The organism is Streptomyces sp. NPDC056480, from assembly GCF_042795405.1.
In the GTDB taxonomy this organism is placed as follows: domain Bacteria; phylum Actinomycetota; class Actinomycetes; order Streptomycetales; family Streptomycetaceae; genus Streptomyces.
Window position 1 is genome coordinate 1 of the sequence record NZ_JBHTSA010000040.1, and the last position, 57,671, is coordinate 57,671.

Consider the following 57,671-nt stretch of genomic DNA (forward strand, 5'->3'; position numbering starts at 1 on the left):
CGGGAACTCGCCGAGCAGCTGGGGGGCCCCGCCTCCACCGGCTGCCCCGCTCGCGACGCGCCGGACCGCCCGCCCCGCCACGGGGCGCCCGGTCCGTTCGCCCGTGGTCAGAACTCGACCGCGTCCCGGATCAGCGGGCAGGTCATGCAGTGGCCGCCGCCGCGGCCCCGGCCGAGCTCGGCGCCCACGATGGTGATGACCTCGACGCCCGCCTTGCGCAGCAGCGTGTTGGTCTGGGTGTTGCGGTCGTACGTGAAGACGACGCCGGGTTCCAGGGCGACGGCGTTGTTGCCGCTGTCCCACTGCTGGCGCTCGGAGGCGTACACGTCGCCGCCGGTCTCGATGACCCGGAGCTTCGGCAGGCCGAGGCCCTTGGCGACCACGTCCACGAACGGGGTGCCGCCCTCGTCGGTGATGTCCACGCCGGGGGCCTTGTCGCCGGGCCGCAGCGTGAAGGTGTGGACCGAGTCCATGATCTTCGGGTAGAGCGTGACGATGTCCCGGTCGGCGAAGGTGAAGACGGTGTCCAGGTGCATCGCGGAGCGCAGCTTGGGCATGCCCGCGACGATGACACGGTCGGCCGCGCCCCTCTCGAACAGCGAGGCGGCGACCTGGGTGATGGCCTGCCGCGAGGTGCGCTCGCTCATGCCCATGAGGACCACGCCGTTGCCGACGGGCATGATGTCGCCGCCCTCGAAGGTGGCCTGGCCCCAGTCCTGCTCGGGGTCGCCCCACCAGACGGTGGCGTCCTTGTAGTCGGGGTGGAAGGTGTAGATCGCCTTCATGAGCAGGGTCTCGCCGTGCCGCGCGGGCCAGTACAGCGGGTTGAGGGTCACGCCGCCGTACAGCCAGCAGGTGGTGTCGCGGGTGTAGAGCGTGTTCGGCAGCGGCGGCATCAGGTACTCGCGTACGCCGGTGGCCTCGCGGGCCAGGGAGACGTATCCGGAACGGAAGGCGTCGGGCAGGTCGGCCGTCGACAGGCCGCCGATCAGGTGGTCGGCCAGATCGCGGGCCGCGACGGAGTCCAGGAAGGCGCGGGTGTCGTCGATCAGGCCCAGGCCGACCTCATTGGCGATGATCTTCCGGTCGAGGAGCCAGGCGCGTGCCTCGGGGATCGCCATCGTCTCGGTGAGCAGCGTGTGCAGCTCCACGACCTCGACGCCCCGCTGGGTCAGCTTGTTGACGAAGTCGGCGTGGTCGCGCTGAGCGTTCTCCACCCACATCACGTCGTCGAACAGCAGGTCGTCCGAGTTGGTCGGGGTCAGCCGGCGATGGGCGAGCCCCGGGGAGCAGACAAGGACCTTGCGGAGCCGTCCGACCTCGGAGTACACGCCGAGCGCGGGCTTGGCGGAAGCGTCGTTGCTGGTCATGCGGGGCCTTTCGGGTACGGGGTGCCGAGGGGAACGGGTCGGGGAGGACGAGGGCGGGCTCAGAGACTGATCCAGCCGGCCGCGAGGGCCACGACGCCCAGGACGGCACCGGCGATCGAGACGACGAGGATCACCAGTTCGCGCGGGGAGAAGAGCCGTCTGCCCTGCTCGCGCCGGGCCTTGACGAACAGGAAGGTCGCGGGCGCGTAGATGATGAAGGAGACCAGGACGAACTTGAGCCCGGCCGCGAACAGCAGGAAAGCCGTGTACACCGTGGCGAGGGCGGCCACGACCAGCTCGCCCCGGGTGCTGCGGCCCGCCACCTTCTCCCGCTCGGGCCGCACCGCGATCTTCACCGCGAACGCGGCGGCGAGCAGGAACGGGATCAGGCTGAGCGCACTGGTCAGGTCGAGGGCGAAGTTGAAGGCGTCGTCGGAGAACGCCGTGACGACCAGGACGACCTGGCTGAGGGCCGTGGTCATCAGCAGGGCCGGCACCGGCACGTCGCCGCCGCTGGAGCGCCCCAGGAAGCGCGGCATGTCCTCGTCCTTGGCCGCCACGAAGAGCACCTCGGCGGCCATCAGGGTCCAGGCGAGATAGGCACCGAGGACGGAGATGATCAGGCCGACGCTGACGAAGACCTTGCCCCAGGTGCCGACCGCCGCCTCCAGGACCCCCGCCATGGAGGGCTGCCGCAGCTCGGCGATCTCGGCCATCGGCAGGATGCCGTACGACACGATGGTCACCGAGGCGAAGACGGAGAAGACGCTGAGGAAGCCCAGGATCGTCGCCCGGCCCACGTCCTCGCGGCGCTTGGCGTGCCGGGAGTACACGCTGGCGCCCTCGACCCCGAGGAAGACGAAGACGGTGGCGAGCATGGTGCCGCGGACCTGGTTGAACAGCGAGCCGGCGTAGTCGGCGCCACCCCAGTTGTCCGCGAAGACGGAGGCGTCGAAGGAGAACAGGGCCAGGATGACGAAGACGATGATGGGCACGACCTTGGCCACCGTCACGATCCGGTTGATCGCGGCGGCCTCCTTCACCCCGCGCCGGATGAGCAGGAAGAACGCCCACAGCCCGGCCGAGGACAGGATGATGGCGAGAGCGGTGTCGCCGTCGCCGAGCGCCGGCCAGATCGCGCCGATCGTCGACATGATGAGCACCCAGTACGTCACGTTGCCGACGCAGGCGCTCGCCCAGTAGCCGAACGCCGAGAAGAAGCCCAGGTACTCGCCGAAACCGGCCTTCGCGTACGCGTAGACACCGGCGTCCAGGTCCGGGCGGCGCACCGCCAACGCCTGGAAGACGAAGGCGAGCATCAGCATGCCGAAGCCGGCGATCGCCCAGGCGATCAGCGCGCCCGCGACACCCGTCTCCTGCGCGAACCGGCGGGGCAGCGAGAAGACGCCGGCGCCCACCATGGAGCCGACGACCATCGCGGTCAGCGTGACGAGGGTGAGTTTGGCCGCCGGCGGGGACCCGGCGGTGCTGGCGTCTGTTCCGGTATCAGCGTGCGACATGACCTACCTCGGGGGCGACTCGGTGGCCACCCCTTGAAGCGACGAGAGATGACTGAAAGCCGAATCTAGCCGGATAAGACCTTCTTGTCCCTGTACACAACTGTTTGGGCCTCTTGGGGCGGTCCGACCCATGAGCTCTCGGCCATATGGCCCGAATGCCGCAGGTCACCGGGTTAAACCTCGAACGGAGCAAGATCGCCGCTTCGAGGTAATGCCCTCGAAGCGATGGGGTGTACGGGGGGCACCGGCCGTTACTGTTCCCCGGGATCTGGACGGATTCCCAGAGCTTCATCCCTCTTTCTCCCTCTTTCCCTGGTTTTCCCTGCCTTTCCCGCGTCACCGCCTTCACCGCCTTCACCGCCTTTCGAATTCCTCCTCTTTCACTGACCGGGGCACACGTGCGCCGGTCACCACCCCCCTGCGAAGGAGAGCCCGCCCCATGACCGTCGACACGAGCCCGGAAGCACAGCAGGACACCCCCAAGCAGTCCAGCCTCAGCACCGCCGCTGCCCGGAACCTCGCCACCACGACCAAGTCCGCCCCGCAGATGCAGGAGATCAGCTCCCGCTGGCTGCTGCGGATGCTCCCCTGGGTCGAGACCAAGGGCGGCGCCTACCGGGTCAACCGCCGGCTGAGCTACACCGTCGGGGACGGGCGCATCGAGTTCGTCCAGGACGGGGCACACGTCCGGGTGATCCCCCGTGAGCTCGGCGAACTCGCCCTGCTGCGCGGCTTCGAGGACGAGGAGGTGCTGAACGCGCTGGCCGGCCGGTGCGTCCAGCGCGACTTCAGCGCCGGCGAGGTCCTGGTCACGCGCGGCACTCCCGCCGAGGAGATCCACCTCGTCGCCCACGGACGCATCAACCAGACCTCCCTCGGCAAGTACGACGACGAGGTCGCCGTCGCGGTACTCGCCGACGGCGACCGCTTCGGTGAGAACGCCCTTCTGGACTCCGACGCCCGATGGGACTACACCGCCACCGCCGAGACCGCCGGCACGCTGCTCACCCTCTCCCGCGCCGAGTTCGCCGCCGTACTCGCCTCGTCGTCGGCCCTCCAGGCCCACATCGAGGAGTTCAGCTCGCTCCCGCTGCAGCGCCAGAACAAGCACGGAGAGGCCGAGATCGCGATGTCGGCCGGTCACACCGGCGAGGTCGCGCTGCCGGGCGCCTTCGTGGACTACGAGCTCAAGCCGCGCGAGTACGAACTCTCCGTCGCCCAGACCGTCCTGCGGGTCCACACCAGGGTCGCCGACCTCTACAACGGGCCGATGAACCAGACCGAGGAGCAGCTCAGGCTCACCATCGAGGCGCTGCGCGAGCGCCAGGAGCACGAGCTGATCAACAACCGGGAGTTCGGCCTCCTCCACAACGCCGACTTCAAGCAGCGGATCCAGACCCACTCCGGCCCGCCCACCCCGGACGACCTCGACGAGCTCCTCTGCCGCCGCCGCGGCACCAAGCTCTTCCTGGCCCACCCCCGGACGATCGCCGCGATCGGCCGCGAGTGGAACGCCCGCGGCCTCAACCCGGGGACCGTCGACCTCGACGGCCAGCAGGTCCTGAACTGGCGCGGAGTCCCGCTGCTGCCCTGCAACAAGATCCCGATCACCAAGGAGAACACCAGCTCGATCCTCGCCATGCGCCTCGGCGAGGACAACCAGGGCGTCATCGGCCTCCGTCAGACCGGACTTCCGGAGGAGTACGAGCCCGGCCTCTCGGTGCGCTTCATGGGCATCAGCGAGCAGGCGATCATGTCGTACCTCGTCACCACGTACTACTCCGCCGCCATCCTCGTGCCGAACGCGCTGGGCGTGCTGGAGAACGTGGAGATCGCCCGCAGGCACTAGCCGAGCTGTCCCGCGGCCGCCACGACGGCCGCGACGGTCCGGAGCGTCCCGGGCCGGCCGACCGTGCCCGGGACCCCGGACAGCCCACCACCCTCACCAAGGAGTCACGGATGCCCGAACCCGGGCCTTCCCCTCTGCAGTCGAGCCTGCCCACCGCCGCCGCCCACTTCGGGATCCATGTCCTCGGACGGGCGGCCACTCCCGCCGAAACGGCAGGGGCAGTCGCTCTCACGGCCGCGGCCACCGCCGCGACCGGCGCCGGCACCGCGCCCGTGAGCGCTTCCACGCCCGTGACCGCCGCCGCTTCCGTGGCCACCCCCGCACCCGTGGGGCGGCCCCCCGCGCACGTGGCGCCCCTCGCACCCGTGGCACCTGCCGCGCCTACCGCGCCCGTGGCGCCCGCCGCGCCCGTGGCCGCCGCAGCCTCCGTGGTCGCTCCCGCCGTCGTGGCCGCCCCCTCGTCGCCGGCCGGCCTCGCGGTGACCGCGCCGCCCGTCGCCGGGCCGGGTTTCGTCCTGCCCGGGCCCACCGGCCTCGGCACGGCGGCACTGTCCCTGGCCCGGCGTGCGGCGGTCCCCGAGCTGCCGGAGCCCCCGGCGCACCCGGCACCGGTGGTGGGCCGGCCGATCCCGGGCCTCTACTTCCACCCCGTACCCGAACCCGACCCCGTACGGGTGGACGAGGTCAGCCGCAGGATCAAGGCCTGGGCGCTCGACGAGGTGCAGCTCTACCCCGATGACTGGGAGGGCGAGTTCGACGGGTTCTCCGTCGGGCGCTACATGGTCGCCTGCCACCCCGACGCCCCGACCGTCGAGCACCTGATGGTCGCCACCCGCCTGATGGTCGCCGAGAACGCCGTCGACGACTGCTACTGCGAGGACCACGGCGGCTCGCCCATCGGCCTCGGCGGACGGCTCCTCCTCGCGCACACCGCCCTGGACCCGCTCCACACGACGACGGAGTACCAGCCGCTCTGGGCGGAGTCGCTCCACGCGGACGCCCCCCGTCGCGCCTACCGCTCCGCCATGGAGTACTTCGTCGGCCAGTCGACCCCCTCGCAGGCCGACCGGTTCCGGCACGACATGGCCCGGCTGCACATGGGCTACCTCGCCGAGGCCGCCTGGGCCGAGACGGACCACATGCCGGAGGTGTGGGAGTACCTGGCGATGCGCCAGTTCAACAACTTCCGCCCCTGCCCCACCATCACGGACACCGTCGGCGGCTACGAACTCCCCGCGGACCTGCACGCCCAGCCGGCCATGCAACGTGTCCTCGCGCTCGCCGGGAACGCGACCACCATCGTGAACGACCTGTACTCGTACATGAAGGAACTGGACAGCCCCGGCACGCACCTGAACCTGCCCGTGGTGATCTCCGACCGCGAGGGCGTCTCCGACCGCGAGGGCTACCTGAAGGCCGTCGAGGTCCACAACGACCTCATGCGCGACTTCGAGGCCGAGGCCGCCGCCCTCGCCGCGGCCTGCCCCGTCCCGACCGTCCAGCGCTTCCTGCGGGGCGTGGCCGTCTGGGTCGACGGCAACCACTACTGGCACCAGACCAACACCTATCGCTACAGCCTGCCCGATTTCTGGTAAGAAATGGATTTATCTGTGACCAGCACCGAGTACACCACTGTCACCGGCACCTCCGCGTTCGTCCCCTCCCCGGCGACGCCGTACCAGGGCGACATCGCCCGTTACTGGAACGCCGAGGCCAGGCCCGTCAACCTGCGCCTGGGGGACGTCGACGGGCTCTATCACCACCACTACGGCATCGGCGCCGTCGACCACGCCGCCCTCGGGGACCGCCAGGACAGCGAGTACGAGAAGAAGCTGATCGCCGAGCTGCACCGGCTGGAGTCCGCGCAGGCCGAGGTGCTCCTGGACAACCTCGGAGCCATCGGACGTGACGACACGCTCGTGGACGCCGGCTGCGGCCGCGGCGGTTCGAGCGTCATGGCCCACCAGCGCTTCGGCTGCAAGGTCGAGGGCGTCACCCTCTCCTCCACGCAGGCCGACTTCGGCAACAAGCGCGCGAGGGAACTCGGCATCGACGACCACGTCCACGCCCAGGTCTGCAACATGCTGGACACGCCGTTCGAGAAGGGCACCATCGCCGCCTCGTGGAACAACGAGTCGAGCATGTACGTCGACCTCGACGACCTCTTCGCCGAGCACTCCCGCTTCCTCAAGGTCGGCGGCCGCTACGTGACCATCACCGGCTGCTGGAACCCGCGGTACGGCCAGCCCTCGAAGTGGGTCTCCCAGATCAACGCACACTTCGAGTGCAACATCCACTCCCGCCGCGAGTACCTGCGCGCGATGGCCGACAACCGTCTCGTCCCGCAGGCCGTCATCGACCTGACGCCGGACACCCTGCCCTACTGGGAACTGCGCGCCACGTCGTCCCTGGTCACCGGGATCGAGGAGGCGTTCATCAACTCCTACAAGGACGGCTCCTTCCAGTACGTCCTGATCGCGGCCGACCGGGTCTGATCCGACGGGCTCCGTGAGCACCGGGGGCCCGGTCCGTCACGCGACGGACCGGGCCCGTCCGGGCGTCGCCTCCCCGGGCCTCGCCTTTGAGGGCCTCGCTTTCCGGGCGTCGCCTTCCGGGCGTTGCCTTCTGAGGGCGTCGCCTTCCGGGCCTCGCCGTTCAGGCCCGCGCCGCGGCGGCCTCGTCGAGCAGCCGCGCGCGGTCGATGGCCTCGCACCCGGTGGCCGGTACGGTGCACGCGTAGGCGCCCGCCACCGCGCCGTAGAGCGCGCACCGGTCGAGGTCCTCGCCGGTGAGGTGGCCGAAGAGGAAGCCGGCGGCGAAGGCGTCGCCCGCGCCGTTGGAATCGACCACCGGCTCGCGGGGCGTGACGGCCGGTACGTGGACGAGCCCGGCGGCGGTCAGCAGGGAGGCGCCCTCGGCCCCGGCGGTGGCGATCACGACCTCCGCCCGGCCCCGCTCCAGGATGCGGCGCATGGTCCGCTCCCTGTCCGTGAGGGCAGTGGCCGAGACGAAGACGATGTCCGCGCCGTAGGCGAAGGGCTCGTGATACGGGTTCTCTCCGTCCCAGTCGTGCAGATCCGTGGAGAGGGTGAGGCCCGCCTCGCGCAGCAGCGGAAGGGCGGAGGCACAGGGGTGTGTGATCGAGACATGGGCGTGCCGGCTCGCCGAGGCCAGGGGGCGGAGCAGTTCCTCGGGCAGCCGGTCGGACTCCCGGGAACGGCTGTCGTCGTAGAGCGAGAGCCGGCGGCCGTCGGGGCCGACGAGGTTGACGGCCCGCTTCGTCCCGCCGGGCAGGGGCACCTCCGTGAACCCGATGCCCCGGTCGCGGTGGAACGACCGGACGAGGTCGCCCGAGGGGTCGTCGCCGATCATGTCGATGTGGTGCGTCCGCAGACCGAGTGAACTCAGGCCCAGGGCGACGAAGTCGCCGGTCTGCCCGGCGCGGGTCTCGATGCCCGGCCTGATCATGTAGCTGTCGGCGTACGGGAGGGGGAGCTCGGGCACGTACACGATCGTGTCGACGCCCGATCCGCCCAGGACGAGGACGTCGTACCGACTGCTCATCACGGTTCCTCTCGTGCGGGCGGGGCGGCTCAACTGCCCGTGATCACAGGTGAGTCAAGCAGTCCGTGCCACCGGTCGGCAAGATCTTGCAGGGGTTTGCGGGAAGGGCTTGCGGGGATTCGGTCGCAGCCGTCTTCCGGCCGAATGTCCGGTCGTGGTCTGGACCTGACAAGTGGACTGTCGCTACGGTGGCGTGCGCGCTCGCTTGAGAGCGCTCTCAGTGCCTGCTCCCCCCACTAGGAGGCTCCTGTGAAACGTACGTCCGCCCTGCGCGCCGCCGCCGCGGCCCTGCTGCTCACCGTCGGACTCGGCGCCGCCCAGGCGATGCCCGCGAGCGCCGTCCCCACCGCCACCGCCCCCGCCGCCTCGGCGGGACTCCTCGACGCCATGCGTCAGGACCTCGGGCTCACCGCGCGGCAGGCGGAGGAGCGGCTGGCGGCCGAACGCACCGCGGCCCGCGTCGAGTCCGAGGCCCGGAAGGCCGCCGGTGGCTCGTACGGCGGCTCCTGGTTCGACGCGGGCTCCGGGCGGCTGGTGGTCGCCCTCACCGACCGCGACGAGGAGCCCGAGGTCAGGGCCCTCGGTGCCGACACCCGGCTCGTCCGGCACAGCGCGGGTGCGCTCGACCGGGCCAAGGCGCGGCTCGACGCACGCCCCGCCCCGAGCGGTGTCGCCGGCTGGCACGTCGACCCCCGCTCCAACAGCGTCGTCGTCACCGTCGTCCGCGCCGACCGGAACGCGCCCGCCGTACGGGCCTTCGTCGAGCGGGCCCGCGAGACCGGGCCCGTGACCGTCGCCGAGACGGCGACCGCGCCCCGTACGTACGCTGCCGGAACCGTCGGCGGCGACCCGTACTACACCGGCAACGTCCGCTGTTCCATCGGCTTCTCCGTGCACGGCGGCTTCGTCACCGCCGGGCACTGCGGCGGGGCCGGAGCGGCGGTGCGGGGCTGGGACGGATCCGCGATGGGCACCTTCCAGGGCTCCTCGTTCCCCGGGAACGACTACGCGTACGTGAGCATCCACAGCGGCTGGTGGACGGTGCCCGTGGTGCTCGGCTGGGGTGCGATACCGGACCGGCTCGTCAAGGGCTCGGCCGAGGCGCCGATCGGCGCCTCGATCTGCCGCTCCGGTTCCACGACCAAGTGGCACTGCGGCAGCGTCCTGGCCAAGAATGAGACCGTGAACTACAGCCAGGGCGCGGTGCAGCAGATGACGAAGACCAGTGTGTGCGCGGAGGGCGGCGACTCCGGCGGCGCGTTCATCAGCGGCGACCAGGCCCAGGGCGTCACGTCCGGCGGCTGGGGCAACTGCTCGACCGGTGGAGAGACCTGGTTCCAGCCGGTGAACGAGATCCTCAGCCGCTACGGCCTCACGCTGCACACGGCCTGACGGCCTGACGGCCTGACGGCCTGACGGTTCGACGGGAACCTTCAACGCCCTTGCCCGCGAGGGTGGTTGACGAATGGTCTGGACCAACCTACGGTCTGCTGGAGCGCGCGCCACACCTAGGACCACCCCCCCCACGTCCCCAGGAGTACGCATGCCAGCGCCCCGGATCGCTCGTCTCGTCGGAGCGGGTCTCGCCACCCTGCTCGCCGCCGCCACCCTCGCGGCTCCCGTCGCCTCGGCCGCCCCGACCACCGCCGCGGCCGCCCCGTCCGCCGCGGCCGCCGACACCTGTGCCCTCAAGCAGAAGCCCGCGGGCAAGGTGCTCCAGGGCTACTGGGAGAACTGGGACGGCGCGGCCAACGGCGTCCATCCGCCCTTCGGCTGGGCGCCCATCGACGACCCGCGCTTCGCCGCCCACGGCTACAACGTGATCAACGCCGCCTTCCCCGTGATCCGTTCGGACGGAACGGTGCTGTGGGAGGACGGCATGGACAGCACCGTCCGGGTCTCCACCCCGGCGCAGATGTGCAACGCCAAGGCGGCGGGGGCGACGCTCCTCATGTCCATCGGCGGAGCTGCGGCGGGGATCGACCTCAACTCCCGTGCCGTCGCCGACCGGTTCATCGCGACCATCGTGCCCCTCCTGAAGACGTACAACTTCGACGGGATCGACATCGACATCGAGACCGGTCTCGTCGGCAGCGGCAGCATCGGCACCCTCTCGGCGTCGCAGGCCAACCTGGTGTACATCATCGACGGCGTCCTCGCCCGCATGCCCGCCGGGTTCGGACTGACGATGGCGCCCGAGACCGCGTACGTCACCGGCGGCAGCGTCGCCTACGGCTCGATCTGGGGCGCGTACCTGCCGATCGTCAAGAAGTACGCCGACAACGGGCGCCTGTGGTGGCTCAACATGCAGTACTACAACGGCAGCATGTACGGATGCTCGGGCGACTCCTACGCGGCGGGCACCGTCGCCGGGTTCGTCGCGCAGACCGACTGCCTGAACCGCGGCCTCGTGATCCAGGGCACCACCATCCGGGTGCCGTACGACAAGCAGGTCCCCGGCCTCCCCGCCCAGCCGGGAGCGGGCGGTGGCCACATGGCGCCCTCGCTCGTGGCGCAGGCGTGGAACCACTACGGCGGCGCGCTCAAGGGCCTGATGACCTGGTCGGCGAACTGGGACGGGTCGAAGGGCTGGACCTTCGGCGACAACGTGAAGGCCCTCCAGGGCCGCTAGCGCCGCCCGGCGATTCCCGTCGGCTCCGGCCGGACCGGCGCGTGCCGAGCTCCGGACCGGTGATCCAGAACCCGGGATCACTGGTCCGGAGCACGGCAGTTGTGCTTTGCTGGCCGTATGACCCTGCTCGTGACGCGCCGACACGTGGACTACGCGCGCGTCACGACCACGTCCTGTTCCGGCTGACCCCGAGGCCCTCGTCCCGGCAGCCGGCCGTCGCCCGCGCGACCACCGTGCCCCCGTCACACCCCTGAGCGCCACCCTCCGGCAGCCCCTTCGGGCCCCGTCGGCACGGGCCGGCGCGAGCGGCCTCCCGGTGCAAGCCCCGCACACGACGCGCAGACGACACCAGGAGGACCCATGACCACCCGCGACGTCCCCGTCCCCACGACCGAGGCCGGCGTCGACGCCGACTCCGCACGGAAGGCCTTCACCGCCGAGTGGGAGGAGTGGCACCGCGACAAGGAGGCCCGGCTCGCCGCCGAGCACGGCTTCCTCGCCATCACCGGCCTGCACTGGCTCACCGACGAGCCGCAGCGCGTCACCGACGCCCCCGGGCTCTGGTCGACCGGACCCGACAGCGTCACCGTCGAACTCGACGAGGGGACCGAACTCGTCGTCGACGGCACGGTCGTCCGCGGCCGGTACGACTTCGCCGTCATCCCGGAGCGCGGCGGCATCGACGCCGTCTGGGGGGACACCGTGATCGAGGTCGCCAAGCGCGGCGGCCACCACGTCGTCCGGCCGCGGCGTCCCGACCACCCGCTGCGGGTCGCGTTCGCCGGGACACCCGCGTACGCGCCCGACCCCCGCTGGGTCGTCACCGGCCGGTACGTCCCCTTCGCCGAGCCGCGACCGACCACCGTCGGCGCCTCCGTCGAGGGGCTGCAGCACGTCTACGACGCGCCGGGCGCGATCACGTTCCGGCTCGACGGGCGGGAGCTGAGCCTGACCGCCTTCAACGGCTACACCCCCGGCGGCTTCTCGGTGCTCTTCACCGACGCGACCTCGGGCGTCACCACGTACGCCGCCAACCGCAGCCTGCGGATCGACGCGCCCGGCCCCGACGGCGAGGTCGTGCTCGACTTCAACCGCGCCGCCAATCTCCCCTGCGCGTACACCGACTTCGCGACCTGCCCGCTGCCGCCCGCGGAGAACCGGCTGCCCGTCGCGGTCGAGGCAGGGGAGAAGATCCCGTACGAGCGCGGCCCGGTCACCCCGTAGCCGCCCGGCCCGGGATCTCCTGCCCCGCCAGTGCGCTGAGGGCCGCCGCCGCGAGGGCCGTGACGGCGGGCGGCAGGGCCGTGCGCACATCGGGCGCGAAAAGAGGGGAGTGGTTGGGCGGGAGCCGGCCCGCGGAGTCCGCCCACTGGCGCGGGCTCGCGGTACCGGTCATCCAGTAGACGAGGGGGACGTCCTTCTCGCCGTGCAGCGCGGCGCCAGCGCCGCCGTACAGAGGGAAGTCCTCCGATGCCAGCGACGGCGGCCAGTCGGCGACCCGGGCGGCACCGTAGAGCCCGGTGTGGGCGGCGCGGACCGCCCGGGTCGCGGCCGGATCGCCCCACAGGGCCGGGGCGCGGGAGACGACCGTGATCCCGGGCTCGCGCGGGCAGTCGGCGGCGGCGCACTCGGCCCGGACGACGCGCTCCACGGCCGCGAGCGCGCGGTCCAGGGACTCCTCCGTGAGCGCCCGCAGACCGATGCCCAACTCCGCCGTGTCCGGCACCACGTTCACCGCCGTGCCCGCCCGCAGGGTGCCGACGGTGAGCGTGAGCCGGTCGCCCGGGGCGGTCTCGCGGGAGACGATCGTCTGCAGACGGGTGATCACGGCCGCGGCCGTCACCACCGGGTCCACGGTCAGATGGGGCGTCCCGGCGTGACCTCCTCGCCCGTGCACGACGACGTCGAGCGCGACGCTCGCCGCGGTGACCGGAGCATGCGGGGTGCCGTGCGCGACCATCCCCGCCGGCAGCGGCGCGGCGTGCTGGGCGAGGACGACGTCCGGCCTGCCGAACCGCTCGTACAGACCGTCCTCCAGCATCGCTCGCGCACCCGTCAGCGTCTCCTCGGCCGGCTGGCCGAGGACCACGAGGGTGCCCCGCCAGTGGGCGGCCCCCCGGGCCAGGACGTCCGCCGCCCCGGCGGCGGCGGCGAGATGGAGGTCGTGGCCGCAGGCGTGCATGGCGCCGTTCCCGCTCGCGTACGGCAGTCCGGTCCGCTCCTCCAGCGGGAGCGCGTCCAGTTCGGCCCGCAGGTACACCCGTGGGCCCTCGCCGTTGCGCAGGACACCGACCACGCCGTGGCCGCCGACGCCCCGGGTGACGTCGAGGCCCAGGGCGGCGAGCCGGTCCGCGAAGAGCCCGGCCGTGCGGCGCTCCTCGCCGGACAGCTCAGGGGAGCGATGGACGTCCAGATACAGGGTGAGGGCGGGACGCAGTGCCTCTCCGGCCGAGGCGAGGGCGGGGTGGCCGGGCTCGGGCCGGCTCGCCGCGGCGGGACCGGGGACTTCGGGCTGGTTCACGGGGCTCCAGAGGGATGGCGGCGCGCCGCTGGCGTCGCGTGCCAGCGATGTGCGTGCGGGAGACATGCCGAACGGTGAGCGGGTGGCGGTGGAATGGGGGACGTACCCACCCCCGGGCGGTCCCGTTCGGGACCGTGGTCAAGAGGAGGCGCCATGAACAAGGACCTGAGCACGCTCGCCGACGAGATCCTCGAGCTCGAGGCCGAGACGTTCGAGATCTCCGACTACTCGGACGCCAGCGAGGTCGTCCTCGCCGGTTCCACCAGCACCAGCTCGACCTCGACGTGCAGCTCCACCACCAGCACCACCTCCTGCTCGGCCTGATCGACGTCCCACCGGCCGGATCACGGCCGGAGGCGCGCCCGGTGTCCGTCCCTCGGACACCGGGCGCCTTCCGTTCCGCCGCCTCCACGGCCGCTCGGCTACGGGAACGGGTGCGGGACCCGGCGGATCTCGGCGTCGGTCAGATCCGTGGCCCGGTGGCCGCCCCGGCGCAGGGCCGTCCGCAGCCGGGGCAGCAGCGGCGCCCGCTGCCGGTTCCAGCCGAAGTCGATCGGCAGCAGACCCGGCACGAGGGTGCTCACCGTGCTCAGCCCCATCCGCTCCTGCTCGGGGGTGGTCTGGTCGACGACGATCACGTCGTGCCCGGCCCCCGCGAGCATGTCGGTCACGGCCCGTACGTCGTCCCGGAGATCGTCCGTCCGGGGCCGGCCGGCCGACTCCCAGTCCCGGTAGACCTCGTCGAAGGGACGGACCGCCAGGGGCTCCAGATAGCCACGGGCGTGCACCGCCATCCGCGGCAGCCCGTACAGCTGGGCGTGGTCCTTCAGATGGCGGACGAGGCCGAAGTCCTCGGCCATGGCCTCCAGTTCGGCCCTTCGCTCCTGGGTCTGGCGGGAGAGGTGCGGGATGTAGGTGAGCACCTCGGACAGGGCGCCCTCGACCGCGGACCGGGGGTCGAGCGAGGCCGCCGCCGCGAAGGAGAGGGTGCCGGGGCCGCCGTCCCGGCGTACGGCCACCGCCGTGACCACGGGGACCGGCAGGTCGACGCGGTTGTCCAGGACGTGGACGTCGTACCCCTGGAGCGCCGCACGTTCCGCCATGGCCGCGGACGTCCGGCCGCCGACGGTGGCCAGGTCGATCTCGGTGAGTCGGGCGTCGCCGTACCAGGCGTTCAGGAACGCGTCCCGCTCGACGAGTTCGAGGAGCCCGCCGAGGACCGCCTCCTCGAGGCTGCCGCCGATGGCGCAGCCGTTGGAGCACTCGAAGACGAAGTTGTCGGCGGCGAGGCCCGCGCTGTAGTAGACGAGCCGGGAGGGGACCAGGACCGGACGCTCGTCGCGGAGCGACCAGCCCCACTCCCAGGGGATCGCGCGGTCCGGGTCGAAGGGGTCGACCAGCGGATCGTCGCGGTAGGTGCGCGGATCGTAGAAACCGCAGGAGGCGGGGTCGACGGCGTCGTCCCGGAGTTCGTTCCAGGAGCCGGTCACGGGGGTGTGCCCGCCGCGCCGGTGGGTTCCCGCGTACCGTTCGAGGCCCTCCAGGAAGGCCAGGGTGCGGCTGGTGGAGAAGGTGTTCTCCTGGCCGCTCCACGTGACGTCGTTGAGACCGGCGTAACCGCGGACGAAGACGCTCCCGGCGACCGGCGCCGTCGTCGGCGAGGTGACGCTGATCCACGTGCCGCCGCCGAGCGCGCCGCACACCGGGTTGGCGAGCGCCTCGCGGGGCAGCGGGTACGAGGCCGCGGCGCGCAGCCGGTACGTGCCCGGGTCCGGCTTCCGCCGCTCGACGAAGGCCATCGGGCGGGGCCCGGCCGGGGTGCGGTCGGGGGCGCAGTCCGGGCAGAGCGGATCGGCGAGGAGCGGGTACGTGCGGACCGCGAGCGTCGTCAGGTCGATGCGGGACACCTGCGGCAGCGCCCGGTCGGCGGGGTCCGACGCGGCGGGTTCGGCGCCGGGCCCGCCGTCGAGCACCGCCTGATGGAGGGACGCGACCGCGTCGTACACATGGTCGGTGAGCAGCGGCCACACCCCGGCGGGGCGCGGCCCGTCCGGACCGCCGGTCTCCAGCGCGTCGCGCTCGCTGCGACTGCGCAACCGCTGCCAGCGCAGGGCGAGGCAGCGGCCGCAGGCGGGCGCGGTGCCGTCGCCGCCCCAGGGGCCGACGAGGACCGCGGAGGCGGTGAGGTGGACGCGGGCGCCGGCGCGCTCGGCCGCCCACGGGTCCGGGGCTCCCAGGCCGCCGAGCGGTGCGCCGGCGTCCGTGGCACCGACCGGGACGACGGACACGTCCCGTCCGAGACGCGCGGCGAGCGCGGCCCGGAGGCCGGCCCGCGCCTCGTCCAGCGGCAGCGGCAGGGACGGCGTGGTCCCGCCCCGGATGCTCGCGGCGGCGCTCACGACGACCTGGTCCAGCGGAAGGTCTTCACCGCGACCGCGCCGAAGACCAGGGCGAACACGAGCAGTCCGACGCATCCCACCCACACGTCGGAGGAGTCGCCGCGGCCGGCGAGCGCGTGGGACACGGCGTCGTTGAGATAGCGCAGCGGCATGGCCAGCGAGACGTTCTGCAGCCAGGACGGCATCGAGTCGAGCGGGAAGAAGGACCCGGAAAGGAACGCCATGGGCAGCATCAGGAAGTTGGCGACGGCCGCGACCGACTCGGGCGTGTCGGCGAACGACCCGATGATCACCCCGAGCAGCAGGAAGGTGGTGATGCCCAGGATCAGGACCGGGATCAACAGCGGCCAGCCGGAGGCCGGTTCGAGGCCGAACACCGGCAGCATCGCGACCCCGACGAAGAGCAGCGACTGGACGGCGCCGACCACCAGCGCGATCGCGTAGCGGGAGCCGGTGACGGCGGAGAGCGGGGCCGGGGACATCCGGATCAGCCGCAGGATGTCATCGGTCCGCCACTGCATGAGCGTGAAGGCGATGCCGAACACCGCGGCGTTCGCCACACCCCAGGACAGCACGCCCGAGGCGGTGTACGAGAGGTAGGAAAGGCCGCTCCCCTCCACGGCCTGGCCCCGGAAGATCAGCCCGAAGACGACGAGGAAGAGCAGGGGGAAGGCGAACGTGAAGAAGAGGGTGGTCTTGTCGCGGACCTGGGCCCGGTAGCCCGCCCCGGTCAGTGCGGCGTAGGCGCTCATGGTCAGGACTCCGTGGTCTCGGCGTGCGGGTGGGCGGACCTTCCGGCACCGGAGAGGCGGGCGGTCAGATCGAGGTAGACGTCCTCCAGGCTTGCGGAGCGGGTCTGGACGCCGTCGAGTCCGACGAGCTTGTCCACGGCGGAGAGGACACGACCGGACGCGTGGGTCTCCAGGACGAGCGAGCCGCCCTCGACGCTGACCCGTTCGACGCCCTCGATCGCCGCGGCCCGTCCCTCGTCGAGGCGGCCCAGGGGAAGCAGAAGACGGCTCGGGGCCCGCGAGGCGCCGACCAGGTTGTGCGGGGAGTCGGTCACGGCGATCCGGCCGTCCACCAGGATGGCGATCCGGTCGCAGAGAGCCTCCGCCTCGTCGAGGTGGTGGGTGGTGTGCACGATGGTGCGCCCCTCCGCCTTCAGGCCGCGGAGCACCTCCCACAGGGCGCGGCGCGCCTGCGGGTCGAGCGCGGCGGTCGGCTCGTCGAGGAAGATCAGCTCGGGACCGTGGACGAGCGCGGAGGCGATCGCAAGGCGCTGGCGCTGGCCACCCGAGAGGTTCTCGACCTGGACGCCCCGCTGTTCGGCGAGGCCCACGGAGTCGAGGGTGGCGTCCACGGCGCTCCGGGGCGCCCCGTACAGCGCGGCGACCGTCCGCAGGTGCTCGTGGGCGGTCTGCCGCACGAAGAACGCCGAGCTCTGGGTCTGCACGCCGAGCCGGGGGAGCAGCGCGGTGTTGCGGGGCCAGGGGGACTCGCCGAAGACGGCGACCGTGCCCGTGTCGGCCCGGCGCAGTCCCTCCATGATCTCGATCAGGGTGGACTTGCCCGCACCGTTGGGGCCGAGGAGACCGAAGAACTCGCCCCGGTGGATCTCCAGGGAGACGTCGTCCACGGCCTGGCGGTCCCCGTACCGCTTGGAGACTCCCTGGACCCGGACGGCGGCGGTCGGCGAACCGCCCGCGGCGGATGTGGTTGACATGGCCTGTACCTCACTCATGTGGTGCGTGGTTCCTTCGGGTCAGCCGAGAAGGTGGAGTACGAACGTGATCGTGGCCGCAGCGGCGAGGAGCACCAGGGCGGTCGAGCCGAGCGCGTACGCCGTGTAGATCCGCCGGGCCCGTACCGAATAGCCGGCCAGGGCCTCGGCCCCCGGGGCCCCGCGCCGACGCAACGCCAGATAGGTCCGGGTCTCGGGGGCGAGGTGATCGGCTCCGAGGGCGTGGCCGAGCATCCGGTACCCGTCGAGCGGCGGCAGGGGGACGAGATTGCTCAGCGCCTGGATCGTGCCGAGCACCAGCAGTCCGGCGAGCGGGGGATGCTCCGGCGCGTCGGCGGGGAGCAGGAGCCACCAGACGCCGAAGGGCAGCAGGAGCAGCATGTTGAGGTACGCGCCCGCCCCGGCGATGACGAGTTTGGCCCTCCGGCCCGGCAGGAAGAGGTAGTCGTCCACCGTGCAGTAGAGGAGAGCGGCCGGGAACCGCCAGCGGAGGCCGATCTCGGCGACGTGCCCCCCGTAGTGCTGGGCGGCGACTCCGTGCGCCAGCTCGTGGAGCGTGATGCTCGCCCAGAGGAACAGGGCGACGCCCATCAGCGCGAACGGCTGTCGGACCAGTTCGGCGGTGCCGTCGAGCAGCGCCCCCGACCGCCATAAGAGCGCGCCGACGAGTACGAGGACGGCAGCCAGGAGCGGTAGTTGGACGGCCCGGTGGAGGAGGGGGCGCAGGGCGCGGTGCAGCCGGGCGGTGGTCGCGTCGGCGTCCGCGACCATCGGACGGGTGCCGCGCCAGAGGGAGTTGGGGCGCCGTGGGGCGGGGGCCGGGGCGGCCGGATCGGGCGCGCCGACGAGGAGGCCCCGGGTGCCGAGGAGGCCGAGGAGCCGGTTCCAGTGCTCCTCTCCGAGCCGGCGGCCGAACCGTTCCGCGTACACGGGTGCGAGGTCGTCCAGGTTTCGCGTGCCGTCGAGGCGCGATATGAGGAAGTGCTCCTTGATCCCGACCTCGAACGCGGCTCCGGTGACGGGGTGTCTGACGAGGTGGACGGTCCGGGAGCCGCGCAGGAGGGGCGGGCTGAGGAGCACCCCCGGCCGGAGAGCGGGGCGATAGGCCCGCGCGGCGGTGGCGGTCACGCGTCCACCGCCGCGACGTGCGGGTCTCTGAGGACCTGGCCGAGGACGAAGGAGAGATAGGCCTCGTCGCGGATCGTCACATGCAACCGGTTGTTGGTCATGTGCATATAGGGGGAGAGGAGCCGGGGGAGTACCGACGGCAGATGGGTGAGCGGCGCTGTCGGGACGGCCTCCACCGGATCCGCGCGCAGCTGCCCGGTGTCCTCGCGGGCGGGACCCTCACGGAGGGGGAACAGCAGCTCGCCCCGGCCCGCCGACTCCGCGATGCGACCCCGCAGTTCCAGGCAGTGCTCGGCCCAGCCCCGCAGGAAGGAGGGGAGTCGCTCCAGCTCGCCGCTCGCGATCGCGGCCCGGACGGCGGCGAACCGGCGGCCCAGGGCGGGTGCCATCTCGGCGTAGTTCCGCTCGTACTCCTTCGACCCGATGAACCCGGTCCCGGGGAAGGCGCGGTGCCAGAACGCGTAGTAGCCGTCCAGGTAGTCGGCGAGCCGGTCCTCCTCCGGCAGGAAGCAGCTCGCCATCACCATCATCAGCTGCGCGGAGGTGCCGAGGAGCACGGTGCGGAGGTGGAGGTTCATGGTGCGGAAGGCGTCGACGACCAGCTCGCTGGAGTGGCGGAAGTGCCACTCGGCGAGCTCGACACCGGCCGGACCGCCGTACTTGGCGTACTCGGGGGCGTACGGCTCCTCGCTGAAGGTGTTGTTCGGCCGCAGCCTCATCCGGCCGTCGTCGCCCATGAATCGCCCCCGGTCCTCGCCGGGGAACTCTATGTCGAACAGGGCGTTGTAGAAGTCCTTGAGGAAGCCGGAGTCGACCTCGTACAGCGCGGGACGGCCCTTCAGGAAGGCGGTGAGCGCCTCCTCGGCCCGCCGTCGCACCTCGGGAGCGGCGGCCGGGCTCGCGGGGCGGAACCGCAGCCGCACGTGCGGGCCCTCCAGCCAGTAGTTGATGAAGAAGTGACCCGCGAGCAGCCCCTCCTCGGTGAGCCGGGCGACGAGCGGCCGCACGCAGTCCACCAGCATCGGCCGTGGGCTGGCGGCGTAGAAGACGTGCAGGGCGATCCACTCGCCCGGTTCCCCGGCGGGGGAGCCGGGAGCAGCCGCTCCGGGGCCGGGTCCGACATGGGGCGCGGCGGCGGGTGCGGACGTGGGGTGCGGGGAGATCAGTTCCGGCATGTCGGGCCGTCCTCGGTGCGGTGGCGGGAAGTGAAGGTCTCCACGGCCAGTTCGGCCACGTGCCGGCCCTGGGGGGAGGTCAGGTGCAGCGCGTCCTCGGCCGGGAGCATCTCGCGCAGCGCCACCCCGGTCCCCGGCTCCCGGTCCACCAGGGCGTCGAACGAGGTCAGCGACAGCGGACTCGCGAAGTCCAGGTACACGGGCTTGGCCCCCAGGGCCCTGCGGCCCTCGCGCAGCACCGTGGCGAAGACCTGGTCGGGCAGGCCGTGCCGGTGCTGCCAGCGCCGCCACTCCAGGTACCACGCGGCCTCGTCCGCTCCGGGGCGGCGGGCCGGCAGCACGGCGGCGTCCGCCGTCCACGCACGACGGCTCACCACGATGTCACCGTGGACCACCCGTGGCCTGCGCGTGACGCCGTCGACGGCCGGACCCTCGGGAACGCCGCCCCAGACATCGGTCGGGGTCATGGAACTCGGCGAGAGCAGCAGCAGGGTGCGGGGGATCTCCGGCAGGGCCACCGGCACGAGGTACCCGAGGTAGACCGGCACGACCTCGCGGTCGAGCCGGCGCGAGCGCAGGACGAGACGGTCGGTCCCCTCGTCGTGCTCCAACGACAGGTCGCCCAGGTCGAGTCGGGCATCCTCCGGAACCGTGGACGTCTCGCCGGGACACACGATCTGGTAGTCCGTCAGCCTGCCGTGCAGATTGAGGTTGCTGGTGACGGGACCACCGGTCAGCTCGGCGAACACCGCGCCCCGGGGGCTGCGATCGCGCAGCTCGGCGCGCAACCGCTCAGACAGCCCGGCGCCGCCGGGCGGCGGGGCCCCCGTCACCCCGTCGTAGGCGTGGGTGAAACGGCTGAACGGGAAGGCGAGCCCGCCGTACGAGCGGTTGAGGACCACACGGTGGCCTGCCTCGCCGTCCGGGGTGGGCGGCGTCACCTGGAGGTGATGGCTCTGGGGGACGAAGTCGCCCACGAGCGGCTCCATTTCACCCGAAACGGCCGCGAGCAGCTCGCCGGGAAGCCGCAGTTCGCCGTCCGTGCCGCTCCGCTCCCATGACTCCCACGACTCCCGCATTCCCGCGACGAAACGGCGGCGGGCGTCGTCGAGGGCGCGCAGCGCGGGCTGGCCGAGCCAGTTCTCCTCCGGGACGTACTCCCCGTGCGCGTCGAACGTCGTGCGCTTCGCGGCGAAGGAGACGTACTGGTCGAAGAAGTCCTCGTGGAAGTCGTGCACGAGGCCGAGCAGATCGTCGCAACGGCCGCCGCGCCCGTAGCGGGCCACGAAGAAGCCGTGCAGGGTGATGCGGTGCGGAAGCGTCAGGTCGAACAACGGCAGCACGCCCTCGACCGCCCGCAGGGCCCGCCCCGTCGCATCCGTCAGGAGTCCGGTGCCGCAGGGCAGGTCGGCGCCCGCGCTGACATCCTCGTAGAGCAGCGTGCGCGGCAGCGTGGGTTCCTCCGCTCCCAGCCCCCTCTGGACGTCGAGGAGTTGCTCGCGGAGGGTCCGCAGGAGCACGCGCCGTTCGGCGAGACCCGCGGTGGGGTACGCGGCCAGGCAGGCGGCCGGACCGTCAAGGGCGTCGGCCACCCCGGCGGCCCACGGGGCCGCCAGATCGCGCAGGGCGAGCTGGAACGACCGCAGCGGGTCGGGGCTGTGCACATCGGTGCGCAGACACGGGACTTGGACGATGCCGAGCTGGAGCAGCGCGGCGGCGTACCGCTCGCACTCGGCGGTGTCGGCACCGTGCTCGGTCCCCAGCCACGCGACCAGGTCGCGGTGGCGCAGCCCCGCACGCTCGTCGAGGAACGCGAGCAGCCGCTCCAGGGCGCCGCTGCCCCGGAGGTAGAACAGCCGGTCGCGGACGGAGTCGAAGGTGACGGACGCGTCGTCGTCGCCGCTCGTCACCCACTGCCGTACGTAACGGATCCGGTCCTCGTCACGGCCCCAGCCCGGGGACAGCGCGACGGGCAGGTCCTGGCGGTGCGCGGGGTCGGCGAGGATCAGCTCGGCGAGCCGGCCCAGGGCGACCACATTGAGCCGTACGTGACCGGTCCAGGCCTCCGGCCCGCCGATGCGCAGGTCGGCGCCCTCGCCCGCCCCGGCCTCGAAGACCCCGGTCGCGACCGGGGTGAGCGTGCTGAACGGGCTGGTCTTGCACGCCGTGCGGTAGAGGTACGCCAGCGCCGACCGCTCGATCTTCCGCATCCGCTTGTCCGGGTCGGGACGGGTGTCGCCCAGATAGGCGTCGAGCCGGCTGTCGAGCACCGGTGACGCCAGGAGCAGGCCCCGGCGCAGCGGCTCCCGGGAGAGCGCGCTCCGCAACTCCCCCCGTGCGGTGCGCAGTTCCTCCGCGAGGAGGGACGGGCCCGCGCCGAGGAGTTCGGCGTGTGCGACGCGGTCGTCCAGCCAGGCGGAGACGCGCGCGCCGGCAGCCGCGTCGAGTCCGGCCACGAGCCGTGCGGCCGACGCCGGGTCGGCGGGCAGTCGGTTGTTGAAGATCTGGCGGCGCAGGGCGAGGAGCGCCCGGCGGGCGTCGTCGCCGACGGCGTCGGCCGCCTCGACCAGGGCATGGAGCTCCTCGCTCAGCGCGGCGCCGCCGCCGGAGAGACGCCTCTCGCGGGTGAGGACCTCGTCGGCCCAGTCACGGGTCCGAGGGCAGCGCAGCCCGTGCACGGTCTCCATGGGAAGTCCGGCGGCCCGGAGCAGGAAGCGCCGGCCCACCTCCCAGGTGACCTGGGGCGGGAGCAACGTTCCGGTGCCGGCACCGGTGTCGATGGCGCTGGTGTCGGCGTCGGTGTCGATGTCGACGGGGCTGGTGTCGGCGTCGGTGTCGACGGGGCTGGTGTCGGCGTCGGCGCTGTCACCGGTCCCGGTGCTGGTGCTGGTCAGCAGTGTCATCGCGGGTCCCCCTCAGGCGATCTCGTGACGGAAGTCGGCGGGCCCGGGGCGTTCGTTGCCGAGCGGCATGATCAGCAGCGGCGCCTCCGCCGTGCCCTCGAGGCCGAGCCTCTCGACGAACGACACGTTGTCGAAGCCCAGAGCCACCCCCGCGCCGAGCGACAGGGCGGACGCCGCCAGATAGAACGTCTGGGCCACGGCGCCCGCCGTGCCGACGGCGAGCCGGTAGCCGCGGTCCCCGACCGCGTCCAGGACGGCCTTCGTCCGGACCGTCGGCACGAGGACGACGCCGGCCTGCTCCAGGTTGTAGTTGGCCAGGAAGTAGTTCTCCTGGAGGAACGCTCCCTGGGGGCCGGGGACGACGAGCGCGAGATCGCCCGCGTCGGGGTCGTAGACGTAGGCGCCGGGCGCGATGTCCTGGACGTGGTTGACGAAGGCGTACAGACGGACCTGCCGGAGCGTGCCGTCCGGATCGGCCTCCCCGCCGAGGAAGGTCGCCGCGCAGGCCGCGAGCACGGACGACAGCTGGCCGGGCGTCACGGGGTCGGCCGCGTCGAAGCGTCCGAAGCTGCTGCGCCGGCTCCGCAGCACGCGGCGCACCGGCACCTCGGGGAAGGCGGGCGCGGGAAGCGGGACCCGGGTGCCGCCCGCGGGGACGGGCCGGGCGGCCGCCGGGGCGAGCGCGCCGGGCGCGGGCCGGTCGGCGGCGCCGGACACGGTCGCCGCGTGCATCGCGAGCACCGTGGGGAACTCGATGACGGTACGGGAGCGTTCGACGTCCCGGTGCCGCACCGACGGGTCGGAGCCGTCGGCCGCCGCCCGGTCGCCCACCGCCGTCCGCGGCACGGTGCCGCCGCCCTCCCAGCGCAGGGGCACGACGGCGAACACCCCCTCCTCCTCGCCGGCCGTGCCGAGCAGGCCGTTCAGCCGGGGCTCGTCGAACCACAGGACGGGTGCGGTCCGCAGCCCGTGCGCGGCGGCCCAGACGCGCCAGGTCTGCACGAGCGTCCCGACATCGGTGCAGACCACGTGGTAGCCGAAGCTGTTGTACTTGAAGGCCGTCTGCCAGTACTTCACGCCGAGGATCAGATACTGGTCGGTCTCCAGGGCCTCGGCGGGCGCGTCCGGACCCAGCGCCTCGCGCACCCGCGCCGTCACGTCCCCCGTCAACAGCCGCTGCACGGCGTGCCGCTGGACGTCGTAGTAGTGGATGCCGGGCGTGAGCGGGCCGGAAGGACCCGAGGCCCAGTAGACGCCGACCGGGTAGAGACCGCCGCCGCCCGCCGTGCCCCGCGACCAGTTGGCGTGGGTGTAGAACGGCAGCCCGGACAGGTCGCTGTTGGCCTGGACTCCGAGGCGGCGGCCGGTCAGCCCGTACGAGTCCTTGAGCATCGCGGACAGCAGGGGAAGGGTGAAGCCGCCGGGCGCCCCTGGCGGACCGGCCGGATCCGTGTCCGACGGTCCGCCGCCGGACCGGGGGAGAAGGCCGGCCCCCGCGGGCGCGTCGGCCAGGCCGTCCCCGTCGGGCAGGGCGTACGACTCCACCCCCGGATAGAACTTGCCCCTGCGCGGCCCGTCGGGCCAGTCGGGGACGAAGTCGGCGGGTTCCATCGGAACGCGGCCGCGGTACAGGACGGCATTGGCGTACTCATGGGCGTACCCCATGGGGTCGGCCTCCTTTCGGACGGCGTACGGGAAGGGAGCCGCTACGGGAAGGGATGCGGGGCGGGGTGGAGTCCGGCGGCGCCCAGCGCCGCGTGCGTCCGGGGCATGTGACGGGCCCGCTGCCGGGACCAGCCGAAGTCGATGGGCAGGAGTCCGGGCACCAGGACCTTGACGGTGTGCAGACCGAGCGCACGCTGCTCCGGCAGGGTCTGGTCGACCACCACCACGTCGAAACCCGCTGCGGTCACCGCGCCCACGGCGCGCAGCAGGTCCTCGCGCAGGTCCGTGGCGGCGGTGGCGCCGTCGGCGTCGGGCCACGCGAGGTCGGCGACCGCGAGGGGAGGCAGGGGGTCCCGCTGTCGCAGCAGGAAGTCGGCGTGCCGGCCCATCTCCGGGACGCCGTAGACCAGCGGGTGGTCGTGGAGGGTGGTGACCAGGTCGAAGTCGGCGGCCATCGCCCGCAGCCGTGCCTCGTCGCGCCGGGTCCGGCCGACGAGGTTCACGGAGTCGGTGGCGATCTCGGAGAGCGCGGAGTCGAGCGCCGACTCGGGGTCGAGTCCCGCGCCCGCTCCGAAGCACATGCGGCCCACACCCCCGTCGAACCGCTCGGCGCACGCGGTGACCACCGGGACCGGAAGGTCCGCCCGGGTGTCGAAGAACCGCGCCCGGTACCCGTACATGGCCAGCCGGTCGACCATGTGCCGGGTGCTCGCCCGGGTGCTGGTCGACGGATCGATCTCGCGCAGCGGCACCTGCCCGTACCAGGCGCGCAGGAAGGCGTCCCGCTCGATGACCTCCATCAGGCCGAAGTAGACGGCCTCCTCCGTACTGCCCCCGGACGCGCACCCGTTGGAGCTCTCCTGCACGAACCGGTTCTCCAGGCCCGGCGCGTGGTAGTACGCCAGGATCTCCGGCACCGCCCGCGGCGCCGCGTCGCGCAGCGACCAGCCCCACACCCAGGGGATCTCCCGGTCCGGGGCGAAGGGCCGCACCCGGGGGTTGTCGCGGTGGAACGCGTCCGCGTACAGCCCGGTCTCACGCGGGTCCACCGCCGCCGGGCCGAGGTCGTCGAGTGAAGCCCGGAGACGGGCCGGCCGGGTCCGGGCGCGCATCCCCGCATAGCGCTCGAGACCTTCGAGCACCCCGATGCGCCGGCTGCGCGCGTAGCTGTCGGCGTGGCCGCCCCAGAACGTCTCGCGCAGGTACGCGCCGGAGCGGGACGAGAAGCAGCCGACGGTGGCCGACGTGGTGGTCGAGGCGACGTCGAAGACGACGGACGGGCCGATCGCGCCCCAGTGGGGGTTGGCGAACGCGTCCACGGGCAGCCGGTAGTCCTCGATCCGGCGGACCCGGAAGACGCCGGGCCGGTACTTGGGCGCCGGACGCAGCGTCAGCGTGGCGGCCTCGGCGGTGTCCTCCTCGGGAATCCCGCAGGAAGGGCACTCCGGGTCGGGCACGAGCGGATGGCTCCGCACGGTCAGGGAGTCGAGGTCGATCAGATGGACACGGGGGTACGGGCCGGGCGCCGGTCCGTGTTCCGCGAGCCCCGCGACCAGGGCGGCGACGGCGGTGGCGGCGAAGGGCACGCCGTACGGCCAGCCGCCCGCGGACCGGGTCTCCGACCCGAGTTCGAGCCCCTCGCGCAGGGGCACGGAGCGCACTCCCTGCCAGCGACGCCGGAGACAGGTCGCGCAGCCGGCGCGGTCCGTGCGGTCGGTTCCCCCGGGCGGCGCGGGCCACGGACCGACGATGACCTGCCGCCCGTAGAGGTGCACGGGGAGCGGACGGCCGGCGTCGGTGGAGTTGCGGAGGGGCCCCTGCCCGTCGGTGGTGGCCGCGTACGCGTCCCGCACGCCGAGCGGGGCGACCGTCACGCCCGGCAGGGGGCCGCCCGCTGCGGCCCCGATCTCGTCGAGCGCCGCGCGCAGGGCGGCGGCGAACCGGGACGAGGACCCGGCGCGGGCACCCGCGGCGGGTGCGACGGAGGCACCAGAGGAATCGGAGGCGCGTGAGGTGTTCGGTTGCGGCGGCGCCACGGTCTCAGCGCTCATCGGCGGCCGCCCGGGTGAGCAGGACGCGCACGGTGTGGATGCCCGCCGTCGGCAGGTCGGCGGCGTGGGTCGGTACGACGAAGGCGTCCCGGCCCGTGGCGGCGAGGCGTTCCAGGACGTGGGGCCAGTCCACGGGACCGCCCGGAACCTGCGCGGACTCGACGCCGGTGACCGGCACGACGGCCGCGGCCAGGTCCCGCAGCAGCGGGTCGCCCTCGTCCGTGCCCCGCCCCTCCCCGGCGAGCTGGACCTCTCCCAGGAGGTCCCGTACCGCGTCCACGGCGGCCGAAGTCAGGTCCAGAGCGGCGCCGACGGCCCAGCGACCGGGGTCCGTGTCGCCTGCCGCCGTCCTCGCCAGGACGACCGACGCTCCGGAGTGCGCCCGCTCGCCGAGGTCGAGCAGCTCGACGGTGAGGCCGAGCAGAGCGGCCGACCGGAGGAGGAACGTCGTCTCCGGGTCCGCGCCGAACACCTCGGGTGCGATCGGGGTGGTGTCACCGGACCCCGTCACCGCCCGGCGCAGGGCGTCGTGGGCGAGGGCCGAAAGGAGTCCCGCGGCCGCCGCCTCCGGGAGGTCCGAGCCCGCCCCGGCTCCCGCCCTGGTCGGCTCGAAGCGACGGTCGGCGTTGTCCGGGCCGAAGGGACGCACGGCGCCGGTGGGCACCCGTACGACCTCCTTGCCGAGGAGCGAGGTGGCCGGGGTCCAGTGCGTCGCACCGCCCGAGCCGCCCGTGCCCGACGCGATGGTCAGGGCGTCGGGGGACACCGGCGGCAGGGCGTCGAGCGGGTCCGCGAAGACGGCGGCCGGGACCACGTGTTCGGCGTAGACCACCGCCGCCGCGTTCAGCGCCCGTAGCCGGGCACCGGCCGTGTGGTGCACGTCGAAGGCCGTGATCGTACGGGTGCCCCGCGCGCCCAGCCCGAGGACGACCGAGCCCACCTTGAGGGGTGTCTGCGTCAGCGGTTCGTCGGCGTACGACGTGAAGACCCCCGTGAAGGGGCGGACGAGCGCCGAGCGCCGCTCCAGCTCGGCGAGCGGTCCCTGGGCGGCGTCGTCGTCGGGGGCGGTGGCGACCGTCGGCAGGAACGCCGGACGCGCCGGCGCCGACGTCACGTCGACCGGCTCGGGCAGGCCCGCGGCGGACGAGCAGAACGGACAGCGCGGGTGGGCGAGCAGCGGTTCCGACGCGACGTCGAGGCTGGCCATGGACTGGACGAGCACCCGGTCCCGGGTCTCGGCCGGCAGGGCCTCGGTGACCAGCCGGAACACCTCGTACCCGAGGAGGTTCCCGAGCATCGCCGCGAGCGGCCCGGCCGGCCGGAGGCCCGGCGTACCGGTGCCGAGGGCGAGACCGCTCCACAGCTCGGCGGCGTCCGAAGCGGCCGCGCCGCCGGCCGCGCCGAGCCGGAGCGCGGCACAGGACCAGCAGGACGCCGAGTCCGCGGTCGTCGCCGGGCCGACGACGGCCGACCCGCCGAACGTCCAGGCGGGCAGCAGCGTACGACCCCGCGGCACACCCTCCCGCAGCAGCGGCAGCACGAGCCCCGGTACGTCGGACCCGGCGGCGGCCACCACGACGTCGTACCCCTCGTACGCCGACCAGGCCTTCCGGCCGCGGTCCGTGTCCCGCCCCGGCAGCAGCGGCAGTTCGACGGGGCAGCCCTCCGCGGCGAGGGCGGCGGCCTCCTCGCGCACGGCCGCGAACTCCTCCGGCGTCACACCGGCGCGGCCCTCGGCGAGCGAGCGTTCGACCCCGACGGCGGCGCAGCCGTTCCGGACGAGGGAGAGCACGCACCAGCGGGCCACCGGGCCGTCGCCGAGGACCGCGACCCGGGTCTCCCGGAAGCGAGCGAAGCGGCTCGCGGCGGCGTCGGCGTAGTGATCGATGTACGCGATCTGCGGGGCGAAGCGGGCCGCCGCCTCCGGAGAGGGGGTGGGCCCGGCGGCCGTCTCGTCCGGCGCCGGTACGGGGCGGGCGAAGCCGCGCCCGTAGAGCGCCTGCACCAGCTCGCCCACCATGGCCTTCTGCGTGTCGCCGAACCCCGCGCAGATCTCCTCGACCGCTCTGCTGCCGTCCAGGTACGGCATGAGGAGCGTGGCGAAGCGGTAGCCGGACCTGGCGGTGAGCTGGAAGCCGCCGTCGGCGTTGTGGAAGATCACGCCGTCGGGGGTCTGGGTGAACAGGACATCGCGACGGACCCGGGGCCGGGTTCCGGCGATCTCCGCGTACGACGTAAGGGTCATGCGTGCGTCACACCTCTCGTAACGGGGTGGGTCGGGCGTGCCGGGTACGGCGAAGGGGGCGCGGGGGAGGGAAAGGAGCCCCCGTCGTCACCTCAGGGCGGCGGGCCTGGTCCCGTCCAGCTGCGGGAACTCCCCGTGCCGGGGCGGGCGCAGCAGCGCGGGGGCGTGGCCGGCGGAGGAGCCGGCCGCACGGCGGGCGTGCGCCCGCAGCAGATCGTGCGTCCAGAACGCGCCGGGCTGCCCCTCCTCCAGGAGACCCGCGTCGAGGAGACGCTCCATGACCTGCTCCGCCGTGTCCTCCGGAAGACCGAGGAGCCGGGCCGCCCCGGAGGTGGTGAGCGGGTGGTGGGGTGACGCGGCGAGGCGCAGATGAGCCTCGGCGAGCGGCGGAGGGAGCCGCTTGACGGCCTCGTCGAGCCGCTGCGGCACCGACATCCGGGGATCGTCGGCGAGGCTGAGCCGGCCGACGGGGTCGTGCCGGAGCCAGTCGGCGTAGTCGGCGAGGCGCAGCCGGGGCCGGGTGAGCAGCCGGGCCGCGGCGATCCGGAGAGCGAGCGGATGGTGGCCGCAGGCGGCCGCGAGGGGGAGCGTCGCGGTGGGCTCGGCGGCGATCCGCTCCCGGCCGAGGACGGCGGTCAGCAGCGCCTGTGACTGCTCCGGATCGAGGGAGCCGAGCCGGTGCACGGTGCCGCCGTGGGTGGCGACGAGCGCGGCGAGCCCCATCCGGCTGGTGACGATCGCCGCGCCGCAGGCGTACGCGGTCAGCAGCGGGCGGACCTGATCGGGGTGGACGACGTCGTCCAGGACGAGAAGGGAACGGCTCCGGCCCCGGCCCCGGCCGGTTCCGGGCCCCGCGGGGAGCGCGCTGCGGAGCTCGTCGGCGGCCTCCTCCGCCGGGCGGGGGCTGCCGTCCGGACGGGTCAGCGGCACCAGGAGGCAACCGTCCGGGAAATGACGGCCCACCAGATGGGCGACGTGCAGGGCGAGGGCGGTCTTGCCGATGCCGGGAGCTCCGGAGAGGACGGCGAAGGGTGCCCGCTCGGTGTCACCACCGGGTCTCTCGCTCGTCAACAGACGCACCAGGGAGTCGACTTCGTGCTCCCGTCCGGTGAACCCGGGGACGGAGGGTATGGGCGCGGGCGGGAGCGGCGGCGGCGAGGGGACCGGGGCGGCGAGGGAGCCCCGGTCGGCGGAATCCGGAGAGGTCGGAGGGGCCGGAGAAACGGGAGGGGCCGGAGAGGCTTGAGAGGTCAGAGAGGTCAGAGAGGTCAGAGAGGTCGGAGAGGTTGGAGAGGTTGGAGAGAGCAGAGAGGTCGGAGAGAGCGGCGAGTTCTGAGGGTCCTGAGGGCCCTGAGGGCCCTGCGCCTGAGGGGCCGCGGTCCGTTCCGTCGGTGCCGCCCGTCTTCGTGTCACCTCGACGCCGCCGAGGTCCTCGCCCCGCAGGATCGCCAGCTCCAGGCGCCGGAGTTCGGCCCGCGGATCGACGCCCAGCCGTTCGCGCAGATGGCCCTTGATCCTTCGGTACTCCGCGAGCGCCTCGGTCTGCCGGCCCGTCCGGTACAGGGCCTCGATCAGTTGCTCGGCGAACCGCTCGTGGGCCGGGTATACGCGCGTAACCTCCCATAGATCAACGAGTGCTTCGCGACATCGGCCGTGCTCCAGTTCGATGTCGCAGACCCGCTCGAGCACCCTCAGCCGTTCCTCCGCGAGCCGGGGCACCTCGTCGCGGTGCAGCAGGTCGGAGGGGACGTTGGACAGCAGGCCGCCCTGCCACAGGGCGAGCGCGCTGCGCAGCGTGTACAGCTCGGAGTCGTTGCCGGCCGCGGCGGCCCGCTCGACGAGCCGACGGAAGTGGAGCAGGTCGAGCGTCTCGGCGTCGGCGTCGATGCGGTAGCCGCCGGCGACCGCGACGACGGCCTGGTGCTCGATGCCGTACTTGGCGAACAGCCGCCGCAGACGCAGGACACAGCTCTGCAGGGCGGTCTTGGCCGTCGTGGGGTGTTCCTCGCCCCAGACGATGTCGCGCAGGCGGTCGGTGGAGACGATCGAACCCGGCCGGATGAGCAGTGCGGCGAGCAGCGCCGTCGGTTTGGAGGGCGGGAGCATCACGATGTCCCGCCCGTCGGTGACGCTCAGGGGCCCGAGTAAATGGAATCGCACCGTCGTGTTCGCCTTCCTCGTCCGCTCGTGCCGGGTGGGCCCTACGGTCGGCCGGAGTCGTGCGGCCGGGGGCGGGAGGTCGGGGGCCGGGCGGGTGCAGCGGGCATGGCGAACCACCGGGGAAGGCAGAGGGAGGCACGGGGGAAGGTGCGACGCGCTGGGCTGCTGCGGCCGCGGAAGCGGCCTGGGTGGGGGCGAGGGCGTGGGTGACCCCGGTCGGCGTCAGGGTCAGGAGGAAGGTACAGCGGCGGTGCCGGGGAGGGGACGGGGCGGGACCCCTTCCGGACATCTGCCGGTGCGTGGTTGACGGTGCGGTCCGGGGCGTGCAGCGTGGTGGGAGTGCGCGGGCCAGGGAGAGCGTTGATGAGGTCATGACACTCTCTGTCCGTTATGCGGACGACCGTCAGGAACGAGCCGCCGCCCTCGGGAGACCGTCGACGGAGTACGCCCGACGCAAAGAATGGCCACTTTCCGACCGTCCGACATCGGCACCGGTGGCCGTGAACGGCGGCGGCCCGGGACGCCGCCGGGGTCGGGGTCTCACCGCCCCCGTGCCGTTGCCGGGTCCGTGCCCCGTGACCAGCGTGAACGACGCATCTCGACGGAACGTCCCCTATGCGAACGGCGGATGAGCCGCGACCGGTCGCCGTCGGAGGTCCCGTCCCGTCGCCGGCCGCGAGGCGGGCCTGGTGACTTCCGGCCAACGCGACGGGAACCCTCGGAGGCGCTGACGGTCCACCGCGTCCGCCGGCGGCCTTGCTCCGCACGGCGCCGCCGCCCCGCGAACGGGGTGCGATCAGCGTGTGATCAGCGTCACGCGCGCCCTCCGTGATGATTCCGGACCGGCTTCCGCTTGATCATCCGGCGAATCACGCCGCTTCGAAGGGGAAGGGTGATCACGTATGGACCGCGAAATCCTGAAGCTGTCCGCGGCCGACATGGGGCGTCACGCAGCCGAGTTCGTGGCGCGTGCCACCACGAGGGCGAGGCTTCCGCTGGACTACACCGCGGCGAGCCTGCGCGTCGTCGACCGGCTCATCGACGGTCTCCGGCAGGGCGGCGCAGGACGGGAGGACGTGGCCGGGCCCCTGATCGGCATCGGCGCCTACGTCGGCGAGGTGCTGGTGCGCGAGGCGGGCGCGGTCTGGATCGACATCCCTCCGGAGCACCTGCTCCGGTCCGTCTTCACCCACCCCGTCGGGACACGGATGCCGGACGGCCGGGTGTGGAACCCGCTCGGCCGGACCGTGAACCGTTTCGAGATCGGACCGCAGGAATCCCTCCAGACCTACTTCCTCACCCTGCACGGCCGACGGCCGCCACGAACCCGCAGACGGCCGGTCCGGGCACCGGACGGCCTGGCGGCGGGCCTCTGCTGACGGTCTGACAGGATGACTTCCTTCCGGTGGACCGCGGCAACCGGAGGTTCGTGAACGTACCGGTGGCGAAGAGGATCGTGTGGACGAGGGGACGGGGCGCACGCCCACCACGGCACGCGACTCCGCACTCGGCTCGGCCGTCGCACGGGCGCAGGAGGGCGACGAGGAGGCCTTCGCGTACGCGTACCGGGCCGTCTACCCCGGGCTCCTCGGCTACCTGAGGGGCATCGTCGGCGAGGACGCCGAGGACGTGGCATCAGAGGCCTGGCTGGAGATCGCCCGCGACCTCGGCCGGTTCCGCGGCGACGGCATCGGCTTCCGCGGCTGGACCGCGACCATAGCCCGGCACCGGGCACTCGACCATCTGAGGCGGGTTCGGTCCCGTCCCCGGCCGGCCCTGCTCGAACAGGACGTGCTCGAACTTCCTGCCGCCGCCGACACGGCGGGGGACGCCCTGGAGGCCCTCTCCACGGAACAGGCCCTCGCGCTGGTCATGGGCCTGCCTCGGGAGCAGGCCGAAGCCGTGCTGCTCCGGGTCGTCGTCGGCCTCGACGGGCCGACGGCCGCCCGGGTTCTGGGCAAACGCCCCGGTGCGGTACGGTCCGCCGCACACCGGGGACTGAAGCGGCTGGCCCGGGAACTCAGGGGAACAGGGAGGTGATGGGATGCCCGACGAGCATCGGTACGAGGGTCTGGAGCGGTCTCTGCGGTCCGCGCTGCGCGGCGACCGGCAGGCGACGGCCACGGCCACCACGGAGGGGGGCGTGACGGGCGGCGTCGCTGCGGGCGGGACGGCCGGGGAAGCGGCCGGTGGGGCGGAGGCGAGCGCCCGAGCCGCCTTCCGGGCCGCGCGTGACGCCGGCCTGCACGTCCCCGGCCGAACACGCCGGACGCGCCGCCGCGACGACTGGACTCCCGGCACCGCGCGGCGACTTCGCCGTCGCTCCCTGAGGACCGCCCTGGCCGCGGCGCTCGCCAGCGTGACGCTGGGCGGTGTGGCCATCGCCGCCGTGGACCTGCCCAGTCCCTTCGCGGACGAGCCGGCGCCTGCCCCGACGACCCCCGTCCCCACGCTCGGCGGGACCACCGCTCCGGCGGCCGGCACGACGACCCTGCCCGGTGCGGCGACGTCAGCGCCGCTGTCCCTGAGCCCGTCCACACGGCCGGCGAAGGACCCGGGCCAGGGCGGGGAGCACGGGAAGAGGCGTGGGCCGGACGACGGCGTCGGGAACGGCTCGAAGAACGGACCGAGGAAGGGGCAGGGAAGCGGGTACGGGAGCGGCCACGCGTACGGCCGCGGGAGCGGACCGGAGAAGGGACAGGGAAGCGGATACGGGAGCGGGTACGGGAGCGGATACGGGTACGGGAGTGGCCACGCCTACGGCCGCGGGAGCGGACCGGAGAAGGGCCCGAAGCCCGCGTCGAGCCGCGCACCCACCGACGCACCGCTCGACGCACCCGACGCACCGACCGACGCGCCGAAGAAGGGGCCGAGGAACGACCCGGGCCGCGACAGGCCCTGACGTTCCGCCGCCCTCGTGTCGGGACGCCCCCGTGCCCTCGTCGACCGGGTGACGTCCGGGCGATTGCCGCAGTTCGCGCCCCTGGGTCGGCGGTCGGCGGGGATACGGTCCGCTGCATGGAAGGTGACCGGGGCGTGGAACGCGAACGTGGTGGGGAACGCGATCGTGGCACGGAGGGTGACGCCGGCGGGCAGGGCGACCCCCAGGGCTGGCTGCGGTGTCTGCTCGCCGGAGCCGTGTTCGTCGTGTGCATGGCCGGCACCACGCTGCCGACCCCGCTCTATCCCCTCTACCAGGAGAAGTTCGGGTTCTCCGAGCTGACGGTGACCGTCGTCTACGCCGTGTACGCCTTCGGGGTCATCGGCGTGCTCCTCCTCGCGGGCAACGCCTCGGACACCGTCGGCAGACGCCCGACCCTGCTCTGCGGCCTGGGGTTCGCGGCGGCGAGCGCCGTGTGCTTCCTGCTCGCCGACGCCCTGGGCTGGCTGTACGCGGGCCGGCTCCTCTCCGGCCTGTCCGCAGGTCTCTTCACCGGCGCCGCCACCGCGTACGTCATGGAGCTCGCCCCGCGCGGCGGCGGGTCACGGGCGACGCTCGTGGCCACGGCCGCCAACATGGGAGGGCTCGGCTGCGGGCCGCTGCTCGCGGGACTCCTCGCGGAGTACGCCCCCGACCCCCTGGTCCTGCCGTTCGCCGTGCACCTCGGCCTCGTGGCGATCTCCGTCGGCGTCCTCCTGTGGCTGCCCGAGACCGTACGCGATCGGCGCGGCGTGGCCGCCGTACGGCCGCAGCGTCCCGCGCTGCCGCCGCAGGTGCGGGCCGTGTTCGTGCCGGCGGCCATCGCCTCGTTCGTGGGGTTCGCCCTCTTCGGGGTGTTCACCTCGGTGAGCCCCGCGTTCCTCGCCCGGTACCTGCACGTCGACAACCACGCCGTGAGCGGCCTGATCGTGGCACTCGCCTTCTTCGCCTCCACGGCAGGGCAGCTCGCCGTCGACCGCGTCGGGGTGGCGCGCTCGCTGCCCCTGGGCTGTGTGGTGCTCTTCGGCGGTCTCGTCCTGCTCGGAGCGGCGCTGTACACGGACCTTCTGGCGCTGGTCGTCCTGTCCGCCGTGGTCGGCGGTGTGGGCCAGGGCCTCGCCTTCCGCGCGGCCCTGGCCTCCGTCGCGGCCGCGGCGCCGCCGGACCGGCGCGCGGCGGTGATCTCGACGCTGTTCGTGGTCGCGTACACCGGCATCTCGATCCCGGTGATCGGTGTGGGGGTGCTGGCCGATCCGCTGGGTCTGGAGGGGGCGGGGCTGGTCTTCATCGCCTGCATGCTGGTGCTCGTCGCCTCCGCCGCCGCCTATCTGATCCGGCGTCCGGTGCCGGCGAAGGGACCGTGACCGGCCGGGCAGGCCGGCGGCGACGACCCCCGCCCTCGTGTCGGAGGAACGCAGACGTCTCCCGCCGTGTCCGACGGGACGATGACCTCCGCCACCGCGTCAGACGGCGACGAAGACGTCCCCCGCCGTGTCGTGGAGGACGAATCCGTTGTCGAGCCGGACGCGGACCCGCACCGGGATCTCCGCCTCCTGGTACGCGATCCACGCCGGTTCCAGGGTGGCGACCTGCTCCTCCAGCTGCGCCCTGCTCCCCGGCGGCATCTGGTGGCCGAAGTCGTCGAGGAGCGACTTGAGGCGTGCGTACTCGCGGACCTCCGCGCTCTCCCGGCGGTCGTCGTCCACCTCCTCGACGGTGCCCTCGGTCCCCGCCGCCAGGGCAAGGAAACCCACGGCGGCGGGCACCTCCGCCGGGGCTGCCCCGGCCAGGACGACCTGACCGGTCAGGGCGAGCTCCACCGCCAGCTGTACGCGCCGGCCCACTTTCAGCGTCATCGGTCCTTCGTCTCTCCGCTCGGCCGGGCCCCGACCGCGTACGTCCGCGGAACGGCCCGGGGTGCCATTGTCCCGGGCCGCTCCGGTGCGCACGGACGGGGGCTCGCCGCCCACCCCCGCGCCTCCGCGGATCAGCAGGCCGGAGGCGTCGTGCCGCCCACCGCGATGCGCAGGTCCGCGCCCTGGGGGCCCACCGAGCACACCGTGACGGCCGCGTCGGCGTCCTCGTCGACCAGCGTCCTGCCCGCCGCCAGCGGCGCGTCGTCGGTGGTGGACGTGGCCGGGGTGGCGTCCACGAGCCGGTTCCTCACGGTGCCGCCCATGGTCACGATACGGACGATCACGCCGTTGACCAGGGGGTCGGTGGCGGCGTAGTCGTCGTAGGGCGGGGTGGCCCGCCGGTACTCCAGGGACAGGAAGCCGCCGTCGGGGCGGGCCACGCGCAACTCCTGCGTGCCGCTCTCGCCCAGCACGCCCAGCTGATGGCTCCCGGTGGCGGTGACACGCGGCACCTGGGAGTCCGGCACCCAGCCGGCGAACTGCCGGTAGTCGGCCGGGTAGAGGTGCATGCCGCCGCCGCCCATGGTGTCGGTCGGGTCGTCGCCCCCGGCGACCGTGCACGCGCCGCTCACGGTCGTGACGCTGCCCGCGACCGGGCAGGCCTTGAGCGTGTCGGAGTGCTGGAAGCCCGAGGAGTGGCCGAACTCATGGGTCCACATCCATGTCTTGTGCCCGACGCCGTTGGAGAGGATCCAGTTGCCCGGCATGGCGGCGAGCCCCTCCCAGGCACACGCCGAGTGGCGGGAGATGTCGACGAAGAGGTAGTCGTAGGTGTCCGGCTCGACGCCCCGCGCCCGTGCGGCGGCCCGGGCGGCACTCAGGATCGCCGCCGACTCGCAGGCGGCCGGCCGCGCCCCGAGGTCCACACCGGTCAGCATGTCGCCCGTGAGGGAGAGCTGCCCGCCGGACACCTCCTGGAGATACGTCCGGAGGGACGGCGTACCGGCCCCGAGGGTCGCCTGCTCGACGGGCGCGGGATCGACCGGTGCGGCGTCGTTCCAGTGGGTGGCCATCACCAGTGCCCGCTTCTGACCGGTCACCGGACGGGTCGGCCAGCCCGTCGCGAAGGCGGCGGCGTTCCAGAGCCGCATGGAGGTGTACTCGCCGGCGGCGGGGGTGCAGGCGCCGGCCTGGACGGTGTCGTTGCCGCTGAAGGTGCGCAGGCAGTCGCCGAGTCCCGCGTCGGTGCGGTACTTGTTCTTGAGGAGGACGTATCCGTTGCCCTGGTCGACGGCCTTCCACAGGCGCATGGAGGTGTACTCGCCGGCGGCGGGGGTGCAGGCGCCGGCTTGCACGGTGTCGTTGCCGCTGAAGGTGCGCAGGCAGTCGCCGAGTCCCGCGTCGGTGCGGTACTTGTTCTTGACCAGGACGTATCCGTTGCCCTGGTCGACGGCCTCCCACTGACGCATGGAGGCGGACTCGCCCGTCGTCGGGGTGCACGCGCCGACCTGGACGGTGTCGTTGCCGCTGAAGGTGCGCAGGCAGTCGCCGAGTCCCGCGTCCGCGCGGTACTTGCTCTTCAGCGGTTGCGCTTGCTGCGCCTGCACGGACTGTCGTGTCTCCCCGGTCCGTTGCGTCCGCCGCGTCTCCTGGGCCGGTGCCGCGGTCGCCGGCGTGTACGAGAACGCGGAGACAAGCGCCAGAAGGGCGGCCGGTGCGGCCCAGGCTCTCACCGAGGACAGGGGGGCGAACCGTCGTGTCATCTCTCCTCCAGAGGCGTGCTGTCGATGTGCTGTCACAGACGTGCTGTCGGACGGGCGGCGCCCTCAGACGGTCAGGACCTCGCCGTCCGGGAACGTGATCCGGATCAGGTCGTCGTCCCCCCGCTCGCAGTGGATCGCCGCGCGCAGTGCCTCGGGGTGCACGGCGTCCCGGGTGAGGACGACCAGCGTCACCTGCACGCGCGCGCGTGCGGGGTGCCCGGGGGCGACCGGACCCGAGGCGAGGAGGTACGGCGTCGCCGAGTGCGGACCGAACGCGTTGGCCTCGACCTCGCGCGCGGTCTCGCCCTCCTCGTCCCAGCCGTGGAGGCCCACCACCGCGCTCGTGAGCCCCGCCGCCGTCCGCGCGAGCGCCCAGCCCGGGCCCCTGAGGACCTGCGGCGGCGTGACGTCCGCGACCGCGTACCCGCCCTCGCGCACCCGGACCCCCTCGGGGGGACGCACCCGGTGCACGCGGATCTCCCAGGGCCCGTGGAGGAGGCTCGTCGACTCGACGGGGAACTCCTCCTGGTACCCGGGGAGTCGTGCCGTGTGGCGGGACGAGGCACGGCGACCCTCGCAGGACACCGGAACGATGCGGCTCCGTCGCGACGGGGTGCCGTCCGTCGCGAGCAGCGCCAGATGGCCGTCCACGGTGCGCGCCCAGGCGTGGGCCGCCGACTCCGGTGCCGTGGCCGTCGAGTACGCGAACTTCGCGTAGTGCGGGTCGTCCTCGCCGGGACCGTCGGGCGGATTGTGGTCGCTGCCGTGGTTGACGAGCCTGACGATCCCGTCGTGCGGGGTGCCGTGGAGGAGCCAGCCGGGGGCCGGCAGCGCCGTGTACCGCGTGCCCTCCTCCACCGGAAGGGGCTGCTCGGGCTCCGTCCACACGGGATGGTCCGCGGGCAGCAGCAGTCCCAGGAAGGCCTTGCTCGCCCAGTACGGGGACGCCGGTCCCGAGTACGGCTGGGTCGTCGGCAGATGGGTGCCGTACCACCCCAGGGGCAGCAGTCCCCGCTCGTCCGGCACGCCGCGCTCCACGAAGTGCCGCGCCGTTCCGGACGCGAGGCGCCGGGTGAGACCGGGGGCCAGCGGGGTGCAGTCGGCGAGGGCGCCGAGCCACACCGGCGCCGTCGCGGCGAACCGGTACGCCAGGGAGCGCCCCTGATGGACGGGGGCCCCGTCGGCGCCGAAGAACTCCGGGTACGTGGACAGGAACAGGGCCAGCCGCTCCCGGTAGACCGCGCCCCTGCCGCCGTCCCCGTCCGGCCCGGCCATCCGGGCCCACAGCATCGGGTACAGGTGCATGGCCCAGCCGATGTAGTAGTCGAAGTTGCGGCCGTCGCCGTCGGTGTACCAGCCGTCGCCGACGTACCAGTCCTCGATCCGCTCCAGGCCGCCCTCGATGTCCTCCCGGCGGTGCGGCGCGCCGACGGAGGCGAGGAACTGCTCCGACACCACCTGGAAGAGACGCCAGTTGTTGTCCCAGGTGCGGGCCCCCACGAAGCCCGAGAGCCACTCGACCACCCGCTCCTGGACCGAGGCGTCGAGCGTGTCCCAGATCCACGGGCGCGTCTCGTGCAGGCCGATGGCGACGGAGGCCGCCTCCACCATCTGCTGCGAGCAGTCGGTGAGCACCGGCCACGCTTCGGGTCCGTCACGCAGAGTGCCCGCTGTCAGACCCCGCGTATACCTTTCGATGAGGTGCGGGTCGACCTTTCCGTCCGCGCCGGCGATCCGGAAGGAGGCGAGCAGGAATGAGCGTGCGTACCCTTCGAGGCCGTCCGAGACGACGCCCGACCAGCTGGTGCGGCCGGGCAGGCGGTACTGCGCGAACCCGGGGGTGGCGTACGGGACGAGGGCCTCCAGCTGCCGGTCGGCGAGCGCCTCCCAGTGCGCCCGCGTCCAGCCGGTCCGGGGGGACAGGACGCGGTCGGTCGGCGGCAGGCGCAGATGAGGGGCGGGCGCGGGCAGGGGTGCGGGCGGGGACGGGGGCACGAGGGCTCCTTTCGGGGGCCGGACGCGGGGCCGGACGGTCACTGGACCAGGTCGGCCGTGTGGCTGTGGCCCCGCGAACCGCCGACCCGGACCGTGAGCACGGTGCGCCCGCCCGGTGCGACGGTGACCGTGTCGTCGGCGCGGACCACGCCGCGGACGCGGAAGGGGAGTGCGACGGTGAGCTCCGTGCCCGTACGCCCGGGGTCGGCGACCGCCACCGACACATGACGCCCGGTCCGTCGTACCAGCACGGTGCCGGGGCCCGACGAGGAGAGCCCGCCCGCGGTTCCGGCCTGCCAGAAGTGCGCGGCGAGCAGACCGTGCCGGTGGGCCTCGACGGCCTGCGCGGTGGCGTTGTTGGCGATCACGACGACGGGACGGGAGAGCGACCAGACGCCGGTCGCGACGGCGCTCGCGCCGGGGAGCAGGACGTAGGAGTAGGACGCGGACGAGGGGGAGGGGCCGTGGTCGAACCAGAGGGTGAGGTAGCGACGGGTGACGGGGGTGCTGCCGCCGCCGGTGTCCGCGCCGGTGTTGAGCGCACGCCACGTGCCGGTGCGTTCCTCGCGGAGCGCGTTCAGCGAACCCGGCGTGGCGGTGTCACCGCGGGGCGGGCGGGGGAACACGAAGCCGCCGTAGCCCTCCAGATGGGCCCAGCGGGCGTCCGACAGGTCGGCCCGCCGGCCCTGTTCGTCGGGCTGCCGGCGGCCGTCGACGGTGAAGCGCTGCCGCCCGTCGGCGTGCAGGTTCCGGTTCTCGACGACGGTCTCGACGGTCCGGCCGTCGCTCGCCGTGATGTCCGCGCCCAGCGCCACGACGGCGTTGTCGAGGAAGAACCACGCCTTGCGGGCCCGCAGCGTGCTGTCCTGGGCGGCCAGTTCCATGGCCGCCGCGCCGAACCGGCCGTCGAGCGCGGCGCCGCCCGCCACGGCGTTCGTGGGGCGGTACGTGCCGGTGCCGGGGCCCGTCCCGAGATCCGCGCGGGGGCGGGTGTCCACGGTCGTGCCGGGCAGGCGGTACGGGTCGACGGTCGGCCAGAAGCCGTCGCCGAAGGAGGAGGGGTCGTCGCCGTCGTACAGATAGGTCATGCCGTCCCCGGTGTACCAGCCGTGCAGGTTCTCGCCGTTGCCCGCCTCGTACGCGGCGATGCGCCGCGACGACAGGGACAGCGCGCAGGCCCAGCCCGGCCGCCGGTGCACGACCCGGTCCATGTCGGCGAGGACCACGTGCCCCGTCGGCCGCCCGGCCGGCCGCACCGCGGGGTCGGCGAGGACGGCCTTGGCACGCGCGAGCGCCGGAATGCCCACGAGTCCCTTGTAGGGAGTCGCCTCGTTGCGGAGGATCCAGCCCTTCGCGAGGGACCGCCAGCGTTCGGCATGGCCGGCCGGGGCGCCCGCGGCGAGCTGGAGGACACGGCTGACGGTGACCGCCCCGTCGTGGTGGTCCCGGGACCGCTCGCGCGACACCGCACGGCCACGGACGGCGTCCATCATCACCCCGTCGAAGACCACCGGGGCGAACGACCGCTCCACCGCCTCGTACAGGACGGTCACCGCCGGATCGGACACCGCCCACTCCGAACCGGCGAGCAGCGCGATGAGCTGTCCCGCACCGCCGAGGAGGACGCTGCCGTACGTCCCCGTGTAGGCGACGCTGCCGTGCTGGACGAACGATCCGTCCTCGTAGAACCCGTCCCCGGACGTGACGTACCGGAAGAGACTGTTGCGCCCCGCGTCCCGTACGTCGGAGAGGCCGTCGCGGGCGAGGGCCAGCGCGGCGGGGTCCCGGGCGAGGAGCCCGCGCAGCGCCACGATGACGGCCTTGTCGGCCCGGTTGGCGCCGGTCTCGGCGAGGGAGGGGATGTTCGTACGGCGATCGGGGTTCGGGCAGAACCGGGCCACGGCGGCGACGTGCGCGGCGAGGTCGGCCGGCGACAGACGGGCCCGCACCAGCACGCAGGTGTCCATCAGCGCGCGGGGCGCGCCGATCTCCCAGAACCACCAGTTGCCGGTCTCGGCGCGCCCCGGGTGGTAGCCGACGGTGCCGAGGAACCGCAGAGACTCCAGGAGGGTGTCGAGCACGTCCTCGCGACCGGTCAGCGTGGTGCCGGGGGTTGCCCAGGCGGTCGCGATCGTGCGCAGTCGCGGATAGCTCTGGCCGAACATGCCGGGGTCCGAGGCGGGGGAGAGGTCGGCCCAGAGCGCCTTCCGGCCCTGAGTGGTGTCGAGCCGCTCCCACCAGGTGGTGGCCTCGGTCTCCAGGGCGGCGAGCGCGGCGGCGAAGTCCGGGTCCGCGGGGTCGAAGGCGCCGCCGGTGAGCTCCTGTTCGGCCCGGGCGAGGAGGAGGCCGTACGGATCGGTGGTGTCCCCGGCCGCCGCCGGCGCGGGTCCGGTCCCTCCGGCGGGCGGTGACGCCGCGGCGGTTCCGGGAAGGAGGGAGAGAACCGGCGTGGCACCGGCGAGGGCGAGCATCTGTCGTCTGGGGAGAGCCATGACCGGTGCGCCTCCTGCTGATCGGGGAGGTGGAAGGGGGAGAGGGGAACGCGCGGGGAAGTGGCAAGGGGAGGAAGGCGAGGGGAAGGGGGCGGGAGGAAGGGGGGAGGGGAAGGGCGGAGGGGAAGGGCGCGTCAGTCGGTGAGGGTCGACGGATCGACCGCCGGCTGCGGCAGTCCGAGCGCCGCCAGCTCCGCGACGCCCTGCGCGTCGATGGGGAAGGCCCACCGGTTGACGAAGAAGTCGGTGAGGTCGCGGCCCGCCACCCGGCTGGCGTAGAGGGCGAGGTAGCGGTACCGCTTGGCGGTCTCCGTGTAGTCCGACGCGGGGTTCTCCTCGCGGACCAGCCGGTGCATCCGGGGCCAGAAGTCGGCGCCGAAGGCGAGTTCCAGCTGGCGCAGCGGGACGAGCTTCTCGTACGCCCCGAAGGACTTCTCGTAGACGAGGCCGGGTCCGCCGAGCCTGGGCAGGGCCGACTGGAAGGGGGTGAGGCCGGTCTTGGAGTCCGGGAGGAGGAGGTTGGACGGCTGTCCGAGCGCGCGCTGCACCGCGAGAGAGTAGATGTTCACCGTGACCTCGGTGAGGCCGGTCGGCTTGTACGCCATCTGCTGGTGGGTGTGGCCGAGTTCGTGGTAGAGCCCCCATCCGCGGGTGCGCAGGCCCTGGACGGTGGTGGCCCGGTCCAGGTAGGCGCGCGGGAAGCCGTTGTAGCCGTGGGTGGCGAAGGCGCCGACCCCGGCGGGGACCACCGACACCTCGGTGAAGTGGAAGGGGCCGGACTTGGGGCGGTGCAGCGGCGAGGAACCGTCGAGGCCGCTGATGTCCTGCTCGGCCTGGATGATCTCTTCGAGGAGCGACAGGAGGGCCGCGTGGTCCTCGCCCCGATGGAGGAGGGCGCCGTCGCGGGTCAGTGTGACGAGGGTGCGCGGACCGTGGAGTTCGACCACCGGCACGTCGGTGAGGGTGTCGAGCCGGTGCTGGAACTCCGCCTCCGTGGTGCGGCCGAGAGCGAAGACGGGGATCGGGCGGGAGCCCTCCTTGAACCGCACGCCGGCCCGCTCGCGGTCCCCCTCCAGGGTGAGGTACACCGGTCCGCCGTGCGGATCGGTCACGGTGTTGCTGCCGGGCCTGAGGGCGTACGGGCGGGGCTCCTTGACCGTCCCGTAGTAGTCCCAGTGGCCGATCCAGAGGGTCGGCAGGAGGCCGTCGAAGGGGAGGACGGTGAACCGCAGCGGGGTGTTCGCGGGGGCGTACCGACCGGTGGGCTGGAACTCGCTCGCCCGCAGGGCGGACGCGAGGCGCAGCCGCTCGGCCTCGGCGGAGGGGCGTGCCGTGAGGGCGACCGTCGGGCCGCCGTGCGCGGCGGCCCGGGCCGTGCCCGCACCCACGGCGAGCGCGGCACCGGCCGCGGTCATCGTGGCGAGGACCGAACGACGGGACGGTGCGGACCTGCGCGAAGAGGAGGGGGAGGGAGGCGAGGGGAGCGAGGGGATCTGCATCGGTGTCGTCTCCTGGGGGCGAGGAGGTGCAGAAGGCGGGGTGTGCATCCCGGAGGCAGCCCGGAGCTCGGCTCGGAACGAGGTGCGAGCCGCACGGCGCGAGGCTCGGGAGCTGCGCGCCAGCATGTAAGCGTTTGCTGTCCGTCCGCAAGGGGTCAGGACGTGTTTCTGTTCGTTACTGCGTCAACGGGCCCTCATGCACGCGGAATCGCTCAGGATCGGCGGCGTTTCGCGGCCCGCGGCGGTGCCACCGAGTCGCGCACGACGATGTGCGTCCCGAGCCGCAGCGTGCCGGTCGTCGGCGCGCGCCAGTCGTCCTCGTCGCCTCCGTCGACGGCGACGCGCACGGCCTGCCGCCCCAGTTCCTCCAGCGGTACGTGGACGGTGGTGAGGCGCGGTCGCAGTTCCTGAGCCACGGGCACGTCGTCGTACCCGACGAGCGAGACGTCCTGCGGCACGCCGATCCCGGCCTCCTCGAGCGCCTGGGCGGCACCGGCCGCGACGATGTCGTTCGCGGCGAAGACGGCCGTGAACCGCAGCCCCTCCCGCAGGAGTTCGTTCATCCGGCGGTAGCCGAAGGCCCGGCTGAACGCGCCCGGCTGCACCAGGTCCGGGTCCTGTGCGACCCCGCGCAGCTCCAGGGCGCGCCGGTGCCCGGCGATGCGGTCCCGGGTGGTGGAGAGGCCGGGAGGGCCGCCGAGGTAGAGGATCCGCTCGTGGCCCTGGGTGAGCAGATGGTCGGTGATCGCGAAGGCGCCGCCCTCGTTGTCGTACTCCACGCCGACCGTGGGGACGTCCTCGCCGAGGGAGGGCCGGCCGCACAGGACCAGCTTGGAGCCTCCGGCGTCCAGCTCGTGGGCGCGGCGGGCGAGTTCCGCCCGGTAGGTGCGATCGGCGACGCTGCCGCCCACGAGGATCACGGCATCGGCGCGCCGCTCGTGCATGAGCTCGATGAAGGCGAGTTCGCGCTGGGGATCGCCCTGGGTGGTGCAGACCAGGCAGAGCCGGTCGCCCGCCGCCGCCTCGCGCTCCACACCGCGCGCGATGTAGGCGTAGAAGGGGTCCACGACATCGCTGATGATGATGCCCACCGTGCGGCCCGAGACGCCGGCGAGGGCGCGTGCGTGCGCGTTGACCACGTAGCCGAGGCCCCGCATGGCGGCCTCCACGCGCTCACGGGTGGCGGCCGCGACGGGGTAGTTGCGGTTCATCACGCGGGACACGGTCGCGGTGGACACCCCCGCGAGGCGGGCGACGTCCACGACCGTCGCGCGGCGCTGTCCGGCCGCCGTCGATTCCTGCCGGGACATCCGGTCCTCCCCCTGGAGCGTCTGGTCGTCACTGCGCGGGCCGCTCTCCGGCCCCCGCCGGGAGGCGCGGGCCCGTGGCTCCCGGGTCCCGCTCCGCCCGGTGCCTCCGGGCGGACGGCTCCGCCCCGCGTCCGGCCCCCAGCCTAGGCCCTGTCCCGCGGCGCGCGGAGGGGCCTGGTCGGCGGCGCCGTCCGGACGCCCGGAGGTCCGGTCGGCGGCGGCGTCGGGTGGTCCGGTCATGCGATCCGCTCCAGGTCCGACAGGAGCACGGCGTGCCGGAGGGGCACCCCGCGCGCGTAGCGGCCGAGTTCGTCGACGGCGAGCGCCCCGAGGCGTCCCGCCTCGTTGCCCTGGGCACCGGCCAGGTGCGGGGTGATGAACACGTTGGGCAGCTCCCACAGCGGGTGGTGGTGGGGGAGCGGCTCCGGGTCGGTCACGTCGAGTACGGCGTCGATCCGGCCGCTGACCAGGTGCGGGACGAGCGCCTCGGTGTCCACGAGCGGTCCGCGCGCGGTGTTCACGAGCAGGGCGCCGGGCCGCAGGAGCGACAGGCGCCGCACGTCGAGGAGGTGGTGGGTGTCGGGGGTGGCCGGCGCGTGCAGGGTCACCACGTCGCTGGTGGCGACGAGGGTGTCCAGGTCGGTGCCGGTCGCTCCCAGCTCCCGTGCCTCGGCCGCGCTCACATAGGGGTCGTGCAGGAGCACCTCGGCGTCGAGGGCGCGCAGCAGCTGGACGACGCGGCGTCCGATCCGGGAGGCGCCGACCACGCCCACGGTGATGCCGTGGGTGCCGAGCCAGTGCAGCCGCTCCAGGTCGGCCGCGGTCCGGTGCGACCTGCGGGTGCGGAAGAGTTCGGCGAGCGGGAAGGCCCGCTTGGCGCCGAGGATGATGGCCGCGAGGGTGAACTCGGCGACCGGGACGGCGTTGGCGGCCGCCGCCGAGGAGACGGCGATGCCGCGTGCGTAGGCGGTGCTGCTCAGGAAGGTCTTCACGGTGCCCGCCGAGTGGATCACCGCACCGAGCCGCGGGGCGCGGTCCAGGACGCCGGCGTCGACCGGCGGGCAGCCCCAGCCGGTCAGGAGCACCTCGCAGTCGGCGAGCGCGGTCGCCGCCGCGGGGCTGTCGAACTCCTCCACGGGGAAGGGCAGTCGCAGGTCGGCGGCCTCTTCGAGGCGCGCTCGCACGGCGGGTGGGAAGACGTCGTCGAGCAGGGCGGGGTCCATGGCGAGGAGCGTCCGCGGGCGGCGGGGGAGAGTGGGCGCCCGGCCGTTCACGCCGGTCCGCGCCGACGGTTCGTCAGAGGTTCGCACCATGCCTCCGGATAGTAAGCGTGTACTACAGATGACTGCGCACGCTAGGGACAGTTGCCGCCGACCGTCAAGCAATCCCCCGGACCCGGCAGGGATTTGGCCGACGAGCAGCCGGAATGGCCAGGAAACAGGGCCGGTTGATCCGGACGGGGCGGCGATCGAATCGCGAACGGATCCACACTCGCTCTTGACGCCTGGGTTAACCGCTTACTACGTTGCCGCCGCAGAACGTCATATCGACTTCCCTGCGTCACCAGCCGAACAGGACTCCTCCATGGCTGACACAGCACCCCCGCTGCCCCTGAAGGGCCGGCGGCAGGACGCCGGGGCGACGGCAACGCCCGTCGCCCTCCGCCGAAAGGCGACCCTCTGGCAGCGGATCAAGCGCGACAAGGTGATGCTGCTGCTCTGCCTGCCGGGCCTGCTCTACTTCCTCGTCTTCCACTACGTACCGCTGCTCGGCTACGTCACCGCCTTCCAGGACTACCAGCCGTACCTCGGGTACGCCGACAGCGCCTGGGTGGGACTGGGCAACTTCGCGACGGCCTTCGCCGAACCGGCCTTCTGGTCCGCCGTCCGCAACACCCTGACCATCGCCCTCGTCGAGCTGGTCTTCTTCTTCCCGCTGCCGATCGCCCTCGCGCTGCTGCTCAACAGCGTCGTCAGCGACAAGCTCCGCCGCTTCGTCCAGAGCGTGGTCTATCTGCCGCACTTCATCGGCTGGGTCATCATCGTCTCGATCTTCCAGCAGGTCCTCGGCGGCGCAGGCGTCCTGCCGGAGCTGCTCGACTCGGCCGGGCTGCCCCGCTACGACATGATGAGCGACCCGGACGCCTTCCCGTGGCTGCTCACCCTCCAGCTGGTCTGGAAGGACGCGGGCTGGGGCACGATCATCATCCTCGCCGCGCTCCTCACCATCGACCGCCAGCAGTACGAGGCGGCCGCCATCGACGGCTCCGGCCGGCTCCGGCGCCTGTGGCACGTCACCCTGCCGGGGATCGCCCCCGTCGTCATCCTGCTGCTCATCCTCAACCTCGGCCAGATCCTCTCGGTCGGCTTCGAGCAGATCCTGCTCCAGAGGGACGCCGTCGGTCCCGAAGCGGGCGAAGTCCTCGACACCTACGTCTACTTCCACGGGATCAAGGACGGCGACTGGGGTGTCTCGGCGGCGGTGGGCCTCGTCAAGGCGGTGGTCGGCACCGTGCTCGTCCTCGGCGCCAACAAGCTCGCCCACCACTTCGGCCATGAAGGGATCTACCGTGGCGCCGATCGCTGAGCCCCCTCGTGTCACCGAGTCCCACCGCACCGCCGGGCCCCCGCGTGTCACCGAGACCCACCGCAGCACTGAGCCCCCTCGTGTCACCGGTGCCCACCGCGCCACTGAGCCCTCTCAGCTCACCGAGCCGCCTCAGCTCACCGGGGCCCCGCGCGCGCCCTGGGCCCCGCGTGCGACCGGTGCCGAACCGCGCACCGCCACGAGGACGACCCGTGCCGCGAACTCAGGCCGACCTCCGTGGATGGAGCGCCCGACCCGGATCGGCCTGGCCGCCAAGGGCCTCGCCCTCACCCTCGTGGTCGCCGCCGTCGCGTACCCCCTCCTGGGCGTGATCGGCACCAGCTTCGCCTCCCAGAGCGACATCATCAGGTCCGCCGGCCTCGTCCTCTGGCCCGACCACCCCACCCTGGACGCGTACCGCACGATCTTCACCGGCGGTGTCGTCACCCGCGCCCTGCTCGTCAGCGTCGGCGTCACGCTCGTCGGCACCGGCTGCGCCCTGCTGCTCACCATCGGCATGGCGTACGGGCTGTCCCGGCGCGATGTCGTCGGCTCACGGGTCATTCTGATGACCGCGCTCTTCACGATGCTCTTCAACCCGGGTGTCATCCCGAACTTCCTGCTCGTCAACGAACTCGGCCTCTACGACACCTTCGCCGCCCTCGTCATGCCGACCATGGTCAGCGCCTTCAACCTGGTCGTCCTCCGCTCCTTCTTCATGAACCTCCCCGAGGAGCTGTACGACGCGGCGAAGGTGGACGGCGCCGGCGATCTGCGCATCCTCCTCCAGGTCGTGCTGCCGCTGTCGAAGGCCGTCATCGCCGTCGTCAGCCTCTTCTACGCGGTGACGTACTGGAACGCCTTCTTCAACGCCATGCTCTACCTAGGCGACAGCGAGAAGTGGCCCCTGCCGATGGTGCTCCGCACCTTCGTCCTCCAGGGCCAGAGCCTCGACAGCGCCGTCGCCGGCGAATCCGTGGCCCCCCAGCAGTCGGTCCAGATGGCCGTGCTCGTCGTGGCCGTCCTCCCCATCCTCTGCGTCTATCCCTTCCTCCAGCGCTACTTCACCAAGGGCGTGCTCACCGGCGCCATCAAGGGCTGAGCCCACCGCCCCGCGCTCGGCGCGGCCGTCCCGCCGGGCGCCCCGCCATCCCGCCGGGCGCCCCGCCATCCCGCCGCGAGTCCTGCCGTCCCGCCGCGCGCCCCGCCCTCGCGCCGTGCCGCTCCACGCCGCCCCTCACCCCCGCCCTTCCTCCCAGGAGTCCCCATGTCCCGGTCCTCCAGGTCCACTCCCTCCACCCCGCTCGACCGCAGAACACTCCTCCGCCTCGGGGCCGGCATCGGCCTGGGCGCCGCCGCCGCACCCCTGATCACCGCATGCGGCGGCAGCGGCGCCGCGGCCGAGAAGGCGTCGGTCAAGAGCGGCTCCCTCCTGCCGAACACCGTCCTGCGCGACCTCGGCATCACCCCCGACCACCCCGGCACCGCCCAGGGCGTCCCCCAGGGGTTCACCCGCTACCCGGCCAAGCCCGTCCGCGCCGTCCCGGGCACTCCGCTCAAGGGGGCCAGGACCATCACCGCCTCTCTGGAGACGTTCAAGCCGCCGGCGCCCGGACGCGAGCGGAACGCCGCCTGGCAGGAGATCGAGAAGCGGCTCGGCACCCAGGTCGACATCCAGGCCGTCGCCGCCGACGACTGGCCCACCAGGTTCTCCACCATGGTCGCCAGCGACACCCTCACGGACCTCTTCATGTACCCGGAGACGGGCGGCGTCGACCACAAGGCCGCGTTCCTCGCCGCCAAGTGCGCCGACCTCACCCCGTACCTCTCCGGCGACCGGATCAAGGACTACCCGAACCTGGCGGCCATTCCGAAGGGCGCCTGGCAGGGCTCCATCTACGGCGGCAGGCTGTACGGCATCCCGATCGCCCGCGCCGGCACCGGCGGCGCCGGCTACTACCGTCACGACCTGTTCGCCGCGGCCGGGGTCACCAGCCTCGACCAGATCACCGACATGGACCGCTTCTTCGAGCTGTGCAAGGAGCTGACCCGCCCCAAGGAGAAGCGGTACGCCATCTCCGCCGGCGTCACCACCCTGATCGCCATGTCGTACGGAGCCCCCTACTACTGGCGCATGGACGCCACGACCGGGAAGTTCACCCTCGACCTGGAGACGGACGAGTACCGGGCCGCGATCGAGATGGCGGCCAAGCTGTACAAGGCCGGCTGCTACTACCCGGGCACCGTGCAGATGTCGGGTGCCCAGAAGGCCCAGTACACCGACCTGTTCAAGAACGGCCGCGCCGCCTACGTCTTCGACGGCTGGCCCGCCTACCTCACGCCCAGCACCGGATACCTCGACGCGATGGCCGCCGTCGACCCCTCGTACGACGTCCGCCCGATGACGCCGATCGGCCAGAACGCCGTCGCCTGGAACAACAACGCGCGGCTCAGCGAGTCCTTCGTCAAGAAGGCCGACGCGAACCGCGTCAAGGAGATCCTCCAGCTCGCCAACTGGGTCGCCGCACCCTTCGGCACCGAGGAGTACACCCTCCTCGCCTACGGGGTCGAGGGCACCGACCACCGGCGCGACGGCAAGGGCGCCCCCATCCTCACCGAGCAGGGCAGCCAGGACGTCGCCGTCCCCTGGCAGCTGATGGCCTCCGCCACGCCCGCGCTCTACTCCGCCACCAACCCGCGGGGCGTCAAGCACCTGCACGAGGCGTACGCGCGGCTCATCCCCCGGATGACCCCGGACCCCACGGCCAGCTACTCCTCGCCGACCTGGGACTCCAAGTCGTCCGGCACCCTCAACACCCTCAAGGGCGACTGGATCAAGGACATCGTCACCGGCCGCAAGCCCATGAGCAGCTACGACGGCCTCGTCAAGGAGTACCTCGACAAGGGCGGCCGGCAGGCCCGCCGCGAGTTCGAGGAAGCAGCCCAGAAGGGAGCGAAGCAGTGACCCGCACCAGCATCCTGCGCGCAGCCGTCGCGACCGTGGCGACCGTGGCCTCGACGGCCGCGCTGGCGACCGCCGTCCCCGCTCAAGCCGTCCCCGCTCAAGCCTTCACCGCTCAAGCCCTCTCCCCGCACGCCCGACCCTTCGACCCGAAGCCCGGCGCGCCCGGGGCCGGGGACCCGCTGTTCCCGACACTCGGCAACGGCGGCTACGACGTACGGCACTACGACCTCTCCTTCGACTTCACCCCGGTCACCTACGACTTCACCGGCACCATGAAGATCAGTGCCAGGGCGACCCAGGACCTGTCCTCGTTCAACCTCGACATCGACTCGCTCGCCATCGACGCCGTCACGGTCGACGGCAAGGACGCCGCCTGGTCCGTCGCGCCCGGCAGCAGCGGCCAGGAGCTCACCGTCACGCCCGAGGGCGGCCTGCGCGACCACCGCCCCTTCGACGTCACCGTGAGATACCACGGGAACGGAAAGACCAAGCCGGTCGGCGCCCCCGGCTGGCGCCACATCAGCGACGGCGGCTTCGTCTCCGCCGCCCAGGCCTCCCGCGCCGACACGTTCGCCCCCGTCAACGACACCACCAGGGACAAGGCGAGGTGGGCCTTCCACCTCACCGCCCCCGACGGCTACACGGCCGGCGCCAACGGCACGGCCACCGGCAGCCGCCCGGCCGGCCCCGGAAGGACCACCTGGGACTTCCGGCTCGACGCCCCGATGGCCCCCGAACTCCTCGGCATCTCCGTCGCCCGGCAGACCGTCCTCACCGGCCGGGGCCCGCACGGCATCAGGCTGCGCCACTACGTCCCCGAGGAGCAGGCCGACACGTACCGGCCGATCGTCGAGCGCACCGCAGGGCAGATCGCCTGGCTGGAGAACACCCTCGGCGTCCGCTACCCCTTCGACACCTACGGGATGCAGATCGTCCGCGACGGCTACGGCGACGCCCTCGAGAACCAGACCCTGTCCCTCTTCGGCCCGAACTGGTTCAAGAACGCCGCCACCTCCACGACGTACACCAACGTCATGATCCACGAACTGACCCACCAGTGGTTCGGGGACTCCGTCACCCCCACCACCTGGCAGAGCGCCTGGCTCAACGAGGGACCCGCCGTCTATTACGCGGCCCTCTGGGCCGACCAGCAGGGCACCGCCTCCCTGCAGGACAAGATGAGAACCGCGTACACCAGGCTCGACGCCGTCCGGAAGACCGACGGCCCGCCCGGACTCCCCACCGCGCTCGGCGGGTTCAACATCTACGACGGTGCCGCCGTCGTCCTCTACGCCCTCCACCAGCGGGTCGGACAGGAGGAGTTCGACGCGATCGTCGCGTCCTGGCTGAAGAGGCACCGCGACGGCAACGCCGACTCGCAGGACTTCATCGACAACGCCGTCCGCGTCGCCCACGACGACTCCCTGCGGCCCTTCCTGGAGGACTGGCTCTTCAGCACGGAGAACCCGCCCATGCCCGGACACCCGGACTGGGTGTGAGCGCGATGCGACGGATCCGCGCTCTGACCGCGCTCATCGCGCTCGCCGCCGGACTCCTCACGGCCGCGCCGGCCGCGGCGCAGCCCGCGCCCAAGGTCCTGCACGCCGCCCCGGACGGTTCGGGAACGACGTGCAGCACCGGCCGCCCCTGCTCCCTCACCGGCGCGCGTGACGCGGCCCGCGGAGTCTCCGGACGCGAGGTGCGCGTCGAACTCGCCCACGGCACCTACGCGTTGACCGGGCCGCTGACCCTGGGGGAGCAGGACTCCGGCCGCGGCGGCCACACCGTCACCTGGACCGCCGCCCCGGGCGCCGCCCCCGTCCTCTCCGGCGGTCGCACCCTGGCAGGCTGGGCCGCGAACGCCGACGGCACCTGGACCGCGCGCGTCCCCGACGGCGTCACCCCGCGCCAGCTCTTCGTCGACGGCGTCCGGGCCGTCCGGGCACGCGGCGGCTCCTGCCCGGCCGCCGTCTGCGACGCGACGAAGACCGGCATGACGGGAGCCGTCGCCACCGGCATCGCGGGCTGGGACCGCCCCACGGACGCGGAGGCGGTCATCGCCGTCCGCTGGCGCAACTACCACTGCCGCATCACCGGCGTCGACGGCGACCTGCTGACCTTCGCCCAGCCGTGCTGGTCGAACTCCGCCTCCGGTACGGACCGCACGGGCCCCGCCTGGGACACGACGACCGTCGACTCCACGCGCTTCACCAAGGTGGCGTACTTCGAGAACGCTGCCGAACTCCTCGACGAACCGGGCGAGTTCGTCTGGAACGCGGATGCGCGCACCGTCACCTACCTGCCGCGCCGCGGCGAGGACATGCGGCGCGCACGGGCCGTCACCCCCGCCACCGAGCGGCTCCTCGTCCTCGACGGCGCCCACGACGTGCGCGTCGAGCGGCTCGCCCTGCGGTACGCGGCCTGGAACCAGCCGAACACGGACGAGGGGTACGCCGGGACCCAGGCCGGACTCACCCTCACCGGAGCCACCGGACCCGTCGACCACGCTGGCCGCCACTACACCAAGCCGGTGGCGGCCCTGACCGTGCGGGGCGGCCGTGACGTCGTCGTGGACCGCCTCGACCTCAGCCGCCTCGGCGGTGCCGGCCTCGTCCTGGAGGACGGCACCAAGGACACCACGGTCACCCGCTCCCGCTTCACCGACCTGTCCTCCGGCGCCGCCTACGTCGGCGACACGGAGCCCCTGCCGGACCCCGAGCGGGCGGGGGAGCGGAACACCCTCTCGTACAACACGATCCGGCGCACGGGCGTGGAGTACACCGACTCCGTCGGCATCTGGGCGGGGTACGAGGCCCGGCTCACCGTCGACCACAACACCCTGGCGGACCTTCCGTACTCCGGCGTCTCGGTCGGCTGGGGGTGGAACCAGCCGGAGGCCCGTACGTCCGTGCTGCGCGACAACCGGATCACGGCCAACCGCATCACCGACGTCATGCGCGTGGCGGACGACCAGCACGACGGCGGCGCCGTCTACACCCAGGGCGCCCAGCCCGGCACGGTCGTCTCCGGCAACTACATCGACCGCAGCGCCTACGGCAACACCGAGCGCGACGGCAACGGCGTCTACCTCGACGAACAGTCCAGCCACATCCGGGTGGAAGGCAATGTGATCACCCGCGTCGGCTACAAGTGGGTCTCCAACTGGGCCGACTACGGCATCGACAACCACGCCACCGGCAACTGGACCGACACCGCCGCGCCGGCCCTCTCCGGCACCGGTTCGACCTCGACCGGCAACCACACGTCGCTCGACCGGCTTCCCGCCGAGGCCCTCCGGGTGGCCCGCGCGGCCGGCGCGGACGGCCGGGGTCACGTCGAACAGCTGCGGCCCGACCTCGCGCGCACGGCCGCGGTGACCCAGTCCTCGACCGACGGCACGGCCACCGCCGGGTACGCCGTCGACGGCGACACCACCACCGACACCCGCACCCTCGCCGAGCCGGGTGCCTGGTGGCAGGCCGACCTCGGGGCCGTACGCCACATCGGCCAGGTCGAGGTGTGGAACAACACCTCCATGACGACCGCCGACGTCGACGTCCAGCTCGCCGCCTCGCCCGACTTCGGCGACGCGACGACGATCCCCCTCACGGGGAAGGCGCTGCGGCCCACCCTGGTGAACACCGACACGGAAGCGCGGTACCTGAGGATCGTGCACCGGGGCACCGGCCGGGTGGCCCTGGCCCACGTCCTCATCCATCCGTGACGCCTCCCCGTGAGGTCGCCCCCGTGGCGCCTCATCCGTGACGTCTCAGCGGGTACGTGTCAGGGGGGAGGCCTCCGCTGTGACGCTTCACCCATGACGCTTCACCCCATGACGCTTCACCCGTGTCCCTCGGGAAGGAACGACCGACCATGACCGACCTCCGCCTCGGTGTCCTCGGCTACGGACTGCGCGGCTCACTCGCCCGTACGGCCCACCGCCCCGGCGCCGGCTCACGGGTCACCGCCCTCGCGGACCACGATGCGCGGGCCCGGGCGGAGGCGGCCACGGCCTTCCCCGGCGCCCGCCTCCGCGCCGACCACCGTGAGATCGTCGAGGACCCCGACATCGACGCCGTCCTCGTCCTCACCCCCGACCACACCCATGCCGACCTGGCCCGCGAGGTGCTGAAGGCGGGCAAGCCCGTCTTCGTCGAGAAGCCCCTCGCCACCGACATCGAGAGCTGCGACGCGATCCTGCGCACCGCGTACGAGACGGGCACCCGTCTCTACATCGGGCACAACATGCGCCACATGCCGGTGGTCCGGCTGATGCGGGACATCGTCGAACGCGGCGAGATCGGCACCGTGAAGACGATCTGGGTCCGCCACTTCGTCGGCTACGGCGGCGACTGGTACTTCAAGGACTGGCATGCCGAACAGCGCTACACGAACGGACTGCTGCTCCAGAAGGCGGCCCACGACATCGACGTGCTGCACTGGCTCGCCGGCGGGTACGCCGAGCAGGTGCAGGCGCTCGGCGACCTGATGGTCTACGGCGCCAACCCGCACCGCCGCGCCCCCGGCGAACCCAAGCACGACGACTGGTACACCAAGGACGGCCACTGGCCGCCGCACACCCAGCGCGGACTCAACCCGGTGATCGACGTCGAGGACGTGTCCCTGGTCAACATGCGCCTGGACAACGGCGTTCTCGCCGCCTACCAGCAATGCCACTTCACCCCCGACTACTGGCGCAACTACACCGTCATCGGCGACGCCGGCCGGCTGGAGAACTTCGGCGACGGCCCCGGCGGAGCGGTCCGGGTGTGGAACTCCCGCCGCTCGGGCTACCGTGCGGAGCCGGACGCCGAGTACCCCGTACCCGCGGCGGAGGACGACGCGGGACACGGCGGCGCGGACCCCCTGCTCGTCGACGAGTTCGTCCGCTTCGCCCGCGAGGGCGGCCGCACGGACACGTCACCGGTGGCGGCCCGGATGTCCGTGGCGGCGGGAGTGCGAGCGACGGAGTCCCTGCGCACCGGCGGTACGCCCCGGGCGGTGCCGCCCCTCGATCCGGAGCTCCTCGCGTACTTCGCCCGGGGCCAGACCCGATGAGACCGGCCCGGCTCAGCCGGCCTTCGCCATGAGGGCTCGAGGACATCGCTGCCCGGCGCCTGGGGCGCGCCGGCTCGCAGTGCGTCGACTCCCCTCGCGTCAGCTGTCCCGTCCCCGCAGACTCGGCACGGGACGGCCGAAGGCCAGGTCGAAGAGCCGTCGCCAGTCCACGCGCGGGGCGGGGTCGGCGACGCCGGGGCGGTCGCGTGGGACCAGGACCCGCAGGGCGCCCGGGCGCAGCGAGCAGACGACCGGCGTGGTCATCCGCAGGGCCTCACCGTCGACCGCGACGGGGATCTCGTCGGTGTCCGGGGCGTCCGCGCCGGTGTCGCCCGTCAGGGAAGCGGTCACCTCGACCCGGCGGGCGGTCGTGACGGTCAGTCCGGTGGACTGCGAGCCGCGTACGGCGAGGTCGGCCGCCTCCGCCGCGCCCTCCACCCGGATTCCCAGCACACCCAGCTCGCCGTCGTCGAGGCTGGGCCGGCGGCCGCCGCCGCTCAGCACGTCGGGCGAGGTGTACGCGTTGTTGCTGATCAGGAGCGCCTGCTGGGACGTCAGGGTCGTGTCGTCGAGCCGCGCGTCGAGCCGGCGAACGCCTTCGCCGACGAGCAGGTCGGGCATGAGGGTCAGGGCCGTGCCCGCCTTGTCGTCACGGTACTCGGGGCGTTGCACGACGTCGGCGTAGACACCGAAGGACACGGTGTTGACGAAGGGGCGCCCGGCGACGTCCCCGAGGTCGATCCGGAGCTCCTCGCCGTCGGTGAGCGCGTCGAGGCAGCGGGCCGGGTCGGAGCGGTCGAGGCCGAGGTCCATCGCGAAGTGGTTGCGGGTGCCGGCCGAGATGACGAGGAACGGCAGGTCGTGGTCGGCGGCGACCGCCGCGACCAGGGCCTGGGTGCCGTCGCCGCCGGCGACGCCGAGCAGGTCGGCGCCGTCGGCCACCGCCTCGCGGGCCAGCGCGGCCACGTCGGCGGGGGCGTCGGGATCGAGCACGGTCACCCGGGCGCCCAGCGCCTCCGCCCGGTCGACCAGGCCGAAGCGGCCGACCTTCCCGCCCCCCGACTTCGGATTCATGATGAGGAACGCCCGCTGGGGCCGGGTCGCCGGGAACGAGCGGGTCCTCCGCCGCGGGCGGGCCCTGCGCAGCGCTGCCCGCGCGCAGGCCAGCGCGAGGGCCCAGCACAGGACCAGCACCAGCGCCGTGCGCCACAGCCCGTCGTGCGCGAAGAGCACCAGGACGCCGACCGGCGCGGCGACCGCGACGAGCGTCCCGAGCAGGCGGACCGCGCCGCGGTGCGCCAGGAACCACCACACGCCCGCGGCGCAGACGACGAGCCCCAGTAGGCCGGCCAGGACGACCACGAGGCCGCCTTCGCCGATCGTGAGGACGAGGACGACCAGCGAACCGATCGCCGCGAGCACGGCGATCCGGGCGAGGAGCCGCGCCCCGGTACCCCCATGGGATCCCGTCGTCCGCGTCCCGCCCCTGCCGTCCTGGCTCATCCCGTGTCCCACCTCTCGGCCCGGTCCGTGCCCCCAGCGTTCACGCTCGGGGACGGACGGGCATCCCTGCCGGGCCGTGCGGGTGAGACGCGCCGCCGGTCAGGACGCCGCGGGACGCGGTGCGCGCCGCCGTTCGGCGAGGAGGTACGCGATGCCCGGCAGCGTCAGCAGGGCGCTGGCCCACAGGGGCAGCAGGAACAGCGTCTCCTCGCCGGCCAGCTTCTGGGTCAGGAAGAGGACCGGCAGTCCGACGACCAGCGCCACGATCCAGCCCTTGCCGAAACCGAGGGACCCCCGGCGCAGTTCGAGGACCACGGTGGCGGTGCCGATGCTCAGCCAGAAGGCCAGCCGCCCGGCGTCGATGTCCACGACCGTCGTCCAGTGGACGAGGTGGGACACCAGCAGCAGCCCGCCCACGACGAACGGAACCATCGCCGCCGTCCTCGGCAAGCGCCGGTGCAGCGGCGTCCGCGCCCTGGCCCAGGACGCCGCGAAGGCCTTGACGTCCCGGCCGACGACGTCCTCCGGAGTACGGCCGGCCGCCGCTGCGTCCTCCAGGTGGGCCGTGAGCTCGGCGAGCATCTCGCGCGCGGACGCGTCGTCGATGCCCCGGTACTCCCAGTTGCTGCGGCAGACCGCGAGGACGTGCTCGTTGGTCATGGTGTCGTTCCCCCGTGGGTCGTTCGTGTGAGGATCCGGCCGGCCTGGGCGGTGAACCCCTGCCATACGGCCCGGCCGTGCTCCAGCTCGGCCCGGCCGGCCTCGGACAGCCGGTAGTACTTGCGCGGCGCCCCGCCG

General features: G+C 73.1%; 41 protein-coding genes (1 of these 41 running past the window's edge). 17 read left to right on the forward strand and 24 right to left on the reverse strand.

Annotated features, from left to right (window positions below):
* Positions 1-107 precede the first annotated feature (107 nt).
* Positions 108-1,370, reverse strand: a complete 1,263-nt coding sequence (locus ACFQ79_RS19305; RefSeq protein ID WP_383584959.1) for an arginine deiminase — start codon at positions 1,368-1,370, stop codon at positions 108-110.
* Between the two features lie 59 nt (positions 1,371-1,429).
* Complete coding sequence (locus tag ACFQ79_RS19310) at positions 1,430-2,890, reverse strand: basic amino acid/polyamine antiporter (RefSeq protein WP_383584962.1); 1,461 nt, start codon at positions 2,888-2,890, stop codon at positions 1,430-1,432.
* A gap of 439 nt (positions 2,891-3,329) precedes the next feature.
* On the opposite strand from ACFQ79_RS19310, the gene ACFQ79_RS19315 reads away from it, so the two are divergent.
* The 3 genes from ACFQ79_RS19315 to ACFQ79_RS19325 all read left to right on the forward strand — a co-directional run bounded on the left by ACFQ79_RS19315 (position 3,330) and on the right by ACFQ79_RS19325 (position 7,234).
* Positions 3,330-4,739: a family 2B encapsulin nanocompartment shell protein gene (locus tag ACFQ79_RS19315; RefSeq protein WP_383584964.1), complete on the forward strand. Its 1,410-nt coding sequence runs from the start codon at positions 3,330-3,332 to the stop codon at positions 4,737-4,739.
* A 110-nt stretch (positions 4,740-4,849) separates the two neighbouring features.
* Positions 4,850-6,334: a family 2 encapsulin nanocompartment cargo protein terpene cyclase gene (locus tag ACFQ79_RS19320; protein WP_383584967.1), complete on the forward strand. Its 1,485-nt coding sequence runs from the start codon at positions 4,850-4,852 to the stop codon at positions 6,332-6,334.
* Positions 6,335-6,337: 3 nt separating this feature from the next.
* Complete coding sequence (locus ACFQ79_RS19325) at positions 6,338-7,234, forward strand: geranyl diphosphate 2-C-methyltransferase (RefSeq protein ID WP_383584969.1); 897 nt, start codon at positions 6,338-6,340, stop codon at positions 7,232-7,234.
* A gap of 160 nt (positions 7,235-7,394) precedes the next feature.
* Here ACFQ79_RS19325 and ACFQ79_RS19330 read toward each other — a convergent pair whose 3' ends face one another.
* Complete coding sequence (locus ACFQ79_RS19330) at positions 7,395-8,303, reverse strand: adenosine kinase (protein WP_383584972.1); 909 nt, start codon at positions 8,301-8,303, stop codon at positions 7,395-7,397.
* 249 nt (positions 8,304-8,552) lie between these two features.
* On the opposite strand from ACFQ79_RS19330, the gene ACFQ79_RS19335 reads away from it, so the two are divergent.
* The 3 genes from ACFQ79_RS19335 to ACFQ79_RS19345 all read left to right on the forward strand — a co-directional run bounded on the left by ACFQ79_RS19335 (position 8,553) and on the right by ACFQ79_RS19345 (position 12,159).
* Complete coding sequence (locus ACFQ79_RS19335; protein ID WP_383584974.1) at positions 8,553-9,695, forward strand: S1 family peptidase; 1,143 nt, start codon at positions 8,553-8,555, stop codon at positions 9,693-9,695.
* A 151-nt stretch (positions 9,696-9,846) separates the two neighbouring features.
* The gene (locus tag ACFQ79_RS19340) at positions 9,847-10,935 is read left to right on the forward strand and encodes a chitinase (RefSeq protein WP_383584976.1); all 1,089 of its coding nucleotides are present in this window, start codon (positions 9,847-9,849) and stop codon (positions 10,933-10,935) included.
* Positions 10,936-11,295: 360 nt separating this feature from the next.
* Complete coding sequence (locus tag ACFQ79_RS19345) at positions 11,296-12,159, forward strand: DUF1684 domain-containing protein (RefSeq protein ID WP_383584978.1); 864 nt, start codon at positions 11,296-11,298, stop codon at positions 12,157-12,159.
* Here the strand turns inward: ACFQ79_RS19345 and ACFQ79_RS19350 are convergent.
* Positions 12,149-13,456 carry an amidohydrolase gene (locus tag ACFQ79_RS19350; RefSeq protein WP_383584980.1) on the reverse strand — a complete coding sequence of 436 codons (1,308 nt, stop codon included), beginning with the start codon at positions 13,454-13,456 and terminating at the stop codon, positions 12,149-12,151. The genes ACFQ79_RS19345 and ACFQ79_RS19350 overlap by 11 nt on opposite strands.
* Positions 13,457-13,609: 153 nt before the next feature.
* On the opposite strand from ACFQ79_RS19350, the gene ACFQ79_RS19355 reads away from it, so the two are divergent.
* Positions 13,610-13,780, forward strand: coding sequence for a thiazolylpeptide-type bacteriocin (locus tag ACFQ79_RS19355; RefSeq protein ID WP_030757923.1), 171 nt, complete (start codon positions 13,610-13,612; stop codon positions 13,778-13,780).
* Between the two features lie 98 nt (positions 13,781-13,878).
* On the opposite strand, the gene ACFQ79_RS19360 is transcribed toward ACFQ79_RS19355, so the two are convergent.
* From ACFQ79_RS19360 to ACFQ79_RS19405, 10 genes are all read right to left on the reverse strand, one after another.
* Complete coding sequence (locus tag ACFQ79_RS19360) at positions 13,879-15,855, reverse strand: TOMM precursor leader peptide-binding protein (protein ID WP_383584983.1); 1,977 nt, start codon at positions 15,853-15,855, stop codon at positions 13,879-13,881.
* A complete protein-coding gene (locus tag ACFQ79_RS19365) occupies positions 15,852-16,607 on the reverse strand; it encodes an ABC transporter permease (RefSeq protein ID WP_383584985.1) in 756 nt (251 codons plus the stop codon). Before ACFQ79_RS19365 ends, ACFQ79_RS19360 begins: the two co-directional genes overlap by 4 nt.
* 2 nt (positions 16,608-16,609) lie before the next feature.
* Positions 16,610-17,581, reverse strand: coding sequence for an ABC transporter ATP-binding protein (locus ACFQ79_RS19370; protein WP_383584987.1), 972 nt, complete (start codon positions 17,579-17,581; stop codon positions 16,610-16,612).
* Positions 17,582-17,620: 39 nt separating this feature from the next.
* Positions 17,621-18,727: a metalloprotease gene (locus ACFQ79_RS19375; protein ID WP_383584990.1), complete on the reverse strand. Its 1,107-nt coding sequence runs from the start codon at positions 18,725-18,727 to the stop codon at positions 17,621-17,623.
* Positions 18,724-19,902 (reverse strand): lantibiotic dehydratase C-terminal domain-containing protein, encoded by a 1,179-nt coding sequence (locus ACFQ79_RS19380; RefSeq protein ID WP_383584992.1) that lies wholly within the window; start codon positions 19,900-19,902, stop codon positions 18,724-18,726. The genes ACFQ79_RS19375 and ACFQ79_RS19380 overlap by 4 nt, the downstream gene beginning before the upstream one ends.
* A complete protein-coding gene (locus tag ACFQ79_RS19385; protein ID WP_383585047.1) occupies positions 19,890-22,589 on the reverse strand; it encodes a lantibiotic dehydratase in 2,700 nt (899 codons plus the stop codon). Before ACFQ79_RS19385 ends, ACFQ79_RS19380 begins: the two co-directional genes overlap by 13 nt.
* Positions 22,590-22,817: 228 nt before the next feature.
* Complete coding sequence (locus ACFQ79_RS19390; protein ID WP_383584994.1) at positions 22,818-24,470, reverse strand: nitroreductase family protein; 1,653 nt, start codon at positions 24,468-24,470, stop codon at positions 22,818-22,820.
* Positions 24,471-24,511: 41 nt separating this feature from the next.
* A complete protein-coding gene (locus ACFQ79_RS19395) occupies positions 24,512-26,521 on the reverse strand; it encodes a TOMM precursor leader peptide-binding protein (RefSeq protein WP_383584996.1) in 2,010 nt (669 codons plus the stop codon).
* The gene (locus tag ACFQ79_RS19400) at positions 26,511-28,766 is read right to left on the reverse strand and encodes a TOMM precursor leader peptide-binding protein (RefSeq protein ID WP_383584998.1); all 2,256 of its coding nucleotides are present in this window, start codon (positions 28,764-28,766) and stop codon (positions 26,511-26,513) included. Before ACFQ79_RS19400 ends, ACFQ79_RS19395 begins: the two co-directional genes overlap by 11 nt.
* An 87-nt stretch (positions 28,767-28,853) precedes the next feature.
* Complete coding sequence (locus ACFQ79_RS19405; protein WP_383585000.1) at positions 28,854-30,926, reverse strand: BTAD domain-containing putative transcriptional regulator; 2,073 nt, start codon at positions 30,924-30,926, stop codon at positions 28,854-28,856.
* 902 nt (positions 30,927-31,828) lie between these two features.
* Here ACFQ79_RS19405 and ACFQ79_RS19410 point away from each other — a divergent pair.
* The 4 genes from ACFQ79_RS19410 (at position 31,829) to ACFQ79_RS19425 (ending at position 35,210) form a co-directional block, all read left to right on the forward strand.
* Positions 31,829-32,305: a hypothetical protein gene (locus tag ACFQ79_RS19410; protein ID WP_383585002.1), complete on the forward strand. Its 477-nt coding sequence runs from the start codon at positions 31,829-31,831 to the stop codon at positions 32,303-32,305.
* 79 nt (positions 32,306-32,384) lie between these two features.
* Positions 32,385-32,966 carry an RNA polymerase sigma factor gene (locus ACFQ79_RS19415; RefSeq protein ID WP_383585004.1) on the forward strand — a complete coding sequence of 194 codons (582 nt, stop codon included), beginning with the start codon at positions 32,385-32,387 and terminating at the stop codon, positions 32,964-32,966.
* Between the two features lie 4 nt (positions 32,967-32,970).
* Complete coding sequence (locus ACFQ79_RS19420) at positions 32,971-33,828, forward strand: hypothetical protein (protein WP_383585006.1); 858 nt, start codon at positions 32,971-32,973, stop codon at positions 33,826-33,828.
* Positions 33,829-33,962: 134 nt separating this feature from the next.
* Positions 33,963-35,210: an MFS transporter gene (locus ACFQ79_RS19425; RefSeq protein ID WP_383585008.1), complete on the forward strand. Its 1,248-nt coding sequence runs from the start codon at positions 33,963-33,965 to the stop codon at positions 35,208-35,210.
* 99 nt (positions 35,211-35,309) lie between these two features.
* On the opposite strand, the gene ACFQ79_RS19430 is transcribed toward ACFQ79_RS19425, so the two are convergent.
* The 7 genes from ACFQ79_RS19430 to ACFQ79_RS19460 form a co-directional block, all read right to left on the reverse strand.
* A complete protein-coding gene (locus tag ACFQ79_RS19430) occupies positions 35,310-35,702 on the reverse strand; it encodes a hypothetical protein (RefSeq protein ID WP_383585010.1) in 393 nt (130 codons plus the stop codon).
* 131 nt (positions 35,703-35,833) lie between these two features.
* The gene (locus tag ACFQ79_RS19435) at positions 35,834-37,309 is read right to left on the reverse strand and encodes a hypothetical protein (protein WP_383585012.1); all 1,476 of its coding nucleotides are present in this window, start codon (positions 37,307-37,309) and stop codon (positions 35,834-35,836) included.
* Between the two features lie 219 nt (positions 37,310-37,528).
* Positions 37,529-39,460, reverse strand: a complete 1,932-nt coding sequence (locus ACFQ79_RS19440) for a DUF2264 domain-containing protein (RefSeq protein WP_383585014.1) — start codon at positions 39,458-39,460, stop codon at positions 37,529-37,531.
* Positions 39,461-39,498: 38 nt separating this feature from the next.
* The gene (locus tag ACFQ79_RS19445; protein ID WP_383585016.1) at positions 39,499-41,952 is read right to left on the reverse strand and encodes a polysaccharide lyase 8 family protein; all 2,454 of its coding nucleotides are present in this window, start codon (positions 41,950-41,952) and stop codon (positions 39,499-39,501) included.
* A 134-nt stretch (positions 41,953-42,086) separates the two neighbouring features.
* Positions 42,087-43,451, reverse strand: coding sequence for a M60 family metallopeptidase (locus ACFQ79_RS19450; protein WP_383585018.1), 1,365 nt, complete (start codon positions 43,449-43,451; stop codon positions 42,087-42,089).
* A 212-nt stretch (positions 43,452-43,663) separates the two neighbouring features.
* A complete protein-coding gene (locus ACFQ79_RS19455; protein WP_383585050.1) occupies positions 43,664-44,761 on the reverse strand; it encodes a LacI family DNA-binding transcriptional regulator in 1,098 nt (365 codons plus the stop codon).
* A 236-nt stretch (positions 44,762-44,997) separates the two neighbouring features.
* On the reverse strand, positions 44,998-45,984 hold the full coding sequence (locus tag ACFQ79_RS19460) for a hydroxyacid dehydrogenase (RefSeq protein WP_383585053.1): 987 nt from the start codon (positions 45,982-45,984) through the stop codon (positions 44,998-45,000).
* 361 nt (positions 45,985-46,345) lie between these two features.
* On the opposite strand from ACFQ79_RS19460, the gene ACFQ79_RS19465 reads away from it, so the two are divergent.
* The 6 genes from ACFQ79_RS19465 to ACFQ79_RS19490 all read left to right on the forward strand — a co-directional run bounded on the left by ACFQ79_RS19465 (position 46,346) and on the right by ACFQ79_RS19490 (position 55,370).
* A complete protein-coding gene (locus tag ACFQ79_RS19465; RefSeq protein ID WP_383585020.1) occupies positions 46,346-47,347 on the forward strand; it encodes an ABC transporter permease in 1,002 nt (333 codons plus the stop codon).
* A 241-nt stretch (positions 47,348-47,588) separates the two neighbouring features.
* Positions 47,589-48,449: a carbohydrate ABC transporter permease gene (locus tag ACFQ79_RS19470; protein ID WP_383585022.1), complete on the forward strand. Its 861-nt coding sequence runs from the start codon at positions 47,589-47,591 to the stop codon at positions 48,447-48,449.
* Between the two features lie 165 nt (positions 48,450-48,614).
* On the forward strand, positions 48,615-50,312 hold the full coding sequence (locus tag ACFQ79_RS19475) for an extracellular solute-binding protein (protein ID WP_383585024.1): 1,698 nt from the start codon (positions 48,615-48,617) through the stop codon (positions 50,310-50,312).
* Positions 50,309-51,811, forward strand: a complete 1,503-nt coding sequence (locus ACFQ79_RS19480; protein WP_383585026.1) for a M1 family metallopeptidase — start codon at positions 50,309-50,311, stop codon at positions 51,809-51,811. Before ACFQ79_RS19475 ends, ACFQ79_RS19480 begins: the two co-directional genes overlap by 4 nt.
* A gap of 5 nt (positions 51,812-51,816) precedes the next feature.
* Positions 51,817-54,036 (forward strand): right-handed parallel beta-helix repeat-containing protein, encoded by a 2,220-nt coding sequence (locus ACFQ79_RS19485; protein WP_383585028.1) that lies wholly within the window; start codon positions 51,817-51,819, stop codon positions 54,034-54,036.
* A gap of 149 nt (positions 54,037-54,185) precedes the next feature.
* Positions 54,186-55,370: a Gfo/Idh/MocA family protein gene (locus ACFQ79_RS19490; RefSeq protein ID WP_383585030.1), complete on the forward strand. Its 1,185-nt coding sequence runs from the start codon at positions 54,186-54,188 to the stop codon at positions 55,368-55,370.
* 99 nt (positions 55,371-55,469) lie between these two features.
* Here ACFQ79_RS19490 and ACFQ79_RS19495 read toward each other — a convergent pair whose 3' ends face one another.
* From ACFQ79_RS19495 to ACFQ79_RS19505, 3 genes are all read right to left on the reverse strand, one after another.
* On the reverse strand, positions 55,470-56,873 hold the full coding sequence (locus ACFQ79_RS19495) for a diacylglycerol/lipid kinase family protein (protein WP_383585032.1): 1,404 nt from the start codon (positions 56,871-56,873) through the stop codon (positions 55,470-55,472).
* Between the two features lie 99 nt (positions 56,874-56,972).
* Positions 56,973-57,533 carry a hypothetical protein gene (locus tag ACFQ79_RS19500; RefSeq protein ID WP_383585035.1) on the reverse strand — a complete coding sequence of 187 codons (561 nt, stop codon included), beginning with the start codon at positions 57,531-57,533 and terminating at the stop codon, positions 56,973-56,975.
* On the reverse strand, positions 57,530-57,671 hold the 3' end of the coding sequence (locus ACFQ79_RS19505; RefSeq protein WP_383585037.1) for a PadR family transcriptional regulator. 233 nt of this gene lie beyond the right edge of the window; the window shows 142 of its 375 coding nt (coding positions 234-375); the start codon falls outside the window, past its right edge; its stop codon occupies positions 57,530-57,532. The genes ACFQ79_RS19500 and ACFQ79_RS19505 overlap by 4 nt, the downstream gene beginning before the upstream one ends.

Coding starts and splice junctions, on each gene's coding strand:
- ACFQ79_RS19305 (WP_383584959.1), bottom strand. CDS start 1,370: ATGACCAGCAACGACGCTTCCGCCAAGCCCGCGCTCGGCGTGTACTCC.
- ACFQ79_RS19310 (WP_383584962.1), bottom strand. CDS start 2,890: ATGTCGCACGCTGATACCGGAACAGACGCCAGCACCGCCGGGTCCCCG.
- ACFQ79_RS19315 (WP_383584964.1), top strand. CDS start 3,330: ATGACCGTCGACACGAGCCCGGAAGCACAGCAGGACACCCCCAAGCAG.
- ACFQ79_RS19320 (WP_383584967.1), top strand. CDS start 4,850: ATGCCCGAACCCGGGCCTTCCCCTCTGCAGTCGAGCCTGCCCACCGCC.
- ACFQ79_RS19325 (WP_383584969.1), top strand. CDS start 6,338: ATGGATTTATCTGTGACCAGCACCGAGTACACCACTGTCACCGGCACC.
- ACFQ79_RS19330 (WP_383584972.1), bottom strand. CDS start 8,303: ATGAGCAGTCGGTACGACGTCCTCGTCCTGGGCGGATCGGGCGTCGAC.
- ACFQ79_RS19340 (WP_383584976.1), top strand. CDS start 9,847: ATGCCAGCGCCCCGGATCGCTCGTCTCGTCGGAGCGGGTCTCGCCACC.
- ACFQ79_RS19345 (WP_383584978.1), top strand. CDS start 11,296: ATGACCACCCGCGACGTCCCCGTCCCCACGACCGAGGCCGGCGTCGAC.
- ACFQ79_RS19355 (WP_030757923.1), top strand. CDS start 13,610: ATGAACAAGGACCTGAGCACGCTCGCCGACGAGATCCTCGAGCTCGAG.
- ACFQ79_RS19365 (WP_383584985.1), bottom strand. CDS start 16,607: ATGAGCGCCTACGCCGCACTGACCGGGGCGGGCTACCGGGCCCAGGTC.
- ACFQ79_RS19370 (WP_383584987.1), bottom strand. CDS start 17,581: ATGTCAACCACATCCGCCGCGGGCGGTTCGCCGACCGCCGCCGTCCGG.
- ACFQ79_RS19380 (WP_383584992.1), bottom strand. CDS start 19,902: ATGCCGGAACTGATCTCCCCGCACCCCACGTCCGCACCCGCCGCCGCG.
- ACFQ79_RS19385 (WP_383585047.1), bottom strand. CDS start 22,589: ATGGAGACCGTGCACGGGCTGCGCTGCCCTCGGACCCGTGACTGGGCC.
- ACFQ79_RS19390 (WP_383584994.1), bottom strand. CDS start 24,470: ATGGGGTACGCCCATGAGTACGCCAATGCCGTCCTGTACCGCGGCCGC.
- ACFQ79_RS19395 (WP_383584996.1), bottom strand. CDS start 26,521: ATGAGCGCTGAGACCGTGGCGCCGCCGCAACCGAACACCTCACGCGCC.
- ACFQ79_RS19400 (WP_383584998.1), bottom strand. CDS start 28,766: ATGACCCTTACGTCGTACGCGGAGATCGCCGGAACCCGGCCCCGGGTC.
- ACFQ79_RS19410 (WP_383585002.1), top strand. CDS start 31,829: ATGGACCGCGAAATCCTGAAGCTGTCCGCGGCCGACATGGGGCGTCAC.
- ACFQ79_RS19420 (WP_383585006.1), top strand. CDS start 32,971: ATGCCCGACGAGCATCGGTACGAGGGTCTGGAGCGGTCTCTGCGGTCC.
- ACFQ79_RS19430 (WP_383585010.1), bottom strand. CDS start 35,702: ATGACGCTGAAAGTGGGCCGGCGCGTACAGCTGGCGGTGGAGCTCGCC.
- ACFQ79_RS19445 (WP_383585016.1), bottom strand. CDS start 41,952: ATGGCTCTCCCCAGACGACAGATGCTCGCCCTCGCCGGTGCCACGCCG.
- ACFQ79_RS19450 (WP_383585018.1), bottom strand. CDS start 43,451: ATGCAGATCCCCTCGCTCCCCTCGCCTCCCTCCCCCTCCTCTTCGCGC.
- ACFQ79_RS19455 (WP_383585050.1), bottom strand. CDS start 44,761: ATGTCCCGGCAGGAATCGACGGCGGCCGGACAGCGCCGCGCGACGGTC.
- ACFQ79_RS19460 (WP_383585053.1), bottom strand. CDS start 45,984: ATGGACCCCGCCCTGCTCGACGACGTCTTCCCACCCGCCGTGCGAGCG.
- ACFQ79_RS19465 (WP_383585020.1), top strand. CDS start 46,346: ATGGCTGACACAGCACCCCCGCTGCCCCTGAAGGGCCGGCGGCAGGAC.
- ACFQ79_RS19470 (WP_383585022.1), top strand. CDS start 47,589: ATGGAGCGCCCGACCCGGATCGGCCTGGCCGCCAAGGGCCTCGCCCTC.
- ACFQ79_RS19475 (WP_383585024.1), top strand. CDS start 48,615: ATGTCCCGGTCCTCCAGGTCCACTCCCTCCACCCCGCTCGACCGCAGA.
- ACFQ79_RS19485 (WP_383585028.1), top strand. CDS start 51,817: ATGCGACGGATCCGCGCTCTGACCGCGCTCATCGCGCTCGCCGCCGGA.
- ACFQ79_RS19490 (WP_383585030.1), top strand. CDS start 54,186: ATGACCGACCTCCGCCTCGGTGTCCTCGGCTACGGACTGCGCGGCTCA.
- ACFQ79_RS19495 (WP_383585032.1), bottom strand. CDS start 56,873: ATGAGCCAGGACGGCAGGGGCGGGACGCGGACGACGGGATCCCATGGG.
- ACFQ79_RS19500 (WP_383585035.1), bottom strand. CDS start 57,533: ATGACCAACGAGCACGTCCTCGCGGTCTGCCGCAGCAACTGGGAGTAC.